The 56,479-nt window shown below is 63.9% G+C and carries 51 protein-coding genes and 3 pseudogenes (1 of these 54 cut by a window edge); 26 read left to right on the top strand and 28 right to left on the bottom strand.

The features are described 5' to 3' along the window. Together CT676_RS07990 and CT676_RS07985 are read right to left on the bottom strand one after the other, a co-directional pair. Positions 1-1,369, bottom strand: the 5' portion of a protein-coding gene (locus CT676_RS07990; RefSeq protein ID WP_135214317.1) for an ATP-binding cassette domain-containing protein. It extends 443 nt beyond the left edge of the window; 1,369 of the gene's 1,812 nt are visible here — the first part of the coding sequence; it begins with the start codon at positions 1,367-1,369; the stop codon falls past the left edge of the window. 2 nt (positions 1,370-1,371) lie between these two features. Continuing rightward, positions 1,372-1,875 (bottom strand): YaiI/YqxD family protein, encoded by a 504-nt coding sequence (locus CT676_RS07985; RefSeq protein ID WP_135214316.1) that lies wholly within the window; start codon positions 1,873-1,875, stop codon positions 1,372-1,374. A 107-nt stretch (positions 1,876-1,982) separates the two neighbouring features. Here CT676_RS07985 and CT676_RS43910 point away from each other — a divergent pair, with 107 nt between their 5' ends. Both CT676_RS43910 and CT676_RS07975 read left to right on the top strand, forming a co-directional pair. Next, on the top strand, positions 1,983-2,783 hold the full coding sequence (locus CT676_RS43910) for a hypothetical protein (protein ID WP_167767986.1): 801 nt from the start codon (positions 1,983-1,985) through the stop codon (positions 2,781-2,783). Between the two features lie 78 nt (positions 2,784-2,861). Next, positions 2,862-4,226: a DUF5107 domain-containing protein gene (locus CT676_RS07975; RefSeq protein ID WP_135214315.1), complete on the top strand. Its 1,365-nt coding sequence runs from the start codon at positions 2,862-2,864 to the stop codon at positions 4,224-4,226. 54 nt (positions 4,227-4,280) lie between these two features. Here CT676_RS07975 and CT676_RS07970 read toward each other — a convergent pair whose 3' ends face one another. Next, positions 4,281-6,653, bottom strand: a complete 2,373-nt coding sequence (locus tag CT676_RS07970; protein WP_135214314.1) for a xanthine dehydrogenase family protein molybdopterin-binding subunit — start codon at positions 6,651-6,653, stop codon at positions 4,281-4,283. Between the two features lie 212 nt (positions 6,654-6,865). Between CT676_RS07970 and CT676_RS07965 the strand changes: the two genes are divergently transcribed. The 3 genes from CT676_RS07965 (at position 6,866) to CT676_RS07955 (ending at position 10,606) form a co-directional block, all read left to right on the top strand. Further along, complete coding sequence (locus CT676_RS07965; RefSeq protein WP_135214313.1) at positions 6,866-7,939, top strand: Ppx/GppA phosphatase family protein; 1,074 nt, start codon at positions 6,866-6,868, stop codon at positions 7,937-7,939. 1 nt (position 7,940) lies between these two features. Then, positions 7,941-8,633: an RlmE family RNA methyltransferase gene (locus CT676_RS07960; protein WP_135214312.1), complete on the top strand. Its 693-nt coding sequence runs from the start codon at positions 7,941-7,943 to the stop codon at positions 8,631-8,633. A gap of 116 nt (positions 8,634-8,749) precedes the next feature. Next, on the top strand, positions 8,750-10,606 hold the full coding sequence (locus CT676_RS07955) for a hypothetical protein (RefSeq protein ID WP_135214311.1): 1,857 nt from the start codon (positions 8,750-8,752) through the stop codon (positions 10,604-10,606). Position 10,607: 1 nt separating this feature from the next. Here the strand turns inward: CT676_RS07955 and CT676_RS07950 are convergent, their stop codons facing one another. The 3 genes from CT676_RS07950 to CT676_RS07940 form a co-directional block, all read right to left on the bottom strand. Continuing rightward, the gene (locus tag CT676_RS07950; protein ID WP_167767984.1) at positions 10,608-11,462 is read right to left on the bottom strand and encodes a TorF family putative porin; all 855 of its coding nucleotides are present in this window, start codon (positions 11,460-11,462) and stop codon (positions 10,608-10,610) included. Between the two features lie 83 nt (positions 11,463-11,545). After that, positions 11,546-12,229, bottom strand: coding sequence for a VIT1/CCC1 transporter family protein (locus CT676_RS07945; protein ID WP_135214309.1), 684 nt, complete (start codon positions 12,227-12,229; stop codon positions 11,546-11,548). Positions 12,230-12,402: 173 nt separating this feature from the next. Further along, entirely contained in the window at positions 12,403-13,893 is a 1,491-nt protein-coding gene (locus CT676_RS07940) for an MFS transporter (protein ID WP_135214308.1), read from the bottom strand. A gap of 471 nt (positions 13,894-14,364) precedes the next feature. On the opposite strand from CT676_RS07940, the gene guaB reads away from it, so the two are divergent. The 3 genes from guaB to CT676_RS07925 all read left to right on the top strand — a co-directional run bounded on the left by guaB (position 14,365) and on the right by CT676_RS07925 (position 17,674). Continuing rightward, complete coding sequence (gene guaB, locus CT676_RS07935) at positions 14,365-15,858, top strand: IMP dehydrogenase (protein ID WP_063983796.1); 1,494 nt, start codon at positions 14,365-14,367, stop codon at positions 15,856-15,858. 253 nt (positions 15,859-16,111) lie between these two features. After that, the gene (locus CT676_RS07930) at positions 16,112-17,134 is read left to right on the top strand and encodes an NADP-dependent oxidoreductase (protein WP_135214307.1); all 1,023 of its coding nucleotides are present in this window, start codon (positions 16,112-16,114) and stop codon (positions 17,132-17,134) included. 243 nt (positions 17,135-17,377) lie between these two features. Beyond that, positions 17,378-17,674 carry a hypothetical protein gene (locus CT676_RS07925; protein WP_085402226.1) on the top strand — a complete coding sequence of 99 codons (297 nt, stop codon included), beginning with the start codon at positions 17,378-17,380 and terminating at the stop codon, positions 17,672-17,674. Between the two features lie 9 nt (positions 17,675-17,683). Here the strand turns inward: CT676_RS07925 and CT676_RS07920 are convergent, their stop codons facing one another. The 10 genes from CT676_RS07920 to CT676_RS43905 all read right to left on the bottom strand — a co-directional run bounded on the left by CT676_RS07920 (position 17,684) and on the right by CT676_RS43905 (position 26,123). Then, positions 17,684-18,748, bottom strand: coding sequence for a LacI family DNA-binding transcriptional regulator (locus CT676_RS07920; RefSeq protein ID WP_135214306.1), 1,065 nt, complete (start codon positions 18,746-18,748; stop codon positions 17,684-17,686). 41 nt (positions 18,749-18,789) lie between these two features. Further along, entirely contained in the window at positions 18,790-19,818 is a 1,029-nt protein-coding gene (locus tag CT676_RS07915) for a succinylglutamate desuccinylase/aspartoacylase family protein (RefSeq protein ID WP_135214305.1), read from the bottom strand. Positions 19,819-19,879: 61 nt separating this feature from the next. Further along, on the bottom strand, positions 19,880-20,224 hold the full coding sequence (locus CT676_RS07910; RefSeq protein WP_018645782.1) for a RidA family protein: 345 nt from the start codon (positions 20,222-20,224) through the stop codon (positions 19,880-19,882). 58 nt (positions 20,225-20,282) lie between these two features. Then, complete coding sequence (locus tag CT676_RS07905) at positions 20,283-21,080, bottom strand: transporter substrate-binding domain-containing protein (RefSeq protein ID WP_135214304.1); 798 nt, start codon at positions 21,078-21,080, stop codon at positions 20,283-20,285. A 31-nt stretch (positions 21,081-21,111) separates the two neighbouring features. Continuing rightward, positions 21,112-21,840 (bottom strand): amino acid ABC transporter ATP-binding protein, encoded by a 729-nt coding sequence (locus tag CT676_RS07900; RefSeq protein WP_135214303.1) that lies wholly within the window; start codon positions 21,838-21,840, stop codon positions 21,112-21,114. Further along, on the bottom strand, positions 21,827-22,477 hold the full coding sequence (locus tag CT676_RS07895; protein WP_135214302.1) for an amino acid ABC transporter permease: 651 nt from the start codon (positions 22,475-22,477) through the stop codon (positions 21,827-21,829). Before CT676_RS07895 ends, CT676_RS07900 begins: the two co-directional genes overlap by 14 nt. A 10-nt stretch (positions 22,478-22,487) precedes the next feature. Continuing rightward, the gene (locus CT676_RS07890; protein WP_063983789.1) at positions 22,488-23,147 is read right to left on the bottom strand and encodes an amino acid ABC transporter permease; all 660 of its coding nucleotides are present in this window, start codon (positions 23,145-23,147) and stop codon (positions 22,488-22,490) included. 11 nt (positions 23,148-23,158) lie between these two features. After that, positions 23,159-24,454: an amino acid deaminase gene (locus tag CT676_RS07885; RefSeq protein WP_135214301.1), complete on the bottom strand. Its 1,296-nt coding sequence runs from the start codon at positions 24,452-24,454 to the stop codon at positions 23,159-23,161. A gap of 141 nt (positions 24,455-24,595) precedes the next feature. Next, a complete protein-coding gene (locus CT676_RS07880) occupies positions 24,596-25,438 on the bottom strand; it encodes a metallophosphoesterase (protein WP_135214300.1) in 843 nt (280 codons plus the stop codon). A gap of 70 nt (positions 25,439-25,508) precedes the next feature. After that, positions 25,509-26,123, bottom strand: a complete 615-nt coding sequence (locus tag CT676_RS43905) for an acriflavin resistance protein (protein ID WP_167767983.1) — start codon at positions 26,121-26,123, stop codon at positions 25,509-25,511. 167 nt (positions 26,124-26,290) lie between these two features. On the opposite strand from CT676_RS43905, the gene CT676_RS07870 reads away from it, so the two are divergent. Together CT676_RS07870 and CT676_RS07865 are read left to right on the top strand one after the other, a co-directional pair. Further along, positions 26,291-26,665 (top strand): MAPEG family protein, encoded by a 375-nt coding sequence (locus CT676_RS07870; RefSeq protein ID WP_063986431.1) that lies wholly within the window; start codon positions 26,291-26,293, stop codon positions 26,663-26,665. Positions 26,666-26,776: 111 nt separating this feature from the next. Beyond that, positions 26,777-28,075 (top strand): RsmB/NOP family class I SAM-dependent RNA methyltransferase, encoded by a 1,299-nt coding sequence (locus CT676_RS07865; protein ID WP_135214299.1) that lies wholly within the window; start codon positions 26,777-26,779, stop codon positions 28,073-28,075. A 212-nt stretch (positions 28,076-28,287) separates the two neighbouring features. On the opposite strand, the gene CT676_RS07860 is transcribed toward CT676_RS07865, so the two are convergent. The 3 genes from CT676_RS07860 to CT676_RS07845 all read right to left on the bottom strand — a co-directional run bounded on the left by CT676_RS07860 (position 28,288) and on the right by CT676_RS07845 (position 29,693). Continuing rightward, on the bottom strand, positions 28,288-28,497 hold the full coding sequence (locus CT676_RS07860; RefSeq protein WP_008141931.1) for a cold-shock protein: 210 nt from the start codon (positions 28,495-28,497) through the stop codon (positions 28,288-28,290). Positions 28,498-28,762: 265 nt separating this feature from the next. Beyond that, positions 28,763-29,095: a DHCW motif cupin fold protein gene (locus CT676_RS07855; RefSeq protein ID WP_063983785.1), complete on the bottom strand. Its 333-nt coding sequence runs from the start codon at positions 29,093-29,095 to the stop codon at positions 28,763-28,765. A gap of 229 nt (positions 29,096-29,324) precedes the next feature. Beyond that, entirely contained in the window at positions 29,325-29,693 is a 369-nt protein-coding gene (locus tag CT676_RS07845; protein WP_135214298.1) for a nuclear transport factor 2 family protein, read from the bottom strand. 148 nt (positions 29,694-29,841) lie between these two features. Between CT676_RS07845 and guaA the strand changes: the two genes are divergently transcribed. The 3 genes from guaA (at position 29,842) to CT676_RS07825 (ending at position 34,312) form a co-directional block, all read left to right on the top strand. Beyond that, positions 29,842-31,440, top strand: a complete 1,599-nt coding sequence (gene guaA / locus CT676_RS07840) for a glutamine-hydrolyzing GMP synthase (RefSeq protein ID WP_135214297.1) — start codon at positions 29,842-29,844, stop codon at positions 31,438-31,440. Between the two features lie 531 nt (positions 31,441-31,971). Then, on the top strand, positions 31,972-32,460 hold the full coding sequence (locus CT676_RS07835) for a hypothetical protein (RefSeq protein ID WP_135214296.1): 489 nt from the start codon (positions 31,972-31,974) through the stop codon (positions 32,458-32,460). Positions 32,461-32,665: 205 nt separating this feature from the next. Next, positions 32,666-34,312 carry a patatin-like phospholipase family protein gene (locus tag CT676_RS07825; RefSeq protein ID WP_135214295.1) on the top strand — a complete coding sequence of 549 codons (1,647 nt, stop codon included), beginning with the start codon at positions 32,666-32,668 and terminating at the stop codon, positions 34,310-34,312. Between the two features lie 151 nt (positions 34,313-34,463). Here the strand turns inward: CT676_RS07825 and CT676_RS07820 are convergent, their stop codons facing one another. Further along, positions 34,464-35,057, bottom strand: a complete 594-nt coding sequence (locus CT676_RS07820; protein WP_244623107.1) for an NADPH-dependent F420 reductase — start codon at positions 35,055-35,057, stop codon at positions 34,464-34,466. A gap of 16 nt (positions 35,058-35,073) precedes the next feature. Then, positions 35,074-35,808 carry an SDR family oxidoreductase gene (locus CT676_RS07815; protein WP_135214423.1) on the bottom strand — a complete coding sequence of 245 codons (735 nt, stop codon included), beginning with the start codon at positions 35,806-35,808 and terminating at the stop codon, positions 35,074-35,076. 289 nt (positions 35,809-36,097) lie between these two features. Between CT676_RS07815 and CT676_RS07810 the strand changes: the two genes are divergently transcribed. Continuing rightward, a complete protein-coding gene (locus CT676_RS07810) occupies positions 36,098-36,994 on the top strand; it encodes a LysR family transcriptional regulator (RefSeq protein WP_135214293.1) in 897 nt (298 codons plus the stop codon). Between the two features lie 246 nt (positions 36,995-37,240). Here the strand turns inward: CT676_RS07810 and CT676_RS07805 are convergent, their stop codons facing one another. Beyond that, positions 37,241-38,311, bottom strand: coding sequence for a phosphatase PAP2 family protein (locus CT676_RS07805; protein WP_244623106.1), 1,071 nt, complete (start codon positions 38,309-38,311; stop codon positions 37,241-37,243). A 378-nt stretch (positions 38,312-38,689) separates the two neighbouring features. Here CT676_RS07805 and CT676_RS07800 point away from each other — a divergent pair. Beyond that, a pseudogene (locus tag CT676_RS07800) lies at positions 38,690-38,956 on the top strand (MFS transporter); the annotation flags it as partial. Positions 38,957-39,005: 49 nt separating this feature from the next. On the opposite strand, the gene CT676_RS07795 reads toward CT676_RS07800, so the two are convergent. From CT676_RS07795 to CT676_RS07785, 3 genes and pseudogenes are all read right to left on the bottom strand, one after another. Next, positions 39,006-39,500, bottom strand: coding sequence for a DUF302 domain-containing protein (locus CT676_RS07795; RefSeq protein WP_135214292.1), 495 nt, complete (start codon positions 39,498-39,500; stop codon positions 39,006-39,008). A gap of 63 nt (positions 39,501-39,563) precedes the next feature. After that, positions 39,564-40,440: pseudogene (locus tag CT676_RS07790) on the bottom strand (alpha/beta hydrolase). A gap of 175 nt (positions 40,441-40,615) precedes the next feature. Continuing rightward, positions 40,616-41,386 (bottom strand): alpha/beta hydrolase, encoded by a 771-nt coding sequence (locus CT676_RS07785; protein ID WP_071914814.1) that lies wholly within the window; start codon positions 41,384-41,386, stop codon positions 40,616-40,618. A gap of 217 nt (positions 41,387-41,603) precedes the next feature. Here CT676_RS07785 and CT676_RS07780 point away from each other — a divergent pair, with 217 nt between their 5' ends. The 9 genes from CT676_RS07780 to CT676_RS07740 all read left to right on the top strand — a co-directional run bounded on the left by CT676_RS07780 (position 41,604) and on the right by CT676_RS07740 (position 52,615). After that, positions 41,604-42,566 (top strand): AraC family transcriptional regulator, encoded by a 963-nt coding sequence (locus CT676_RS07780; RefSeq protein WP_167767982.1) that lies wholly within the window; start codon positions 41,604-41,606, stop codon positions 42,564-42,566. A 387-nt stretch (positions 42,567-42,953) separates the two neighbouring features. Next, positions 42,954-43,250: a hypothetical protein gene (locus tag CT676_RS07775; protein ID WP_028150930.1), complete on the top strand. Its 297-nt coding sequence runs from the start codon at positions 42,954-42,956 to the stop codon at positions 43,248-43,250. A gap of 101 nt (positions 43,251-43,351) precedes the next feature. After that, the gene (locus CT676_RS07770; protein ID WP_167767981.1) at positions 43,352-45,637 is read left to right on the top strand and encodes a hypothetical protein; all 2,286 of its coding nucleotides are present in this window, start codon (positions 43,352-43,354) and stop codon (positions 45,635-45,637) included. Positions 45,638-45,878: 241 nt separating this feature from the next. Further along, complete coding sequence (locus tag CT676_RS07765) at positions 45,879-46,715, top strand: APH(6)-I family aminoglycoside O-phosphotransferase (RefSeq protein ID WP_135214289.1); 837 nt, start codon at positions 45,879-45,881, stop codon at positions 46,713-46,715. Positions 46,716-46,971: 256 nt separating this feature from the next. After that, the gene (locus CT676_RS07760; RefSeq protein ID WP_135214288.1) at positions 46,972-48,885 is read left to right on the top strand and encodes a Vps62-related protein; all 1,914 of its coding nucleotides are present in this window, start codon (positions 46,972-46,974) and stop codon (positions 48,883-48,885) included. A gap of 192 nt (positions 48,886-49,077) precedes the next feature. Beyond that, entirely contained in the window at positions 49,078-50,337 is a 1,260-nt protein-coding gene (locus CT676_RS07755) for a serine hydrolase (RefSeq protein ID WP_135214421.1), read from the top strand. Positions 50,338-50,542: 205 nt separating this feature from the next. Further along, on the top strand, positions 50,543-51,421 hold the full coding sequence (locus tag CT676_RS07750; RefSeq protein WP_135214287.1) for an AraC family transcriptional regulator: 879 nt from the start codon (positions 50,543-50,545) through the stop codon (positions 51,419-51,421). Positions 51,422-51,590: 169 nt separating this feature from the next. Next, positions 51,591-52,253 (top strand): SRPBCC family protein, encoded by a 663-nt coding sequence (locus CT676_RS07745; protein WP_135214286.1) that lies wholly within the window; start codon positions 51,591-51,593, stop codon positions 52,251-52,253. Next, positions 52,253-52,615, top strand: coding sequence for a metalloregulator ArsR/SmtB family transcription factor (locus CT676_RS07740; protein WP_135214285.1), 363 nt, complete (start codon positions 52,253-52,255; stop codon positions 52,613-52,615). Before CT676_RS07745 ends, CT676_RS07740 begins: the two co-directional genes overlap by 1 nt. A 95-nt stretch (positions 52,616-52,710) precedes the next feature. Here CT676_RS07740 and CT676_RS07735 read toward each other — a convergent pair whose 3' ends face one another. Together CT676_RS07735 and CT676_RS07730 are read right to left on the bottom strand one after the other, a co-directional pair. Continuing rightward, positions 52,711-53,220 (bottom strand): hypothetical protein, encoded by a 510-nt coding sequence (locus tag CT676_RS07735; RefSeq protein WP_135214284.1) that lies wholly within the window; start codon positions 53,218-53,220, stop codon positions 52,711-52,713. A gap of 194 nt (positions 53,221-53,414) precedes the next feature. Further along, positions 53,415-54,384: pseudogene (locus CT676_RS07730) on the bottom strand (LysR family transcriptional regulator). A gap of 150 nt (positions 54,385-54,534) precedes the next feature. Between CT676_RS07730 and CT676_RS07725 the strand changes: the two are divergent. Next, complete coding sequence (locus CT676_RS07725) at positions 54,535-54,960, top strand: hypothetical protein (protein WP_205124592.1); 426 nt, start codon at positions 54,535-54,537, stop codon at positions 54,958-54,960. A gap of 162 nt (positions 54,961-55,122) precedes the next feature. After that, positions 55,123-55,641, top strand: a complete 519-nt coding sequence (locus CT676_RS07720; protein WP_135214283.1) for a hypothetical protein — start codon at positions 55,123-55,125, stop codon at positions 55,639-55,641. A gap of 147 nt (positions 55,642-55,788) precedes the next feature. Here CT676_RS07720 and CT676_RS07715 read toward each other — a convergent pair whose 3' ends face one another. Continuing rightward, on the bottom strand, positions 55,789-56,175 hold the full coding sequence (locus tag CT676_RS07715) for a hypothetical protein (protein WP_135214282.1): 387 nt from the start codon (positions 56,173-56,175) through the stop codon (positions 55,789-55,791). Between the last annotated feature and the right edge of the window lie 304 nt (positions 56,176-56,479).

The following is a 56,479-nucleotide window of genomic DNA, read 5'->3' as shown; positions in this document are numbered from 1 at the left end:
TCAGGATCACCGTGCCTTCGTAGTCGCCGAGCATGTCCTCGAGCACGTCAAGCGTTTCGAGGTCGAGATCGTTGGTCGGTTCGTCCAGCACCAGCAGGTTCGAGGGCTTTGCCAGCGCGCGCGCCAGCATCAGCCTGCCGCGCTCACCGCCCGAGAGCACCTCGACAGGCGTGCCGCGCTGCTCCTGGGCGAACAGGAAGTCCTTCATGTAGCCGACCACATGCTTCGGTTTGCCGCCGACCATGATCTGGTCGCCACGGCCGCCGGTTAGCGCCTCGGCCAGCGTCGACTTGGGATCGAGGCTTTCGCGGTGCTGGTCGAGCGTGGCCGTCTCAAGATTGGCGCCGAGCCGCACGATGCCGGCATCGGGCTCCGCGCCGCCGGTGAGCAGGTTGACCAGCGTGGTCTTGCCGGCGCCGTTCGGTCCGACGATGCCGAGCCGGTCGCCGCGCTGGATGCGGGTCGAGAAATTGTCGACGATCACGCGGTCGCCGAAGGCCTTGCTGATGCCCTTGGCCTCGATCACCAGCTTGCCGGATTGCTCCGCTTCGGACGCAGCGAGACTGGCGGTGCCGGCCGTGCCGCGATAGTTGCGGCGCTGGTCGCGCAGTGCATGCAGATTGCCGAGCCGCTTGACGTTGCGCTTGCGGCGGCCGGAGACGCCGTAGCGCAGCCAGTGCTCCTCGTCGACGATCTTGCGGTCGAGCTTGTGCTGGTCGCGCTCTTCCTCGGCGAGCACCTCGTCGCGCCAGCTCTCGAACGAGGCGAAGCCACGATCGATCTGCTTGATCTTGCCGCGGTCGAGCCATGCGGTCGAGCGCGAGAGATTGGTGAGGAAACGGCGGTCATGGCTGATGATCACCAGCGCGCCGCGGCGGCTGTCGAGCTCCTTTTCCAGCCATTCGATGGTGGAGAGGTCCAGATGGTTGGTCGGCTCGTCCAGCAGCAATATGTCGGGCGAGGGCGCCAGCACGCGAGCCAGCGCGGCACGGCGGGCCTCGCCGCCGGAGACGTTGGCCGGGTTCTCGTTGCCGGTAAGCCCGAGCTGCTCCACGAGGTAGCGCGCCTGGTACGGATCGTCGCCGGGCGCAAGGCCCGCCTCGACATAGGCGAGGGTGGTCTTGTGGTCGCCGAAATCCGGCTCCTGCGGCAGATAGCGAACGGTCGCGCCGGGCTGCACGAAGCGCGTGCCGCCGTCGGGCTCGACGAGGCCGGCTGCGATCTTCAGCAGCGTCGACTTGCCCGAGCCGTTGCGGCCGATCAGGCAGACGCGCTCGCCCGGCGCGACGTTGAGCTCGACGCCGCTCAGCAGCGGCGTGCCGCCAAAGGTGAGCTTGATGTCTTTGAGTTGGATCAGGGGCGGCGCCATGACTAGCCTTGATTCAAATTCTGGCTCGTCGCGGCCTGGTCGGCACGGCGGCGCTGGATCCGGCGCAGCGTCTGGTCGAGCGCGGAGAGGAACGCCGAGCGGTCGCGCGGCGCGAACGAACGTGGGCCGCCGGTGACCTCGCCGGCCGAGCGCAGATCCGTCATCAGATTGCGCACCGCCAGCGTCATCCCGATCGACTCTTCCGTGAACGGCTTGCCGTTCGGTGCGATCACGTCGGCGCCCGCTTTCACGCAACGGCTCGCCAGCGGAATGTCCGATGTCACGACGACGTCGCCCGGCTTGGCCCGCTCCGCGATCCAGTCGTCGGCGGCATCCATGCCGGCGCCCGCTGCAATCCGCTCAATGAACGGATCCTGGGGAACGCGAATAAAATTGCCGGCAACCACGCTCACGGGCACGCCGTGCCGGAGCGCGACACGGTAGATCTCGTCCTTCACCGGACAGGCGTCGGCGTCGACATAGATGCGGGTGGGGGTATCAGTCATTCGCCGCGTGGTACCCCATTCCGGCCGCAAAGGCGAGGGGATTGACCGGTGTTCCCGGGGGCCTACGATCAACCCTGAAACAACAAGAATTCAGGGAAAGGCCCGCCATGCCGAACCGGCTCGAAACCTACCGCGTCGAGGCCTACAACACCGCCAAACAGTCCGAAAACAAGATGCATGACGACACGGTGGCGCGCCGCTTCGGCTTTTCCGGCGGGCTGGTCCCCGGCGTCGATGTCTTCGCCTACATGATGCACGTGCCGGTGGCGCGCTGGGGCCGCGATTTCCTGTCGCGCGGGCTGGTCGAGGCCCGCTTCATCAAGCCGGTCTATGATGGCGAGACCGCCGATGTCGATGCGACCGAGCACAACGGCCTGCTCACGATCGAGGTCTTCAGCCGCACCGAGCTCTGTGCCACGGGCACGGCCTCCCTGCCGGTGGCCGCGCCTGTGGTGTCGCTGAACGACTATGTGGCGGTGCCGGTCGTAGCCGAACGCAAGCCGGTCAGCCCCGCGACTTTCGAGACCGGCAAATGGCTGGGCACGATTCCGCGCCGCTGGGCCGGGCAGGACGCGACCGATTATCTCGCCGACGTCAGGGAAACCGATCCGATTTTTGCGCGCGAGGGGCTCGGCCATCCCGGTCTGATCCAGCGCGTGATGAACCGCGTCCTCGTCGACAACACGATTTTGGGCCCGTGGATCCATGTCGGCAGCCGCATGCAGCTGCTGTCGGCCGCGCGCGCCGGCGACGAGATCACAGCGCGGGCAAAAGTCACCGCGAACTACGAGAAGAAGGGCCACCGCTTCGTCGAGCTCGACGCGCTGGTCGTCGCCAACGGCACGACGCCGCTGGCGCACTGCCAGCATACTGCGATCTACCAGCCGCGCGAGCAGGCGGCGGCCTGAAAGCCAGTTGAGGTCTCCTTGCGCGCCCTCGTTTGTTTCGGAATAGCACTCCTTTTGTCGCTCCAGGCGCCTTGCGTCGTGCATGCCGCCGCACCGATGCCCGATAGTGTGTCGTTCAGCGAGCAGACGACGACGTGGAGCACCGTCAAGTTCGCCGTCGATGCGGAGAATGGCTTTGTCAGCGGGTCGCTCGACAAAAGCATCATCGTCGAACGCAGTTTCAAATCCTACGTGCTTGAGAATCGATATCTGAGGGTAACGCTCGTGCCCGAATTCGGAGGGCGTATTCTTTCCATCGTCTACAAGCCGACCGGCCACGAGCAGCTTTATCGAACGGAAGTCGGAGTGCCCTACGGCATGAAGGCCGGAAATTTCTACTACGACTGGCTCATGGTGTACGGCGGAATCTTTCCCACGTTCCCGGATGCCGAGCACGGCAAGACGTGGCTGAAGCCGTGGGCTTTCCGGGGGGTGAAGGAGGGCGCCGACGAAGTCACGGTCGTGATGTCGTTCCGGGATGACTTCGACTATTCCGCGCGGCCGAGCAAGTTCAGGGGCGCGACCGGCATCGAGGCGAGCTACTACGTCACGCTGAAGGCCGATCGTGCCGCACTCGATGCGCGCGTGGTGCTGAAGAATCCGAACGACGAGGCTGTCCAATACGAGTACTGGACGTGCACGACGCTCGCTCCGGGATCGGAGCCGAAAAATCCCAGGGCAACGGGCGGCGCCGAAATCATCGCGCCGATCCGAACTTACACGACGCCTGCCTGGTCGGCCAATCTGGCAGACGGCGACGAGAGCGCGGGTATGGGCAGGCGGCGCTTCGAAAACCTGCGCTACTTCAAGAACTGGCCAACGATGGGCATCGCCTATGCTGCACCAGATATGCAGGGCGGGAATTTCTGGGGCGTCATCAACCATGACAATGCAGAAGGAATTATTCGCATTGCGGACAATACCCTCACGCGGGGCTTGAAGATGTGGACGTGGGGGTTTCCGTCACTCACCGGCGAAACCGATGCCCGGAAGGATCCGAACGAGTGGCGGCCGTATGTCGAATTATGGGCGGGCGTGTCAGACCAGTTTTTCCACAGCGCAGACTTTCCCGCACGCAGTGAGGTGTCGATTCCGGAAACCTACAGCCCGACCGTTGGCATGAGCAACGTGACGCATGCGAACGAGAAAATCCTGATCAATTTCTCGGCCGAGGCGTCTCACGCCGTTCTCGAGTTCTTCAGCATCGAACCGGCCATCCCGTTGCTTGTCACGTTGAAACAGGGTGACATCGCTCTGTTCAGCGGGGTCGTGAGCGCCGATCCGAACAACGGAAATCGCATTTCGGCAGCGATTGCCGACGGCCGTCGCGGGGAAAAGATACGGCTAACGATCACGACCACGGAGGGAAAGGAGTTGATCGCCGCCGAAACGGCGATCAAGTGATCTCTTCCGGAATGCCGGTCGAACCCCCGGCGTTGTCACGATCGCGGAACTCCCCTACGCCGCCTTGCCCTTCGCATCCTGGATCGCACGCCACACCCGCTCCGGGGTCAGCGGCATGTCGATGTGCTTGATGCCGTAGTCGGAGAGGGCGTCGAGCACCGCGTTTACCACCGTCGACAGGCTGCCGGCGCAGCCGGCTTCGCCGCAGCCCTTGCTGCCGAGCGGATTGGTCGTGGCCGGTACCGGGTGATCGCCGACCGTCATGTTCGGAACGTCCTCCGCGCGCGGTAGCGCGTAGTCCATCAGCGAGCCCGTGATCGGCTGGCCGCTCTCGTCGTAGCGGACATGCTCCATCAGCGCTTGGCCGATGCCCTGGACCACGCCGCCATGAAGTTGGCCCGCGACCAGCAGCGGGTTGATCACCGTGCCGAAATCGTTGACCGCGCTGTAGCGCACGATCTGCACCACGCCGGTATCAGGATCGATCTCGACCTCGGCGACGTGGCAGCCGTTCGGGAACGCCGAGGGCACCGGTTCGCTGGTATGGTCGACGTCGAGGCTGTCAGGCACGCCGTCCGGCACCTTGCCGTCATGCAGCTTCCTGGCGAGCTCCATGATGTCGATGCTGCGGTCGGTGCCGGCGATGGTGAAGCTGCCGTCGGCGAACTCGATGTCGGCCTCGGAGGCTTCCAGCATATGCGCCGCGGCGCGCTTGCCCTTCTCGATGACGAGCTTGGCGGCGCCCACGATCGCCATGCCGCTCGCCGTGATGGAGCGCGAGCCGCCGGTGCCGTTGCCGGTGTGGACGATGTCGCTGTCGCCTTGCTCCAGCTTCACGCTGTCGAACGGCACCCCTAACTGCGCGCACAGCACCTGCGCGAATGCGGACGCGTGGCCCTGGCCGTAATCGAGTGTGCCGGTGATGAGCTGTACCGAGCCATCGGGATCGAACACGATCTTGCCGAGCTCGGGGCTCGGCGGCGCGGTGACCTCGAGATAGGAGCCGACGGCGATGCCGCGCAGCTTGCCGATCTTCTTGCTCTCTTTCTTGCGCTTGGTGAAGTTCTCGTGGTCGGAGATTTCGAGCGCCTTGTTGAACACCGCCTGGAAGTCGCCGCTGTCATAGGTCACGCCGGAGGAGGCCGGGAACGGCATCTGGTTCGGCTTGATGAAGTTGCGCTTGCGCAAGGTCAGCCGGTTGATGCCCATCTCGTCGGCGGCGCGGTCGATCAGCCGCTCCATGTAGTAGTTCGCCTCGGGCCGGCCGGCGCCGCGATAGGCGCCCATCAGCGTGGTGTTGGTGAGAACCGTCTTGATGTCGACGGCCATCAGCGGTGTGCGGTAGACGCTCGAAAAATTCTTGCCGGTGTTGAGCGAGAGCGGCCCCGGCGCGACGCCGGTGATGTAGGCGCCGAGATTGCCGTAGCCTTCAAGCTTTGCCGCGAGGAAATGCCCTTCGGCGTCGAGCGCCAGCTCGGCATGGATTTTCTGCGCACGGCCGTGGCTGTCGGAGAGGAAGCTGGTGGAGCGTTCGTCCAGCCACTTCACCGGGCGGCCAAGCTCCTTGGCCGCGTACAGGATGCACATGTATTCGGGGTAATTGACGTTCTTCATGCCGAAGGAGCCGCCGACATTGGCGGTGAGGACCCGCACCTTCTCGTTCGGCACCTTCAGGTTCTTGGCGAGGTTGGCGCGGTTGCCCGCAACGCCCTGCGTCGGCATCTGGATGGTGTAGCGCTCGGTCTTCTTGTCGTAGGAGGCGAGCCCCACGCGCGGCTCCATCGAGACGACGGCGACGCGGGTGTTCTCGATGTCGACTTTGGTGACGTGGGCGGCACTGGCGAAGGCCGCGTTCACCTTGTCCATGTCGCCATAGTGGTAGTCGAGCGCGACATTGTTCGGGATGTGGTCATAGAGCAGCGGCGCACCGGGCCTGGCGGCTTCCTCGGGATCGGTCACCGCCGGCAGCGGCTCGATATCGAGCTCGACGGCTTCGGCGGCGTCGCGCGCCTGCGCCAGCGTGTCGGCGACCACGAAGGCGACGGGATCGCCGACGAAACGGACCTTGTCGGTCGCCAGCGGCTGCCGGTTGGTCTGGAGCAGGGGGGAGCCGTCGCGGCTCTTCAGCGGCAGGCCGCAGGTGAAGGGGCCGTAGCCGGCGGCATCGAGGTCCTTGCCGGTCCACACCCCCAGCACGCCGGGCATCGCCCTGGCGGCGTCGGTGCCGATGCCGCGAATGAGCCCATGGGCATGGGTGGAGCGGACGACCACGGCATGGGCCTGGCCGGGCAGGTTGAAATCGTCGGTGTAGCGGCCCTTGCCGCGCACCAGCGTATCGTCTTCCTTGCGGCGGACCGGCTGCCCGACGCCGTATTTTTGCAGTGCAATAGCGTTTTCGAGCGTGGACGATTTGGTGTGTTCTTGCATGGAATTGACCTGAAAAGCCGGCAATCGCGCGTTTTGGGGGGCGCCTGGAGGACCGGACCCTCCAAAAATAACCCACGGTCCCGTTCACGACAACGCACGAATGGGCATGGTCCCATGTGATGCGTTGTTGCGCAGGCTTGCCGCGCTGCTAATGTTTCAGGCGAAAAAGCAATTCCAGATCGGCCCCATCGGGCCGCGGAAAGACAATTTGTATGAATGACCACACGCGGCTCCGCGACGGCCATGCGCCGCACGGTGGGCTGGAGGGGTCGATGGCGGCGGTGGCGTTGGCCCCCGAACCGGCCGTCGTCGCGCAAGCGCCGGGAACCGGCGTCTATGCGGCGCTGGACCTCGGCACCAACAATTGCAGGCTCCTGATCGCTTGTCCGACCAGCGACGGCTTTCGCGTGGTCGATTCCTTCTCGCGCATCATCCGGCTCGGCGAGGGCGTCTCGGCGACCGGTTCCATCAGCGAGGCCGCGATCGAGCGCGCCGTCGCCGCACTCAGCATCTGCCGCGACAAGATCAATTTGCGCAAAGCCAAGCGGCTGCGGCTGATCGCGACCGAGGCCTGCCGGGCCGCCTCGAACGCGGAAGGTTTCCGTAGCCGCGTCGCGGCCGAGACCGGCATTGAGCTCGAGGTGATCGACCGCGAGACCGAGGCCTCGCTCGCCGTGCTCGGCTGCGCACCGCTGGTCGACCCCAGGGGCAGAGGCGCGATCCTGTTCGACATCGGCGGCGGCTCGACCGAGCTGGTGCGGATCGAACGCGATCCGCAAAATCCGGAGCCCCGCATCAAAGCCTGGATGTCGATCCCGCTGGGCGTCGTGACGCTGGCCGAGCAGTTCGGCGGCCGCGACGTCACGCCGGAAATCTATGCCGCGATGGAGCAGGAGGTCGCCAACCACGTCGCGCCGTTCGCCGAAGCGCACGGCGGCGATCTCGCCGACATGCACCTGCTCGGCACCTCGGGCACGGTGACGACGCTCGCCGGCATCCATCTCAACCTCGCGCGCTACGACCGCCGCCGCATCGACAGCATCTGGATGAACGATTCCGACATCACCGCGACCATCAGCAAGCTGCTCGGCATGAGCTACGAGGAACGCGCCAACAACAGCTGCATCAGCGTCGAGCGCGCCGATCTCGTGCTGGCCGGCTGCGCCATCCTCGATGCTATCAGGCGCGCCTTTCCGCTGCCGCGCCTGCGCGTCGCCGACCGGGGCCTGCGCGAAGGCATGCTGGTCGAGATGATGCGCGAGGACGGCGCACTCAGGAGCTGGTGAGATGGCCAAGGACACCACCGGCCGCTTGCACGTCCAGGTCAAGACCGGCGGCAAGCGCAAATTGTCGTCGAAGCTGTGGCTGGAGCGGCAGCTCAACGATCCCTATGTGGTGAAGGCGAAGGCGCTCGGCTATCGTTCGCGTGCCGCATTCAAGCTGCTCGAGATCGACGACAAATACCGCCTGCTGAAACACGGCATGGCCGTGGTCGATCTCGGCGCCGCGCCGGGCGGCTGGAGCCAGATCGCCGCCAAGCGCGTCGGCTCGGTCGACGGCAAGGGCAAGGTTGTCGCGATCGATCTGTTGGACATGCCCGAGATCGCCGGCGTCGACTTCGCGCAGCTCGACTTCATGGACAACGACGCACCCGCGAAGCTCACTGCGATGCTCGGGGGCGGCGCCGACATCGTGATGTCCGACATGGCCGCCAACACCACCGGCCACCGCAAGACCGATCAGCTCCGCATCGTCGGCCTGATCGAAACGGCGGCCGCGTTCGCCTGCGACGTGCTGAATCCGGGCGGGGCATTCCTGGCCAAGACGTTCCAGAGCGGCGCCGACGCCGATCTGCTCGCCCAGCTCAAGCGCGATTTCGCGACGGTGCGGCATGTGAAGCCCGCTGCGAGCCGACAGGATTCGTCGGAGCGCTATGTGCTGGCGACAGGGTTTCGCGGCGGGCAGCCGGTCCCGGACTGACGTGTCACGCTCACATCAGCATGACATTCACATCGATAACATCTTGAGCTGATAGATACATCATCTGCAATTTCAGCGGGTGAGATCGATCCATGCCGTGCCTTCATCGACAACGCTTGCGCGTTTGCAAGCATCGCCTGTCCCTTGCCTCGGTCTCCTTTCTGGCGTTGGCGTCGCTTGGCTTTGCTTCGGCGACGACGTCGCGTGCAGGGACGTCGATCACGGTCAGCACCCAGACGCCTTGCAATATCGGCCTCAGCGGCAACGACGATCTCGGTGATCTCAAGAAGATCTACCAGAGCGCGAACAGCCCGTCCGAGCAGGCTCTCGACCAGTTCAACCAGATCATCACCGATACCGGCATGAAGCGGACGCGCCTGCTGCTCAGCGATGTCTATTGCGATGTCGATCAGACCGGCGATGTGTTCGGGTACACGCAGGACGGCGTTTTCCATCCGGGCGACTGCCAGCCTCTGGCCTGGCATCTTGAGTGGGCCCTGGGTCGCGGGCTCTCGCCTCACGTGGCGGTCGCGGCCTTCATGCCGCCGCGCCTGGTGCAATACGGACCTGGCGAGAGTTGGAATCGGAACGGGCCGGCTCCGGCACTTTTCCAGAAATACGCCAACGCTCTCGTGCGATATATCGCGAAGAAATCGTTCGACGGCGGGGCGTCATCCGTCATCTTCGAGGTCAGCAACGAGGCCGATATCGCCGATTCAGCCCCGGAGAACTGGAGTGACACCAATCCATCCGCCTACAGGCTCAAGCCATTGGGGTCATGGGGCCGTTGGCTGTGGTGGATGGATCCGGCCAAGTATGTCCTCAACCAGTGGACCCCGCTGCAGACCCACGTGATGTCCAAGGCCGAAGATCCGACCTTGTCGTACCCCTACGGGCTCGATGCGCGCCGTCTGCCCAGGCAGCTCTTGCCGGTTCAGAAGGTCTTCTCGCAGGCGATCGTGAACATCAGAAACGAACTCGCCGCCAACCAGAGTTATAACGGCAAGACGCTGGAAATGGCCGGGCCGGCCCTGGTCGGACTGAGCTTCAACTATTATCCGGCGGAGAATCTTCAGACGCTGGAGGAAGTCTTCCTCGACCAGACCTTCAATCCGCTGGCAGACACTTACTTGGCAAAATTCAACGCGCGGCTCGATCGTTTTTCGTTCCACTATTACGGTTCGACAGACGGCACCGGCGGTTTCGCGTTCTTCGACAATCTGGTCGACAAGGCCAAGGCCAAGCTGGACGCCTTGAAGAAGAACAATGCCAACATGCCCGACGTTAAACTGTTCCTGTCGGAATGGGGCCCTACGGCCTATGAGGCGACTGACGTCAATTATTCGCACAAGGGGGCGGCGTGGACGGCGGCGTTCCTGTCCGAAGCCGTGAAAAAGAAGATATCAATGGGGTCGTACCTCATTATCGGCGACGGCCAGGGGGATCCGAACATCACACCTTTCCTCGGCCAGGCCAGCCTGCTCCACAAGGTGCCGCACGGCGATAACCCGGCCGACTACTACCCGAAGCCGGTCGCGAACCTCTTCAAGATGTACAACAAGATGTCAGGCCAGCGGGTGCAGGCTGCGCTCACCGGCGGGGCGGGCTCCCACCTCAACGCGTTCGCGACCTGGGATGGCGCTAACTCGACCGCGAACATCATGGTCTACAACTATGATCCGACCCGTGTCTTCGGCAACAACATTTCGACCGAGACGCCGGAGGGGATTTCGCTTGAGGTCGACAACCTGCCGTTCAGCGACGGCTCGACCGTGACGATTGAGCGCTACCTGATCGATGCGAATACCAGCAACCTGGCGAAGTTCTATTCCGATCCGACCCACCCCGATCCCAACCTGCAGAGGATATTGCTGCAGCGAACGATCAAGAGCGGAAAGCTCGTCCTGACGGGCGACGCGCTCGGGCTGGGTGTCGTGCTCTACCGCATATTGCCGCCGACGGTGGTTCCCTAAGTTAGTTGAACGCAAACCAGACCTTGGCGACGAATGTCGCGCCGCACCAGTTCGAGACCAGGCCGTCCGGGTTGGTGATCGGATTGGCGCGGCCGCCCGGCCGCGCATTTGGATCGCCTGTAAAGACGAAGCAGTTTTCCTTCGACAGATTGGTGTCGTAGTAGCGCAGATCGAGGTTGAGCGCCTTGTGCGTGAACGTCACGCCGGCCTGCCAGTTGAGATAGGCTGGCAGCGGGAAGCCGCCGAGTTGCGAGGTCTGGTCGCCAAACCAGGAATAGCCGGCGGCGGTAGTGAACGACACGGTCAGGTTCTTCAGCAGAAACCGCTCCGGCACGTCGAAGCCGATGCCGGCCGCCACATATTGGCTCCAGGCGCCGGTGTTCGAGACGTTCGGAGAATAGGCGTAACCGCCGGCGACGCGGAACTGATCGCCGATGCGTCGATCGCCGCGGACCACGATCTCCCAATAATTGATGCCGTTGGTCTCGCCAGGAAGTCTTTCACCGGGATAGGCGAAATAGGTCGCCCCAAGATCAAAATCGATCGTGGCAATCTGCGGGCGCACGCCGGCGGCAAAGGTGAGTTCGGCGGCCGGTTGGGTCGGCAGCTTGACGGTGGCGACCGTTGTGCCGGCGTAGAGCGGGCCCCATCTCGTCTCGAAGGCGGCGCCGGCTGCGGGGCCATGATCGGACAGCGTGGTCCCGCGATAGATGTAGTCGGATGCAAGCCCCGCGCGAGCGCTGAATTCGAGCTCGTCGGCAGGCGTTGCGTGGGTGGTGTCGGCCGCCGACCAACCGCGGTTGCCGAGGCCGAGCGCCCCGGCCGGGGATTGGGCCAGCGCCAAACCGCCGGTCATGGGTGCAAGCCACAATCCGGCCAGCGCGGCAAATAAGGCGCCGCTTGCACCCCGAAACGATGTTTCGTGTCGCCGCAAGTCGATCATCCTCCCAGAGCGACCGCGATGCCAACCAGCGTACTACCGACAGCCACCATCGCAAGTCCCGCCAATGAAGGCCGCAGCCCGCTACGAACCCCGAAGACGTAACCGCAACAGAACAGCATCACGATGGCGACGGCGTAGGAGACGCGCAGCGCCAGTCTGGCGTCGCTCAGGAACAGGAACGGGATGACCACCGGGAAGGTCGACAGGAAGCTCAGCAGGCAAAGGCCGAGCGCTCCGATCCAGTCGCGCTTTGTTAGCCCCGGACCAGGAGCTGGCTCAGGCAATTGTAGCAACCGTTGCCGCAGCGATTCCAACTGCTCTGCGGGCAGCATGGCCGACAATTCCGGCGGCAGTGCGTCGGCAATGACGCGACGCGCTGCTTCGGGATCCGGCGCCTTCCGTATCGCGCGGAGGGTCAGAACCTTGTCTCCCCGGTCATTGATGCGCGCCAGCAGATAAAGACCGCCGTCAACGATGCCCCAGGCGAGATTACAGCCGAGTGCGCCGACGAGCATTGTTTGAATATTGATATTGGTCCCGGTCGCGACACCTAGCGAACAGATGAAGGTGAGGGCCATGATCAGCCCGAACAAGGTCTCCGAGATCCGTTCCATCGGATCAAGTACGTCCCCGAACGGAGTATCCGGTCCCAATAGAGCCATGGCCTGGTCTTCGATCACCGTTTGCAGGTGTCATCGAGGCTCATGTCCGGCTTTCGCTCCTTGAGCTAGGTCAAGGCGGCTGGGCACGAGTGCTGGGCCGACCGGCCGGCGGACGCCGCCCGTGCCCGCCACATCGTGGACGATTTTACGACGTCGGGTTCTGACCGACGTCGCTCGGGCCTGATAGCCCTTTACCCCAGCCTTTGATCTCGCACGTCCTGCGTATCTTCCGTCGCCGTCTTGACGGCGGCGGTCGCCGCGCTCTTTGCGGCACCCTTGCGGCTGGCGATCTCGACCGCCTTGCGGCCGGAGATCTCGTGGCCGGCATCGGCGGGCATCTGCCAGAAGAACCAGCTCGACGCCGCCGAGGTCAGCGCGATCACGACGAAGGCCGGCGCGAACACGGTGGCGTCGATCTCGCTGACATGGTTGAACCACATCGTCGTTTCCACGCAGGCCGCGCCGACCGCGACGCCGGCGGAGACCGCGAGCTGCTGGTTGACGCTGACCAGCGTGGTGGCGCGGCTCATCTGCGCGGTCTCGACGTCGGCATAGGCCACCGTGTTGATCGCGGTGAACTCCAGCGAGCGGAAGAAGCCGCCGACCACCAGGATCACCAAGATGATGAGCAGCGGCGTCGTCACCGTGAACAGCGCGCAGACGCCGAGGAAGAACGCGCTGACGACCGCGTTCACCGTCATCAAATTGCGGAAGCCGAAGGTGCGGATGATGCGCGCGGCCAACGTCTTCATGCCCATGGCGCCGAGCGAGGAGCCGAAGGTGACGAGGCCGGAATGGAAGGGCGACAGCCCGAATCCGATCTGCATCAGCAGCGGAAGCAGGAACGGCAGCGCGCCGATGCCGAGCCGGAACATGAAGCCGCCGAGAACGGCCGCGCGGAGCGTCGGCAGTTTCAGGAGCGAAAAATCCAGCACCGGCGAACCCGTCCGCCGCGCGTGCAGGACGTACAGTGTCATCGAGATCGTTCCGCCCACGACCAGCGCCGCGACCGTGCTCCAGGGCAGAAGGTTGAGCCCGGCGACGGAGAGACCGAACGCGATGCCGGCGAGGCCAACGCCCGCGAGCACCATGCCGTAGAGATCGAACGGTTCCCGCGTCTCGCTCTTGATCGGATCGATGAAGCGCAAGGCCATGAAGATGCCGAGCAGCCCGATCGGAATGTTGATCAGGAAGATCCAGTGCCATGACGCATAGGTCGTGATGAAGCCGCCGAGCGGCGGGCCGATCACGGGCCCGATGAGGGCAGGGACCGTCACCCAGGCCATGGCGTTGACCAGCGCGCTCTTGTCGACCGAGCGCAGCAGCACCAGGCGTCCCACCGGCGTCATCATCGCCCCGCCCATGCCCTGAAGGATGCGCGCGAATACGAAATCGGTGACGGAGGTCGAGAGTGCGCAGCCGACCGAGCCGACCATGAACACGCCGACCGCGATCGCGAACACCATGCGCGCGCCGAAACGGTCCGCAGTCCAGCCGCTCGCCGGGATGAACACCGCGAGCGACAGCAGATAGGAGGTGATGGCAAGCTTGAGCGTCAGCGGGCTCGTGCCGATGTCGGCCGCGATCGCCGGCAGCGAGGTGGCAATCACCGTCGAGTCCATGTTCTCCATGAAGAGAGCGGTGGCCACGATCAGCGGAATGACGCGTTGCTTGTCGACCATGACGGATTGGTAATGAAAATCAGAAGGAAAGGTGGACTTGCGGCTTATCACCGCCGCTTGGCCGGGACCATTGCGGATCAACGCATAGCACCTAAATCCTGCGTAACAACGGTGTGACCCTCGACGGCGGGTGCACGTGCTCCCGCGTCATTCCGGGGCGCGCCCTTGGCGCGGGCCCGGAATCCATCGGGCCCCACAGGCCGCTGCGGGATGGATTCCGGGCTTGCGATTTCCTCGCTCCGGGAAATGGCGAAGGGTGGCCGCCGCCCGGCCATCCACGCCGAATTTACTTAAAAAGCCTGTGCATGGCTGGCCGGCGGTCCGATTTGCTTTGATTCGTCGCGTGGCCGTGCTATCGACCCGCGTCAACCCCACCGATGGGCTCCGATTCTCCGGCGATGCCGCAAGGCACGCCGAGGGCGGCGCTCATCCATAGCTATTTGCGGCAGGGCCGCAGGAAGGAGTTGGCAGATGGCCACGGTGCAACTTCAAGGCATTCGCGAAGCCTTTACGTTCGACGACGTGCTGTTGAAGCCGGGCCTGTCGGACGTCATGCCGGGCGAGGTCGACATCCGCTCCCGCGTCACCCGCGCCATTCCGCTCAACATCCCGATCATGGCCTCCGCCATGGACACGGTCACCGAAGCCCGCATGGCGATCGCCATGGCGCAGGCCGGCGGCCTCGGCGTCATCCACCGCAATTTCGACCCCGAGGGGCAGGCCGCCCAGGTCCGGCAGGTCAAGCGCTACGAGTCGGGCATGGTGGTGAACCCGCTCACCATCAGCCCCGAGGCCACGCTCGACGATGCGCTCAAGCTGATGAGCGACCACGGCATCTCCGGCATTCCCGTCGTCACCGGTGCGAGCAAGAATACGCCCGGCAAGCTGGTCGGCATCCTCACCAACCGCGACGTGCGGTTTGCCACCGACCGCCGGCAAAAAGTCTCCGAGCTGATGACGCATGACGGGCTCGTCACCGTGCGCGAGAATGTCAGCCAGGACGAAGCGCGGCGGATGCTGCACCAGCATCGCATCGAGAAGCTGCTCGTGGTCGACGAGCAATATCGCTGCGTCGGCCTGATCACCGTGAAGGACATGGAGAAGGCGGTCGCCCATCCGCTCGCCTGCAAGGATGCGCAGGGCCGCCTGCGCGTCGCCGCCGCCACCACCGTCGGCGACACCGGCTTCGAGCGCACCGAGCGGCTGATCGATGCCGGCGTCGATCTCGTCGTCGTCGACACTGCGCACGGCCATTCCCGCCACGTGCTGCATGCGGTCAATCGCATCAAGCGCCTGTCCAACTCCGTCCAGGTCGTTGCCGGCAACGTCGCCACCACCGAGGGCGCGCAGGCGCTGATCGATGCGGGCGCGGACTGCATCAAGGTCGGCATCGGCCCGGGCTCGATCTGCACCACGCGCATCGTCGCCGGCGTCGGCGTTCCCCAGCTCACCGCGATCATGGATGCGGTGGAAGCTGCAAAGAAGTCCGACATTCCCGTCATCGCCGACGGCGGTATCAAGTTCTCCGGCGACCTTGCGAAAGCGCTCGCCGCCGGCGCCGACATCGCGATGGTCGGCTCGCTGCTCGCCGGCACCGACGAGACCCCCGGCGAAGTGTTCTTGTGGCAGGGCCGTTCCTACAAGGCCTATCGCGGCATGGGCTCGGTCGGCGCGATGGCGCGCGGTTCGGCCGACCGCTATTTCCAGCAGGACATCAAGGACACGCTCAAGCTCGTGCCTGAAGGCATCGAGGGCCAGGTGCCCTACAAGGGCCCGGTCGGCAACGTCATGCACCAGCTCGCCGGCGGCTTGCGCGCCGCGATGGGCTATGTCGGCGCAAAGGACATGAAGGACCTGCACGAGAAGGCCCAGTTCGTCCGCATCACCGGCGCGGGCCTGCGCGAAAGCCACGTCCACGATGTCACGATCACGCGCGAGAGCCCGAACTATCCGGGCGCGGGTTAGGTACTCCACACACCACTGTCATGCCCCGGCTTGACCGGGGCATCCAGTACGCCGCGGCCATTCGGCTCAATCACCGTAGCCTCTGGAATACTGGATCGCCCGATCAAGTCGGGCGATGACACCGAGAGTGTGGCGCGAGCGTGCCGCCTCTCGCCAGCGCATGCCTCCGCGACCAACCGCTCCACCGCTTTTGTATTGACGCGCATCGCTCCCTCCGCTTCCGTCCGGGTCGAAACAAAATCCGGAGGAAGCCATGTCCCAAGCCAAACGCATCGTTCTCGCCGCGCGTCCCGTCGGCGAGCCAAAGCCGTCCGATTTCCGCATCGAGGAATTCGCAGTCCCGGCGCCCGGCGCGGGTGAAGTCCTGCTGCGCACGATCTGGCTCTCGCTCGATCCCTATATGCGCGGGCGCATGAGTGACGGTCCGTCCTACGCAGCACCTGTGCCGGTCGGCGGCGTGATGGAGGGCGAGGCGGTCAGCGAGGTCGCGGCCTCCAACAATCCTGATTTCGCCAAGGGCGACATCGTGCGAGCCCGTACCGGATGGCAGTCGTACGCGATCTCGAACGGCAAGGGCTTGATCAAGGTCGATCCGAAGCTCGGTCCGATCTCGACGTCCATCGGCGTGCTCGGCATGCCCGGCATGACCGCCTATACGGGCCTGCTCGACATCGGCAAGCCGCAGGAAGGCGAGACCGTCGTCGTCGCCGGTGCCTCCGGTGCGGTCGGCTCGGCCGTCGGGCAAATCGCGAAGATCAAGGGCGCGCGTGCAGTCGGTATCGCCGGCGGCAAGGACAAGTGCGACTACGTGGTGAAGGAGCTCGGCTTTGATGCCTGCCTCGACCACCGCGAAACCGATTTCGCCGCGAAGCTGAAGTTTGCCTGCCCGAAGGGCATCGACGTCTATTTCGAGAACGTCGGCGGCGCCGTGTTCGAGGCGGTGTTCCCGCTGCTCAATCCGTTCGCGCGTGTGCCGGTTTGCGGCCTGATCGCCCATTACAACGACACCGAGGCCAAGCCGCCGAAATGGGCCGCAGCGATGATGCGCGCGACGCTGACCAAGCGGCTGACCTTCCGCGGCTTCATCGTCTCCGACTTCGCCAACCGCCATGGCGACTTCCTGCGCGACATGTCCGGCTGGGTCCGTGACGGCAAGGTCAAGTACAAGGAGTTCGTCACCGAGGGCCTGGACAGCGCGCCCGGCGCCTTCATGGGGCTCCTGAAGGGCGCCAATTTCGGCAAGCAGTTGGTGCGGGTCGGGCAAGATAAGGCGTAAAGCGTTTTCGAGCGAAGTGGGTACCGGTTCGCGTGAAGAAAACGCGCCAAACGAGACGCTAGAGCCCCGGAACGGGGCTCTAGCTGCATGGCCTAGTTGCAAAGGCGTCACACCCCGGACATCGATGGTTAACAAAGAGTGACCGATTGGCCACACCTGCCCGCAAAAGCCGCAGGTGTGACCGTCGGTTCATTGACGGCTGAGCGAAGGCATTGAATCATCGCGCATATTTTAGGTGCTGCGATGTTAGAGATTGGTATTTTCAGCGTAATCCTTCTGGCTGCCGGCTATTGGGCGACCCTGTTCGTCATGGGCCGTCGCGACGACGTCATCCATGGCAAGTTCGTCCACGTCGACGAGGAGGGCGATTTCACGCCAGCCGCGATGCCGGCGCCACCACCGCCATTCCCGAAACGTCCGGGCAAAGCTGCGCAGCCTGACAAGGTCCAGCCTGCGAAGGCGGAGGCGAGGCCGGTCAACAGCGATGCGCTTCAATCGCTGCTGGCTGCGATCCAGCAGGATCTCAAGACCATCGCCTGATCCGCAACCTCAGACGCTGCCGCGCTCGACCAGGAACAGTTCGACGGCGAGCCGCTGTTCGGCGCGTGGCGTGCCTGATAGCCGCGCCAGCAGCAGTTCGCCCGCGATCCGTCCCACAGCCGCCGCATCGAACGAGATGGTGGTGAGACCGGGCGTGATCTGATCGGCGACGTCGTTGTCGCCGAAGCCGAGCAGCGCCAGATCGCGCGGCACCGAGAGGCCGCGGGCGCGGGCCTCGATCAGCGCGCCGGTCGCAAGCAGATCGTTGGCACAGAACACCGCATCGACGTCGCCGCCGCGTTCGAGCAGGGCGGTGAAGGCGGCGCGGCCGTCGGCCAGTCCCGTGATCTCACCGACACCGATCTCGTGGACGATCTCGAGGCCCAGCTGTGCCGCTGCGTTCCGAAATCCGTCGCGGCGCAGTGCGCCACGGCCGCTGCCGCGGCCGATGAAGGCGACGCGGCGATGTCCGGCTTCAGCCAGCCTGCGCGCCGCCATCGCGCCGGCATCCGCATTGGGCAGGCCGACCAGCATGTCGATGGGGTCGCGCGGAAACGCCCAGGTCTCGATCACGGGAATGCCGAGCTCGAGCAGCGCGGCGCGATTCTCCTCGAGCTCGATCACGCCGGTGAACATCACCGCTGCGGGGCGGATGCCGCGCAGCGACTGGATCATCGCGACTTCCTTGGCATAGGAGTAGGAGGTCTGGCCGACCAGCACCTCGAAGCCTTCCGGCTCTAGCGTGGCGGCAAAGCTGCGCACCGCAAGGCCGAACTGCTGGCTGAGAATGTTGGAGACGAAGGCCATGACCACGTTCGAGCGCCCCGAGCGCAGCGCGCGCGCATGCGGGTTGGAGGCGTAACCGGTCGCCTCGATCACTTCGAGGATACGCTCGCGGGTCTCGCGATTGACCTTCTCGGGGTGACGCAACACCCGCGACACCGTGATCGGCGCGACGCCCGCGCGCTCCGCGACCTCCTCGATGCGCGGCGGCCGCCCGCTCGCGCTGGCGCGGCCGGGCGGCGCTGGAATGCGCACCACGTCGTCATAGGTCGGCTTTGCCGGATCGGTCATCGAATCCCGAGTGTAATCGCAGTCGGTATCGTCTCCAAAACTCAGCGCGCCGGCAGCTCGTCGCGCGACAGCGCGCGGCCGACCTGGACCAGGCAGTCGCCGCTCTGGCTGTCGGTGTGCAGGCGCTGCGAGATCACGATGCCGTCGGCGGGGAAGCGCAGCACCTCTTCCGGCAGCTCCGGGCGCTCGAAATCATGGTACCAGCCGGCGACGTCGCCGGCCGCAACGCGCGCGCCGACCATGACCGCAGGCTCGAACCAGCCGCGACGGGTCGCGAACACTGCCTGCGCATGGCTTTGCAGCGCCAGCAATTCGGTGGCGCGCTCGACCGGCACATGTGGCCCGAGCACCGGGGCCTGGACGAGGCCGAGTGCGAGCAACAGCCGATCGACGGCGCGCGCGGTGAGCGCCATGGTCTGCGGCGTGACGGTGCCGCCGCCGCCGAATTCACCGGAGAGCCCGATCGCGCCGGCGCGTGCAGCCGCGGCCATCGAGGTCGGAGCGGTCGCGCCGTTTTCGGCGACGAAGGCGAAGGGCATCCCCAACCCCTCCATCAGGCGCAGCGCGTGGCCGAACATCTCGGGCGTGCCCTGCCGCTCGATCAGCGCGCAAGGCACATGCGCCATCGAGGTGCCGCCGGAATGGATGTCGAAGACGACTTCGTGCCGCGGAAACAGCTCGTGCTCGAGGAAGTGCGCAAGCCGGAATGTCGGCGTGCCCGCGGCATCGCCGGGGAAGGCGCGGTTGAGGTTGCCCTCGTCGAGCGGCGAGCGGCGGCGTGCCGCCATCACGGCTGGCCAATTGGCGAAGGGCAGGATGGTGATCTCGCCTTTGACGTCCTTTGCATCGAGCCGGCGATACAGCCGCGTCAGCGCGATCTCGCCCTCATATTCGTCGCCGTGATTGCCGGCCATCAAAAGCAGTTTTGGTCCGGCACCGTTCTTGATCCGGAAGATCGGGATCTTGAGCTGGTAGTAGGGGGAGCGATCGATCGAGAAGGGAATGCCGAGATGGCCCGACCATTTCTGGTCCTTCTCGAAATCGATCTCGTGGAAAAGTCCGGTATGCATGGCTTGCCTCGCGGCCGCGCCGTCGCCGGCGCCGGCCAAAGGTTGAAAGGATGGCGGCGCCCTAGAGCAAGGCGACCGCGGTCATCTCGACGCGCAGGTCGGGATCGGCGAGGCGGGCTTCGACGCAGGCGCGCGCCGGCGGGTTGGCCGGATCGATCCAGGCATCGTAGACCGAGTTCATGGTGTCGAAGTCGGTGATATGAGGCAGGAAGACGTTGACCGCGATCAGCTTGGAGCGGTCGGAGCCGGCTTCCTTCAGCAGCGCGTCGATCTTGGCGAGCACCTGCTGGGTCTGCGACACGATGCCGGCCTTGCGGTCGTCAGCGACCTGGCCGGCGATGTGCACCATACCGCCGGCGGCGACGGCCTGGCTCATGCGCGAGCCGACGACGTAACGTTTGATCATCTCAAAATTCTCCTCGTGAAGCTTGGCTCCCGCATTGGTGCGGGAGCCGTGTGCTAGTTCACAGCGTCGGCAGCGTCTGCTCTTCCTTGAACCATTTCAGCTGCAACGCGCCGAGCTTGCCGTTGAGCTTGTTGAAGAAGATGTCGGTATTGATCCAGTTGAGCAGGTTCTGCTCGCCCTGGCGCACGCCGACATGGGCCGGCGACTGGCGGATCAGGAACTTCAGCTCGACCTCCTTGGTCGGGTTCTGGTCCTGCACCTTCAGCGCGATGGCGCTGTTCTCGGCGAAGGTGTCGGCCTGTCCCGCGAGAAAGGCGGCGAGCGCGGCGGGCGTATCCTCGAAACGCACCAGCTTCACCTTCGGCGCGTTGTCGGTGAGCCAGACGTCGAGCGTCGAGCCCTTGGACACGGCGACGCTGCGGCCGTCGAGATTGTCGGGCTTCTTGCCGGTGGCGGCCGGAATTGCCTTGGCGCCGTAGACGCCGAGGTTCACCACGGCATAAGGCTGCGAGAACATCACCTGCTGGGCGCGCTCTGGCGTCGCGCCGAGGCCCGCGATCAGGATGTCGATCTTGTCCGAGAGCAGGCTCGGGATACGCGCTGCGCCCGTCACCGGCACGAGCTCGAGCTTGACGCCCATGTCGGCGGCGATCAGCCGGGCGAGATCGGCGTCGAGGCCCGCGATCTCGCCCTTGTCGTCCTTGAAGCCCCAGGGCGCGGCATCGGTCAGCAAGCCGACGCGCAGCTTGCCCGCGCCGAGCACGTCCTGGAGCTTGTCGGCTTGCGCGAGGGTGGGGGCAGCGAGCACGGCGAGCGCCGTGGCTGCGATCGCAAAGAGGGACTTCAATTTCGTCATGACTCTCTCCTGGTGGCGGATGGCTGGATGATCATTTCGCGGAGGCGATGAAGCTCGCGAGCTCGGGGGTTTCAGGATTGGCGAACAGTTTTGCCGGCGGGCCCTGTTCCCAGACGCGCCCCTGATGCATGAAGACGATGCGGTTGGCGACGTTGCGGGCAAAGCCCATCTCGTGGGTGACCAGGATCATGGTCATGCCCTGCTTCGCCATCGCCTCCATCACCTTCAGGACTTCGCCGACGAGCTCGGGGTCGAGCGCGGAGGTCACCTCGTCGAACAGCATGAGGTGAGGGGCCATGGCGAGGCAGCGCGCGATGGCGACGCGTTGCTGCTGGCCGCCGGAGAGCTGCTCCGGCCAGGCGTCGATCTTGTCGGCGAGGCCGACGCGGGTCAGCACATCTTCCGCCAGTGCACGCGCTTTCGCTTTGTCGATGCGGCCGGTGAGGAGCGGAGCCAGCGTGATGTTGCGCTCGACCTTCAGGTGCGGAAACAGATTGAAAGCCTGGAACACGATGCCGACGCGCTGACGGAATGCCTTCAGGTCAGGCATCCTGGCGTGGACCTTCTCGCCCTCGACGTGGATCTCGCCGGAATCGACGCTCTCCAGTGCATTGATGCAGCGGAGCAGGGTCGACTTGCCCGAGCCGGAGCGGCCGATGATCGTGACGATCTCGCCTTCCTCGACGTCGAGCGAGACGCCCTTGAGCACCTCGACCTTGCCGAATGTCTTGTGCACGTCGCGGATTTCAACGAGAGCCATCGAGGCGGGCCTCCAGAGAGCGGGACCAGAGCGTGAGCGGCAGGCACAGCGCGAAATAGATCGCTGCGACCAGCGCGTAGGTGAGCAGCGGCTGGAACGTTGCCGCGCTCACCACCTGCCCGGCGCGGGCGAGCTCGACGAAGCCGAGGATCGAGGCGAGCGAGGTGCCCTTGATGAGCTGCACCAGGAATCCGACGGTCGGCGGCAGCGACAGCCGCAGTGCCTGCGGCGCAATGATGTGGCGGAATTGCTGCCAGGCTGAGAGGCCGAGACAGGCGCCGGCCTCCCATTGCGCCTGCTTTACCGCCTCCAACCCGCCGCGCCAGATCTCGCCGAGGAAGGCAGCGGTGTAGAGCGTGTAGGCGACGGTGACGGCGACGATCGCGGGCACCTGGATGCCCAGGAACATCGGCATGCCGAAATAGAAGAAGAACAGCAGCCCGAGCAGCGGCACGCTTTGGACGATCTGGATGCACGCCGCCATCGTCCAGCGGAGCCCAGCGACGCGGCTGATGCGGCCCGTGGCGAGCGCCAGCGCCAGCGGCGCACCGAAGGCGAGCGCGAGCACGACCAGCGCAACTGTCCAGCGCAGCGCCGCGAACAGCGAGACGAAATCGATGAGGGTGAAGGATCGCATCGCTTTCCCCTCAGCGCCGCCGCGGCCAGCGGAAGGCCGCCAGACCGATGATGGCGAACAGCGCCTTGAACGACATCGCCATCGCGAAATAGACCACGCAGATCACCGCATAGACTTCGAAGCTGCGATAGGTGCGGCTCTCGATGAAGCCCGCGACGTGAAACAGCTCGTCGGCCGCGACCTGCGAAGCGAGCGAGGTGCCGAGCAGCAGCAGGACGAACTGGCTGGTCACGGCCGGATAGGCGTTGCGCAGCGCCGGCGGCAGCAGGATGTGACGGAACACCTGCCAGCCCGACAGGCCAAGGCACTGGCCGGCTTCGATCTGGTTCTTCGGCACGGAGTCGAGGCCGGCGCGGATGATCTCGACCGAATAGGCGCCGAAATAGAGCGACAGCGCGACGGCGGCGGCTTCGAAGGCCGGCAGCTTCAGGCCGAAGTTCGGCAGCACGAAGAAGACGATGAAGATCTGGATCAGCGACGGCGTGTTGCGGAACAGCTCGATGTAGCCGCGCACCAGCCAGCGCAGCGGCGTGATGCGGCCGTTCAGCGCGACCGCGCCGGCAACGCCGATCAGAAGCCCGGCCAGCGCCGCGATCACCGTCAGTTCGAGCGTGACGATGGCGCCGTCGATGAGCTGGTTCTGATAGCGCCACAGCGGCAGGAAATTCATCGGGCCCGCTCTCAGCCGAACTGGGTGGGCAGGGCGCGCGTCACGACGCCGTCGGCGTCGAGGCCGAGGATCACGCGCCAGCGGTCGAGGCAGGTGCAGGGATGCGAGATGCCGAAGGCGATGATGTCGCCGACCGCAAGCGTGCCATCGGGCGCAACGGACAGGAATGCATGCTGGTCATTGAGACGGGTGACCGACAAGGTCTCGGCGAGCCCTTGCTGCGCGACGCCGTCGCGGAAGACGCGCAGCGGCACAGGCAATCCCTGATCGAAGGAGGCATCGCGCATGCCGAAGCCCGCGATCACGAGGCCTGCTTCCGGCCGCGACAGCACCTCGGCCCAAAGTGTCAGCGCAGGCTGGAAACCCTCGGCCGCCGAGTGCCGCGCGCCGTCGATGACGAGACCGCCGCGACGGTCGAGCTCGGCGAAGGCGCGCGCGTAAATGCCGTGATCGGCGAAGAACAGCGCGCCTGAGCGCAGGAGGACGCTGGCGTTGCCGTCTGCCTGCGCGCTCGGTGCGAGCGCGCGGGCGACGACGTCGAAATAGGCCGAGCCGCCGGCGCTGATGATCAGCGGCCGGCCCGGGGCAGCATGACGTACCAGCGCGAAGGCCGCGATGGTGCGCTCCATCAGCGCCGCGATCGCGCGCATCGTCTCGTCGGCATCGGGCGTTGCGACCGCGCCTTCGTAAGTGGCGACGCCGCCGAGCAGGAGGCCGTCGGCCGCAAGCACCGCGGCGATCGTCGCTTCGACCGCGGCGCGATCGCGCGCGCCGGCGCGGCCTACGCCGAGCTCGACCAGCACGGACAATTCGCTGCGGCCCGCAATCCGGGCCGCTTCCGCCAGTGCTGCGACCGCCGCCGGTGAATCCGCGAAGGCGTGAAATTCGACGTCGGGATAGGCGCCGAGCAACGCGCCGAGCCGCCGGCCGGCCGCGAGCCCGCCGATCTCATTGGCCAGCAGCAGGCGCCGCTCGCCATGGGCGAGCAGCACGGCGGCCTGCTGGATATTGGCGACCGTCGTGCCCCAGGCGCCGGCCTCGCGCAGCGACCGCGCGAGCTCCGGCGACATCGGCGTCTTGGCGTGAGGCGCAACAGCAACGCCGGCGCTATTGCACCAGCGCAGGAATAGGTCGCGATTGGCTGCGAAGGCGGCATCATCGAGGGTGAGGGCGGGCAGAGCGAGATCGCCGCGGGAGGGCTGCCAATTCTGGCGGGCGATCTCCTCGATCGGCAGGCCATCGACCAGGGGGATGCCCCGCGTGGTCGTTGAAAGACGTTGGCTCTCCCACCGGGACAAGAACTGCATCGTCGCTCCCTCAGCGGCCCCTCGACCGCTCGGGAACGATATGTCGGAATGACAACGTTGTCATTAGTGCATTCTAGCCAATTTTAGCGCGAATTCGATGCATCAAGGTATTTAGGTAGGGTGTTGTGCCCGTGAATTGGGCTAGTGCTCGCCGCCCATCTGGGCGAGCAGCTCCTCGATATCGACATCGACCTGGCCCGCGGCCCTGACGTGACGAACTTCAAAACTGTTCGGCCGGAAGCGGTATTCGACGAGCCCGACTTCCTTGATCGCGATCCGGTCCTGACGCTGGTCGTTGATCCTGAAGCCGGCCGACGGCGCCCAGACATGGCGGGCGTGGCGGTAGGTGAAGTCGCGCCGCTGGTGCACGTGCCCACTGGCGATGAGGCGCAGGTCCACAGTCGAGAACATCTCGATCAGGCGCGCGCGTGCCGGCTTTGGCACGTAGCGGATCGAGGTCTCCGGCGTCTCGGGGTCGTCGGGCAGGTTGAGAAACATCGGCTTGTGCACGAACAGCGCGATCGGCCTGCCGTTGATGCGCGCCATTTCCCGGGACAACCAGTCGAACTGCTCAGCCTCGAATGCGAGCCCGGAATTCATCACCAGCGAGTTGAGGCCGATGAAGTGCCAGCCGGCCGCTTCGAACGACCAATGGTCTTCGCCGATGATGTCGCGGAATTGTTGGCGGTGCTTTTCCTCGACCGGCGGCTTGGGCGCAGGCCCGATCGCGGTCGGATTGTCGCCGATGTCGTGATTGCCGGGAATGTAGCGGCAGGCGACGGGCAGGGCGTCGTGCAGGCTCTTGGCGAATTCGACATCGTCGCGACTTGTCGGCCCGTCGAAGGAGACGTCGCCGGTGTTGACGACGAGGTCGGGCCTATCAGCGTCGATGTGTTCGCTGACGCGATCGAAGTTGGCGATCAGGCCGGGGAAGCGCCGGCCGAGATGAGTGTCGGAAATCTGCGTGAGGCGAAATTCGGACATGGGATGAGCATACGCGTTGTCGCACGTCGGAACGATGACGGCACGCGCATGCATCGCCATGAAACAAAGTTTAAAGCACGCGATAGCGGATCGTGTAGGCGTCCTGCGAGGCGCCGCTGCCGGTTGCCGGCGAGGCGATGCGGTCGGCGAGGTGCCAGGGCCCGAACTGCTCGGACCGGTGCGGCTCGGCGGGCAGGCGGAGGCGGAATTCGAACGTGCCCCTGCCGGGCAGGTTCACGACCAGCACGCGGTCGGCGGTGCGGTGGTTGAGCGCCACCGCGCCGCGCAGCACGGAGCGGCCATCACCGAGCTCGCGCACGCCGTCGACCAGCGCCAGCGTCTGGTTGCGGTCGGTGTGCAGCTCGATCTGGCTGTCGGACGCCGCCGTGAGCGTTTCCCTGGGCATCCGGATCTCGAACTCGACCGCCGGCTTGGAGGGATTGAGGCCAAGATAGGCCAGCGCGGCGTGGCGCATGTCGTAGGCGGCGAAGCCGAACAGGGCGAGGGCGGCCAGAGTGGCGAGACCGTGCCTGACGACGTCGCGCCAGCTCCGGTAGCCCAGGCGGAAGTACACCGTCATCGCCAGCGCGACCGCGAGCGCCGCCGCCATGCCTGACAGCGCCGACATCAGGACGCCGAGCCGGCCGTCCGCGGATTCGGTCAAAAGGCTGGAGAGGGTGTTCATGTCAGTCTCTTGGCGCTCGCTCGCCTTGCGGTCCCAGGGGCCGAAATCGCTTTAACTATCGGGCTTTGGTCGCGGGACCGGGAACACCGGTTCAACTCGTTGATTGTCAGCGCCAGCAGTCGCGGCTAATGACGGTCCGCGGTGTTCCGCCTGACGGGAAAGTTCCGATGTCCATCCAAATGGTTTTGCTGCCTGTCTTCGTGCAGGTCGGTCTCACCTTCGCACTCCTGATCGGAATGGTACTGGCGCGCCGGCGCTCGCTGGTCTCCGGCGAGACCAAGAGCCGCGACATTGCGCTGGGTGAGCAGTTCGAATTGCCGGTGCTGTTCTACGCGCTGATCGCCCTGGCGCTGCCCTTGCGCCACGCCGATCTCTTCATCGTGCTGATGTCCTGGGTGTTCGTGGTGACGCGGTTCGCCCATGCCGGCGTGTTCGTCTCCTCCAACGATCCCGGCCGGCGCTCCACGATCTGGCTCGCGGGCGTGCTTGTGCTGCTCGCGATGTGGATCTACTTCGCGCTGAAGATGCTGTTGTTGATCTAGGCGCGCGCATGATCCGGACCCGGAGGGCCGCGTTAGCGCAAAGTGGATACCGGTTTTCCGACAAGATCATGCGCAAAACAAAAATAGCCAATCCTGACCTGAAAGATTCAAATGACTCCCGCTGCCCGGCTGTCCGCAGCCATCGAACTGATCGACACCATCGAGAAGGACCGCGTGCCCGCGGCCAAGGCGCTGAAAGAGTGGGGCACCGCGCACCGCTTCGCCGGCTCCGGCGACCGCGCCGCCATCGCGGGCCTGGTCTGGGACGTGCTGCGCCGCTATGCCTCGAGCGCCTTCCTGATGGACGCCGACACCGCACGCGCCCGGCTGATCGGCATGCTCCGCCTCGAGCGCAACATGGACGCGGCCACCATGGGCGCGCTGTTCGACGGCAGCCGGTTTGCACCGGCGCCGCTGACCGAGGCCGAGCAGGCGGCGCTGGCCTCGCGTTCCCTCAAGGACGCGCCGGCTGCGATCGCGGGCGACTATCCCGAATGGCTCGACCCGTACTTTGCAAAAGTGTTCGGCGAGGAGCGCGCCGCGGAGGCCGCCGCGATGGCGAGCCGGGCGCCGCTGGATTTGCGCGTCAACACGCTAAAATCCAATCGCGACAAGGTGCTGCGCGGGCTTGCTCATCTTCATGCGGAACCGACGCCATGGTCCGCAAACGGCCTGCGCATCGAGCTTTCGGCCGATGCCCGCAATCCCGGCCTCCAGGCGGAGGAGGATTTCATCAAGGGCGCCGTTGAAGTGCAGGATGAGGGATCGCAGCTTGCGGCCAGCTTCACCGCGGCAAAACCCGGCGAGCAGGTGATCGATCTCTGCGCCGGTGCCGGCGGCAAGACGCTGGCGCTCGCGGCCATGATGCAGGGCAAGGGCCGGCTGATCGCCACCGACAGCGACAAGCGCCAGCTTGCCCCGATCCACGAGCGCCTGTCGCGCGCCGGCGTCCACAATGCCGATGTCCGCACGCCCAAGGGCGAGGCCGATCCGCTGGCCGACATCAGCGGCACCGCCGACCTCGTCGTGATCGATGCGCCCTGCACGGGAACCGGCACCTGGCGCCGCAATCCGGACGCCAAATGGCGCATGCGCCCCGGCGCGCTGGAGATCCGCCTGCGCGATCAGGCCGAGGTGCTGGCGCGCGCCGTGCCGCTGGTCAAGGCCGGCGGGCGCATCGCCTACATCACCTGTTCGGTGCTGGCGGAAGAGAACGGCGAGCAGGTGAGGGCGTTCACGGCCCGGCATCCAGAGTTCGCGATCTTGCCGCCCGAACAGACCGCAAGCGTGCTCTGGGACAAGGCGGAGGATTTTGCAAAGGCCGCGCTGCAGTCAGACGAAGGCTGGCTGATGACACCGCGGCGGACGGGGACGGACGGGTTCTTCGTCTCGGTGTTGAAGAAGACGTAGCTCTCGTAGGGTGGGCAAAGCGAAAGCGCCGTGCCCACCATGTCTCCGCGGTTGTGATTGAAGTGGTGGGCACGCTTCGCTTTGCCCACCCTACGGCTCAGCGTGTTCCGCGCCGCCGTTCCCCAAAACAAAAACCCCGCGAACCGAAGCTCGCGGGGCTTTCTAACTCGACGTTCTGCCGGTACGTCCGTGGTCAGAACGGTGCGTGGGCGTTAGCCGACGCGGAGATTGTCAGCCGACGACTTGCCGCTGCGGCGGTCGGCGACGATGTCGAACGAGACCTTCTGACCCTCGTTGAGGGAGGAGAGGCCAGCGCGCTCGACGGCGCTGATGTGAACGAACACGTCCTTCTGGCCGTCATCCGGCTGGATGAAACCATAACCCTTTTGGGTGTTGAACCACTTCACGGTGCCCATAGCCATGGGAATTTCCTTTAGTTAGTTAGAGAGGATACGCACGTGGACCGGTACGCGAAATTGCGCCCATGATCCTGTTCAGTCGATGTTTGGGGAAGTCATCTGAAGCGTGCGCGCCCGTCTGCAACGAAGCGAAGCGGCCCAGTCGTTCGGCCAAGTATCGATGATCACAATATAGCGAGAATTTGGGGCTACTTCAAGGCACCACCCGTGGGCCGGCATGTGGCGCGGCTTTGCTATTTTGCGGTGCAAATGAGCCGCCCGACAGCCCTCAATCCACGATGAAAAGCGTCGCCCCCGTGGCCGTCGAGGACCGGTGCGCGGCGTCGCCGAAGTCCGAGACCTGGTAGCTCATCCCCGCGGTGAGCTTGAATTTCCGCCCGTCGCGCAGTTCGCTGTCGAGCTCGCCCTCGAGCACGTAGAGCACGTGGCCGCGGTCGCACCAATGGTCGGCGAGATAGCCCGGCGAATACTCGACCATCCGCACCCGGAGATCGCCGATGTTGAGCGTCCGCCACTTGGCCTGCCCGGTCTCGCCGGGATGCGTGGTGGCCTCGACCTTGCTCCAGTCTGTGACGGTGAAGGGGGAGGCGGGGAGTTTCATCGGTGGTGATCCTGTTTCAGAGCCGGCGGGCGCAGTGTTAGCGCACGCCCGTCCGGCAGTCTCCGTCATCGTGAGCGATATTCGGTGTCATCGCCCGACTTGATCGGGCGATCCAGTATTCCAGAGGCCGTGCCGTGATGCGGAGAAGCCGCGGCGTACTGGATTCCCCGCTTGCGCGGGGAATGACAGCGGTGGATGGGGCGGCACCGTCCAATCCAGCGAGCTGTCACTACACCAAATGGTTCGCCGACCCCTGCACGATCAGCCCCGCATCATTCACCCGCAGATACTCGCAGATCCGCTTGCCCCGCTCGTTCTCGTAAAACACCACGACGCTATCCGGGCTGACGAACAGGTCGATCAGCGTAAAATGCAGCTCCGGCAACAGGGCGAGCGCCTTGCCCCAATACGCCCGCAAAGCGTCCTTGCCGCGCAGGGTGCCGCTGGCGTCGAACCCCATCGCGGGGATGCGGTCCGAGGTCATCACGGTGTTCTCGTCGTAGAGCGTTAGCACGCGCTCGAGATCGCGCGCGTTCCAGGCCGCGACCCAGGTCCGGCCGAGCGCGGCAAGTGCTGATGGCTGATGGTGCTGTGACATGGCGGTCTCCCTGATTGGCCCCTGTTGGCGTGCGGGACAAATTAGGTCAATAAGACTGACATATATCCATTTGTCCATGCCCAAAGAAGAATGTGGGCGCGCGCATCGCGCGGTTGCGGGCAGGGGCACGGTCGCGTATTTGCTGGCCATGACAGCAGCACAGAACGACCGCTCCGCGTCGACGCCCTCGGTGGCCTCGGCGCACGACAAGATTCTCATCGTCGACTTCGGCAGCCAGGTGACGCAGCTGATCGCGCGTCGCGTGCGCGAGGACGGCGTCTATTGCGAGATCGTCCCGTTCAACAAGGCCGAAGACGCCTTCAACGAGATGAAGCCGAAAGCGGTGATCCTCTCCGGGGGACCTGAGTCGGTGCATGAGGCGGGCTCGCCCCGCGCCCCGCAGCTGATCTTCGCCTCCGGCGTGCCGGTGCTCGGCATCTGCTACGGCCAGATGACCATGGCGGAGCAACTCGGCGGCACGGTCGAGGGCGGCCATCACCGCGAATTCGGCCGCGCCGATGTCGAGGTGAAGGCGCCGAGCAAGCTGTTCGAGGACGTCTGGTCGCCGGGCGGCAAGAACCAGGTCTGGATGAGCCACGGCGATCGCATCACAAAAATGCCGCCCGGCTTCTCGGTGGCCGGCACCTCGCCGAACGCGCCGTTCGCGATCATCCAGGACGAGACGCGCAAGTATTACGGCCTGATGTTCCACCCCGAAGTGGTGCACACGCCCGATGGCGCAAAACTGATCCGCAATTTCGTCCGCAAGATCGCCGGCCTCTCCGGCGACTGGACCATGCGCGCCTTCCGCGAGGAGGAGATCGCAAAGATCCGCGCGCAGGTCGGCAAGGGCAAGGTGCTCTGTGGCCTGTCCGGCGGCGTCGATTCAGCCGTCGCCGCCGTGCTGATCCACGAAGCCATCGGCGACCAGCTCACCTGCGTGTTCGTCGACCACGGCATGCTGCGCCTCGACGAAGCCAAGACCGTGGTCGACCTGTTCCGCCACCACTACAACATCCCGCTCGTGCACGTGGATGCCTCAAAGCAATTCTTGGGCGAGCTCGAAGGCGTCACCGACCCCGAGACCAAGCGCAAGACCATCGGCCGCCTCTTCATCGAGGTGTTCGAGGCGGAGGCCAAGAAGATCGGCGGCGCCGACTTCCTGGCGCAGGGCACGCTCTATCCCGATGTGATCGAGAGCGTCTCCTTCACCGGCGGCCCCTCGGTGACGATCAAGTCGCACCACAATGTCGGCGGTCTGCCCGAGCGCATGAACATGAAGCTCGTCGAGCCCCTGCGCGAGCTGTTCAAGGACGAGGTGCGCAAGCTCGGCCGCGAGCTCGGCCTCCCCGAAATCTTCGTCGGCCGCCACCCGTTCCCGGGCCCCGGCCTCGCCATCCGCTGCCCCGGCGACATCACCAGGGACAAGCTCGACATCCTGCGCAAGGCCGATGCCGTCTACATCGACCAGATCCGCAAGCACGGCCTCTACGACGACATCTGGCAGGCCTTTGCCGTGCTGCTTCCCGTCAAGACCGTCGGCGTCATGGGCGACGGCCGCACCTACGACTACGTCGTGGGCCTCCGCGCCGTCACCTCCACCGACGGCATGACCGCGGACTTCTACCAGTTCGACATGAAGTTCCTGGGCGAGACCGCCACGCGCATCATCAACGAGGTGAAGGGCGTGAATAGGGTGGTGTATGACGTGACCAGCAAACCGCCTGGGACGATTGAGTGGGAGTGAGGGGCGGGAGCCGGTGGATCGACCCTAAAGGCTGAAGGGAATGGGCGGCACTACCTCATATTGTTGTGAGATATTTTCTCTAGAGAAGGATACGCTGCCCGCTTCTAACCAGACGCTTCTCTTTGGTTGATTGACGTAAGGACAAGAGCTGTAATCGCCCCTATAATGTCGTTGATGCTTGGCGCAAGTAGCGGGATTAGTTTGGGCGTCTCATGCAACACAGAGTGCAGTCAGTGACCTGGGGACCTACGCTTGAGGGGATCAATGTAGTAGAGGTCGCTGGTGCGCAGCGTCCGCCCCTCATCCTTGAGGGGACGCCGGACGTCGTCGCAGTGGACGAAGCGTTCAACTTGGTTCGGGACGCGAGCGGAAGCCTCTCAAGTCTGCTGGTACAACTTGACGAAGTAAAGGCTCGATATTGTGTCTTCGGTGGATGGTTAAGGGATACACTGTCCGCGCGCGCGCGGAACTCCGCCGCCAAGAGATGTTGACCTGGTTGTTGCGAATATCGACGTAGCGAGGCTGCTCGCGTTGTTGCCGCCGGTAGACGTGCGGCCGACGATCTTCGGTGGCGTTCAGAGTTCAGCGCCGCCAGTGCCATTTGACATTTGGCCTTTGCGCGAGACGTTTCTTATTCGAGCTCTAAAGTTACCGGCTTCCTTTGAAAGTCTTCTTAGTACTGCCGATTTCAACATCAATGCCGCCCTTTACTTCCCGGCGCAGGGAAGCGCACCGTCTTCGATCCTTGACGCGGGAATGTTGTCCGCTTTGGATAGCCATTTAATTTCCTTCAATGCGAGCGATCTGCCTTTTCCTGTGCTGCAGTGCGCGCGACTGGCTGCATATGCAGCGAAGTTACACTTTAGGCTCGCTCCATCGGTGCTCGAATTTATGAAGCAAGTTTTGGCAGATCAGGGGAATCAAAGAGAGGTCGTTGCCGGCCTCGATCGCTATCAGAGCGGCCCTGTTGCTGAAGCGGCGATTGCTATCGTTAAGTTAATTATAGCGAGACGCATTTGAAGACTTTTTACTTTGCGAATTGCATGGCTGCCTTCGAAGGTGGAGGCGTTAGAGGTGCGGCTTACGCCGGCGCGTACGAGGCCGCAGTTGAGGCGGGTATACGCTTTAGTCGGGTCGCGGGCAGTTCTGCCGGCTCGGTGATCGCTTCACTTATCGCAGCCGGAGCCTCGCCCGCATCGCTCAAGCGGCGGATGTTGGAGACTGTGTGGCTCTGACAGCGCCGGCGCGTAGCGAGGCTGCACCGTTCAAAACAAGCGGCCTGCCGAAGGTCGCCGGCATTGCTCGTTGGATGGGCAGTTCCTGGATAAGCTCAATCGAATCCGGGGGGATGCACAGCACATCGAGAATCAAAGATTGGATCGAGAAAAATCTTCGCGAGGTGCTCGCGGAACAGGGCAAGTCCGTTCCCGATAGATTGGTCCAATTCAGAGATCTAGTGCTGCCGCTGCACGTCGTTGCAGCTGATGTGGCTCAGAAAGAGCCTAAGATATGGAGTCGCGAGACAACACCAGATGATTCCGTCTCGTTCGCAGTCCAAGCCTCTTGCGCGATCCCCGTATACTTCCAACCTGTGTTAGCGGGCTCGTCTGTCCTAGTAGATGGAGGTGCCATCAGCAACCTTCCTACGCATGTATTTCCTACAAATAAAGGCTACCCGGGGCGTTTTTCAGACAAGACACTGGCATTTAGATTGCGAAGCACGCCGGCGCAATTTACTCAATTTGAAGATGCAAAAGACTATGCGCTGTCGATAGCAGACACGCTTGTGACCTCCGCGACGCAAATTCAACAATCGCTACAGGATGGTGTGTACAGCATCGAAATCGACACGGGTGATATCATCGCAACCGACTTTGCCCGGATGACACGGGATGTTCGGCAGACGCTCTACGATAGTGGATTAGGGGCTGTTCGAAAGTTTGTTGCGAGTGAGCGAGAAATTGTCGGGCAACATCGTGTCGCCTCGCGATTTGAAGGCTATGATGAGCGATTGCTCGGTTATGTTCATTTCTTTAACGAAGCGCGTTCAACGATCTGGATTTCCGACTCGTCAACCTATTGGCTGTGGTTCATATTTCCGGCGTTGGCTTCAGCTATTCGGCGCGGCGTTCAAGTTCGGATGGCTGCTGGGCCGCCCGATGCGTCGCAAGCTTTGGTCGAAGAACGGCGCCGGAATCTGCTTCGAGCCATGGGTTGTCACGTGCAAGAACAGCCCATTAGGTTCACCGGCATTTTGGTTGACTATCCGGGTAACGCCGCGACCGCCGTGGTGAGTTCAGAACGAGGAGCCGCAGGACAAGATTTCGAGTACCGCGCTGAGACGGTCATAGTTTACACCAGCGAGGAGGATCTGCCGGTTATTAACACGCTGGGTGCAAGCCTGGTTGAACAAGTTGGATATACGCGCTCGGCGCTACCCTTGGCAGCTTTTGCTATTGAAGCGATGCCTTCAGGGGAACTATTTGAGGCGCTTGCAACAGTTCGCCACTACGAGCAGGCGAGATTTGACATTCAAGAAATTCCACTCGATGCATCCTTGCGGGTCAGTCAAATTCGCGTAAAGGAATTCAAGCTTTTACAGGTCGCCAAGCTCATGGAGGAATTGTCTAACGTGGGACTCGAGCTGTTCATGCCTTGCCGCTATAGATTGCCTGATGGTTCCGTGAGCATCATAACTCCGCCGATCGTTGAGATGACGCAACAGGGGCCGGTGATGATTGAAGGCCATACTCGTGCTTTCTATGCATCTCAGCAAGGCAGAACACGTCTCAAGGTAGTCCTTGTAGATCATGTGCAAGCGGCGCTGCCCGTGCAGCCGCATCCCTTCTTCTCACTTAGATTAGCGCACTAGACAATCGAAGCGTCGGCTAATATGCCCGGTTATGTCAGGTCATTGATCCGTGACATCGAGCCCGCTTTGCATCCTTGATTTGCTAAGTATTACGGTTACAGTGCACTAATTAGCTCAGTGCACTGTAACCGTTACTCCAGCCGTAGACCTACTACTGCTCCTTCCTGAACAAATCCTGGAAGATGAGCTGGCCCCAGACGCGGTCGCGTGCGTGCACCAGCGCGCCACCCTCGTTGAGCTTTCCCAGCTTGACGGGTGCGAAGCCGAGTTGCTTGGCCAGGGCCGCCACGGGAGCGGTCGCGTCGTCGTCGTCGCTCGACAGGAAGACGACCCGGTGCCCACCCTCGACGACCGGATCGGCGGCCAGGGTGGCCGCAACCAGGTGATTGAAACCCTTCACGAGCTTGGCGCCGGTGAACGCCTTCGCGACGAAGGCGGAGGACGGGAGACCGTCCAGCTCTTCTCCAAACCCGTTGGTCGCGTCGATGATCGTCTTGCCTTTCCAACTCGGCAGGGCCTTCGCAACCTCGCGATGCTCCGCGAACGGGACCGCCAGGATGATCGTGTCGGCCTCCAGCGCTTCCCGCAGCGACTTGGCGACGACCGTGGGTCCGATCGCCCGCGCCTGCGGCGCCAACGCCTCGGGCGGCCGGCGGCTTGCGACTGTTACCTCGATGTTCTTGCGGGCGAAGGCGCGGGCGAGGGCCTGGCCTACCTTGCCGAATCCTATAATTGCGTAGCTCATCATGTTTCTCCGATTTTCAGATGGCCGAGAAGCCGCCGTCGACGGACAACTCCACCCCGTTCACGAAGCTCGAATCGTCCGAAGCAAGAAACAGCGCGACCGCCGCAATTTCCTCAGGACGACCCATCTTTCCCCGCGGGATCAGGGATTCGAACATCCGCTTCGCCTCCTCGGTGAGAACCTGGTCCTGCATCGGTGTGGCGATCGGCCCCGGGCTCAGCACGTTCACCCGGATATTCCTGCCCTTCAGTTCGTTGAGCCAGGTGCGTGCGAATGAGCGCAACGCCGCCTTGCTCGCCGCATACACGCCGTAACCAGGAAAACCTTTCACCGACGCAACTGACCCGGTCATGAAGATCGATCCGCCATCGCTGAACAGCGGCAACGCCTTCTGAACCGTGAACAGCGTGCCGCGCGTATTCAGGCCGAAGGCCGCATCGAAATGCTGCTCGGTAATCTCGCCCAGTGGGACGGCTTCGCCCATGCCGGCGCTCGCGTACAGGACGTCGATCTTGCCCTTGTCCCGCTTGACCGTGTCGAACAGACGGTCGAGGTCGTCGAGATTGGCCGCGTCGCCGCGCACGCCGGTCACGTTCCGGCCAATCAGCCTGACGGCCTCGTCGAGCGCCTCCTGCCTCCGGCCCGTGATGAAGACATAGGCGCCTTCTTCAACGAACCGCCTGGCGCTCGCCAGCGCCATCCCGCTTGATCCACCCGTGACGACTGCAACCTTACCTTCAAGCTTTGCCATGACTTCTCCTTTGAGACTCCGTCTTTGGTCGTTCGGGGAGGCCCCCGAGGACCTCGACATAGGTCTGCCGGCGTCAGGCGTTGAGTGCGGAAGCGCGCACATCGGTGGTGCGAAATCGATCCGGCTGGACGATTGACGCCAGCCGCGACGATCGGTGTCCGCCGTTCGGAATTGGGCCACGCTTGGCGGCATGGGCTGTGATCTCCGCCCATGCTACCCACATACGAGATTCTGTTCGGTGTATTGGACGGGCTTTGGAAGGCGCACCCCGGCGGTGCAGGATTGCACCATGATCGACTGGGATGACGTTCGCTACTTTCTTGCCGTCGCGCGTGGAGGCTCGGTGCGGGCCGCCGCTGAGCGCCTCGGGGTGAACCATTCGACCGTGCTGCGACGCATCGCCCAACTGGAGGAACGGCTCGGGGCGCTCATGTTCGAGAAGCTGCCGTCGGGTTACCGCCTGACGGCTGCAGGGGAGGAGGTCCTCGAGCTCGCGGACCAGATGGAGGCGTCGTCGCACCAGCTGGAGACGCGCGTGTTCGGCCGCGACCAGGGCGTGCGCGGGCTTCTGCGGGTGACGCTGGCACCGCCGCTGGCGACACACCTGCTCATGCCTGATTTCGCCGATTTCGCGCGTCTGCATCCGGACATCGAGATGGACATCCTGTCGTTCGGCGAGCTGGCAAATCTGACCAACCGAGAGGCCGACGTCGCGATCCGCGTCGTCTACGACCGCAAAACCCTGCCGCCCAATCTCCACGGCCTGAAGGGACCGGAGCTGTTCGGCGGCGTCTACATGTCCAGGGATCGACTAGCCGCGTGGCGTGCGGGCGCGCCTGGTCCCATCCGTTGGATCGTCATAAGCATTCATGGAATTCCGGATTGGGCCAGCGAGGGTGAGGTTCGCACCGCCGAGGTTCCGTTCAGGGTCACAGATGCCGGGGCGCAGATCGTTGCCGTACGGCAAGGGCTCGGGATCACGACACTGCCGTGCTTCGTCGGCGATGCCGATCCCTTGCTGGTGAGGGTGCCGGGCACCGGCCTGCACATGTACGGAACGCTCTGGCTTCTCACACAGGGGGAGACGCGCAAGACGAAGCGCGTGCGGCTCTTCATCGAGTTCGTATCCCGCAGGCTCGCCGCGTACGCTCCGCTTCTCGCGGGGCTGTCCATATCGGGCGACTGACGCGGCAGGTCGCCGGCGACGCTTGCCGTAATCCGGTCGGAAGCCGAGCTGCGATCGCTTGAAGCGGCGTCGTTCAATCCGAGAAATGTTGCGCCGTACCGCAACCGGATGCGAATGTCGCAGAACGGTCGGAAGCGGTCCTTGCGGAGACCGTCGACAGGTCAGCTGCATGCTTCTGTGATGAAGCCATCGCTGCCGACATGTTGGCAAGCCAGGCCTTGAAGAAACGCACCACCAACTTCCAACTTAATGCGAGAGTGTCTGGCTGCCGTTCGCACAATTGACGAGCTTTTGCGGCCAGTCGGGTGCCGACGCGGCGGATGTCCTCTGGGTCCGCTTGAGCCATTTGAGATAACGCGTCGCCGCCAGGATTGATGCTACGGCGAGCAGAATGCCGCCAACAAGATCGATCAAATAATGTGCGCCGATCACGGGGGTCGCCGCGATCATCAGGATATTGATAGTTGCCGCGATGCCTCCCACGGCGCGTACCGGCCACAACGCCCACATGTAGAGCACGGCTGACGCGGCATGGAAGCTCGGGAATGAAACGATACCGGCCAGCTTGAAAAGTCCGAGTTCGCGCAGGCTGCCGTCACGCAAGGCCAGGATGTCCCGCAATTGTCCAGCATAGACCGATGTGTCGATGTTCGGGTACCGAGCCGGTGGCAGCTGCAATCCGTAGTAGGTGCCGATGGCAGGCACGAAAACAGAGATGGCAATTGCGACCGCGAGCGCAACGCTCATTGCGAGCACGAACAATTGCAGCCGTGCGTACCGCGCCGCGAGGACGAGCACAATGGGAATGCCGAGCAGTGGCCATTTGATCAGCCCATATGCGCGCGACAAGATGATCGCAAGCCATGGGTGGTCGTTGACGTACCGAATGATGGGTTCGGGATCCAAACCAAGTGCGCGATCCACAGAAAGCAGCGCCTGATCCTGGAGAGGATACCCTATTGCTCCCGCGACATAACTAAGCGGTCCTACGATGGCGCAAGTGAGAATGACCTGTCCAATCGTTCCGAGCGAGAAAAAGAGCTTCGGATCGGTGCGATCACCCCTGGTCAGCCGATGATGATAAGAGACAGCGAGCAGTGCCGCCGCGATCGCCAGCGTTGTGCCAAACGCGATCGGTTCGAGACGAAGATTGGTGGACGTCAGCCCTAACGCGAGCAGACTCCCCATAACGGCAATGATCAACCAGTTTGCGTTGAACAGCTGCCAGGCGGCTTGCGGATCCTCGTCGATTTTATGATAGATTCTCGGCGGCTCGGCGCTCCCCTTGACCGCCGTCATTCTTGCGTCGGATTTCATTCCCAGCGAACCTCGCAATCAAAACGAACCGATGGGTTCGCATGAGCGTCGTGATCAACCTAAAGTCGATCATAATCAGGGGTTGCGCAAGACGTATCGCACAATCGAAAGAAATTCCATGTTAACGGCGGGTGAACGAGAGCCGTTATCCTCGTTTGTCGAGCGCCCATCAGGACCATTCACAAAGCGAACCGACGAGGAGGGCGGATTCTGGGCGCAAAGCGAACCGGCATTGCTGGTGCGCCGCGCTGGGATTTGCCTTCGCGCGTGCTGTGCGGGCCATCATGACGGGCGACGCCGCCGGCCTCTCGACCGAACTCGCGATTACGGTGACAGTGCACTCAATGTGCGAGGCTATCCGCTCCTTGCGCGTGGACGGGCGTCGGCCCGCTGGTCGCGGGCTCCGTCGCCGAGATGTTCGGCCTGCGCTGGCAGGCGATGATCCAGGGCCTCGCCTTCATGAGCCACCAGATCGGCAGCTTCCTCGGCGCCTACGGAGGAGGGGTTCTCTACGACGCGCTCGGCTCCTACACCATGGCCTGGCGCACCGGCGTGGCGCTGGGCTTGGCCGGTGGCATCATCCAGGTCGCGTTCGCGCTGATCCGGCCGTCGCAGCCGCCCGCGCCGGTGCTGCGGACGGCGTAGCTGGCGAGCCGGCCATCGCACTTCCATCGGCCGAAGACGTCGATGGCGTTCAGCTTGCACATTCGCGTAGCAATGTTGTGATTTTCGCATCGAGATTTCGGGCAACGGTGAGGGCTTCCGAGCTGCCATAATGCAGCAAATAACTCTCCATTTTGTCATAAGAGACGTGCACGCCATCGGGGCGCTCATCAATGAGCACTGTGACCGGAGCGTAAGATCCAGCATCGGGCACGTGCTTGACCATTTCTTTCATGATGAGTGGATTGCCGATCACAAGCCGTATGATTTTAGGCGTCTTGGATCCGGCTTCGCGACGCAGAATGTCGCCCAAGTCAAATTCCGCGAAGAGCATAAGGTCCGTTCGGCCGAGGCCGCTTCGTACAACGCGCTCCAAATCCGGGAAGGAATTTGTCGCCCTCGTTTCCTTGAAAAATTCGACCATGTTGGGCTGCCCGACCGCCGACTTGAGCGCCGCCACAATAGTGTCGAATGATTTTAAGCTCGTGAGGCTGAAGCGCTCTACTTCGATTTTAGCGATTGTCATTTTGTCCTCTGTAACAATTCTCATGGATAAAGTGCGCCTGATCCCGTCAGAACGCGCCTTGTGTCATGCGGCCGCGGGTTGGGCATCCAGGAAAGTCCGGACGTGGCTGACGAAGATGTCGTGGTGCTGAAACAGCGCGCCGTGCCCTGAATCGGGATAGAGGACCAGCTGAGCGTTGCTCAGTTCCCTTGAACATTGCGTAAGCGTTGTTCGCAGGCAGCATGGTGTCGTGGCTGCCGCTGACCACAAGAACGGGCTGGCGGATAGCGCGCAGAATGGCGTGCCCGGGATCAGGTGTGGCGCACCAGGTGATCAGCGCCTTGGCCTGTGAATCGGTTACCGCGTTGCCGTTATCGGTGTCCCGATCATCCTTGCGCACCTTGGTCCTCTTCAGGAAGGCCAAGCCGGACGACCGACTGGCGGATGAATTCGTGAAGAACAGCGGCAGGCGGGGGTCCGGCGCATCGGTTTGGGAAAACGCTTCCTGCAGAACCGCCAACAGGTGTTCCTCTCCGCCTTTCGGCGCGGTACCGACGAGTATGAGCTTGCGGACCAACTGTCCGTGTTCGGCGGCGATCTGCTGAGCGACGCAGCCGCCGAGAGAAAAGCCAAGCAGGTCCACTTCGAGGAGGCCGAGCAAGTCGATGAAATCCACGGCGTCTCGTGCCATCGTCGCGACGTTGTCGGGCGTTTGACCGGTCGACCGGCCGACCCCTGCGTTGTCAAAGGCGATCACGGGGCGATCAGCGGCCAGAGCGTTGACGACGGCGGGATCCCATCCGTCGATGTTTCCCGAGAAGTGCTGCAGAAGAACCAGCGGAGTTCCAGTCGCGGGGCCGAGACGGCGATAGGCGAAGCGGATTCCGTGGCCTTCGATGTAACGGGTTGGCGCCGTTTCGAGTGTGAGGGCGTCCTGGTTCGCGATGTCGAGTTGAGTCATATCGTACTCCGGATGCTTGGCATGAAATGATCGAGCGGGTGACGCACGTAGCGCGGCGATCGAAACCTTCCTCCAGGATGTCGCTGGCGCTTCGCGCCATCGCGGTCCGAGGCGTTCCGCATTCCTCCGAGCGAGCGTGTGCGCTCCCGACGCCAAAGCGCCGGGAGCAGGTTCGTCACTTCGCGAGCGCTGCCTTTTCGATGACCTCGGCGACCTCCTTCGCATGGACGACCAGCGAGGCATGGCTGCCGGCGACTTCCGTCGTCTGAGCCTTCATCCTGGCTGCGAACAACTTCTGGACCTCGGGCGCGATGACTTTGTCCTTCGTGGTGATGACGTAGAACGTCGGCTTGTCGCGCCAGGCCGCAATGCTGACAGGCGCCTCGAACGCAGCAAGGCTCAGCGGAAGCTGCGAGTTGGCCAGGTGCTCGGCGATCTCAGGAGGGAGGTCAGCCGCGACGGCTGACGGAAACAGCTTGGGATCGATATACAGATTGCCCTTCGCGTCAGGATGGATCGCCTTGACGCCTTCGGTCTGCGGGCCGTCTTTGGCCAGCAACGCCAGGGATTGACCGACCTCCGGCGCGAAGGCGGAGACATAGACCAGCGCCGAGACCTTGGGATCATTGCCGGCTTGCGTGATCACCACGCCGCCCCATGAATGACCAACCAGAACGGTCTTGCCGTCCTGTTTCGCGAGCGCCTGCTTGGTGGCATCGACGTCAGCGGCGAGCGAAGTGAGCGGATTTTCCACGAGCGTGACGTTGTACCCCTTCTTCGAGAGAATATCGGCAACGGGCTGCCAGCTCGTCTGGTCCACGAAAGCTCCGTGCACGAGCACGATGTTGTGGGCTGCTCCCTTGGGCAGCTCAGCGGAATGGGCGGGGCCGACCCATGCCGTTCCGGCCAGGAGTACGGTGGCGGCTGAGAGAAGGATATTTAGCATTGATTGTTCCTGTTGATATGTCGGACGGAATAAGGTCCGGGGGAATGGACAGGCGTTTCCTGCCTGGTCGCGGTTTCTTCCATCCGCCGTTGGCGAGATGGTTGCCGCACATGACGTCGGCCCGCCGCGACATGACCTAGTTCGCAGGCTTTTCGGACGGTAGGGATCAATCGTCCGGATGTTGTGTCCGACCGTCCACCGGACTAACTTCGGCGGCATGGACATCCTTGCCCAAGTGCTAGATCGCGTTCGTCTCGGTGGGACGCTGCTGTTCCACTTCGAACTCGGCCATCCCTGGAATCTGGCGCTGCCGGCGCGTCCCTACGCGCTGTTTCACTATCTCAGTCGGGGCTCCGCGACCCTCGCGCTCGAACTCGGACAAGAAATCCAGATGACCGAGGGCGATTTTGTCGTCATCACACGCGGCGAGCCCCATGTGTTTTATTCGGATCGCCGGGCCAAGCCTTTGCAGATTGTGGACCTCGATCGATCGTCGGCACGTCTGGGCGTCGTTCGTCACGGCGGCCGTGCCAAGCCGCTCTCGACCATGATCTGCGGCAATTTCACCGTGTCGCGGCCCTCGTTCAGCAGCGTGCTGGAGATGCTTCCACCCGTGCTTCTACTGAAGCCAACGGCGGACGGCGGCTGGCTCGAAGCCATCCTGCGCCGCATGGTCAGCGAGTCCGCGCTCGAGCGTCCCGGCCAGCGCGTCGCACTCTCACGACTGACGGAAGTGCTGTTCGTCGAGGTGCTCCGAAGCTGGATCGCGTCTCTCAGTCCCGGACAAGGCGGCTGGCTCGGGGCCATATCGGACCCGCATATCGGACCGGCGCTCAAGTTGATCCACGAAAACCCGGAGCGGCCCTGGACCCTGAGCGACCTCGGCCATCGCGTGGGGCTCGGCCGCTCGGTATTTTCGGCTCGCTTCACCAAGCTCGTCGGCCAGTCGATGCATCGTTATGTGATCGAACGCCGGATGGCGGAAGCGGCGTTCCTGCTCGAAACCAGCGATGAGTCCATCGCACGGATCGCGAGCCAGGTCGGTTACGAGACAGCGGCGGCGTTTTCAAAACTCTTTCATCGACATCATGGCATGTCGCCCGGCCGCTACCGGACCTCTCAGCGCCTTGATGGACACCAAGGTCAACCGCACGGTTCGGAAGCGAACGTCTCCGATTGAATTTGCGTCAGTTGGTGCTCACCGTGAATGTCAGGCCTGCTGCCAAGCCGCAACGCGACCACGCCTCTGCGAACCGTGCCGTCCTATGTGATCGCCGGCTCTGACTTGAGCTTGCTGTCGCAAGATGCGGACTGAGCTGCTTCTCCGCCGCGCTTTCATCTCGCCCTCATCGCCGGTGCTCAATTGTCGCACCTTCGGTGTGAAGCATCTCACACGCACGCTTGCGTCAATGCTGCGATAGAGTACCTGTTGTGATTGAACGTGGTGAATTTAGTCGATTTGACACACCCGCCATCACATCAGCCTCAAATGAGCTGCACACGCCAGAACGGCATGTTGAAATAGCCTCCAATCGGCCGCTCGGCCGATGAGAGCTATGGAGACACTATGGCTGACAAACACGAACAGAGCATGGTTGGTACGTGGACCAAATCCACGTCGGCTGCGTGTGCGGATAAATACCCCGCCACTCTCACATTCTCGACCGGCACCTACCGCGGCATGCGCGGACCAGGGCAGGGCATGGTGTGGTGGGACGCGGGAATCTACCGTCTCGAAGATTCCAACACACTCGTCGTCGGGACGGCGACTGATGAACTTGTGACCTATCGCATTTCACTCAAGGCCGACCGATTTGAGTTTACGGATTCAGAGGGCTGTGTCGTGACCTATCGGCGCGCGTAGGACTGCGCACGCCACAGCTGACCGAAATAACGCGGCTGTACCCGCGAACGAGCCCGATGCTCACGTCGATCGTCTCACCCTTTCAACGAGGAGAAGACGACATGTGCAATTGCTCAGAGCATGAATCGAGTGGCAGCCTTTCCAAGATGACCGCGGCATCGGTCGAGCCCGCGATCAAGCCGCAGGTCCCCCTGTCGCGCCAGATCAGCTTCAGCGACGAGGAGTCCGGCGATCAGCCGGCCTCGACCGATCTGCAGCCGTTTCCGCCGTTCAGGCTCTGCAGGCTCGACTTCCGCGAAGGCTGCTACCAGATCAACTTCAGGCCGACCGCGGGCTTCGTGACCTTCGAAGGCACGCTGCGCGTCGATCGCTCGGCACCCGACGGCGGCGCCGACCATCTGATCGTCAGCGGCGATCTCTACTCGCGCCGGCCGGTGATCGGTCCGATCCCGCCGGTGGGGCCCGTGGTGCCGGTGGGCGACGCGGACGAAGATGAAGCGGCGGCGGGCTCGGGATTGACGAGCCTGGCCGGTTCGCTCAGTGCGCTCGATGACCCCCTGATTCCGTTTCCGATCCGCCGGCCGCGGATCCCCATCTTCCCCCGCGCGCGCTATCATTCCTATCTCAGGGTGACCAGCGTGTCCGCGCCGGTCGCGGTCCCGCTGCCGAAGAAGTGCGAGCTGACGATCACAGCCGAGCAGTTCAATCACACGCAGCCGCCGGCCGGCCAGTTCAAGGGCACGTTCCCGGCTTCGCCGTCGCGCACCGTGACGATGAAGCTTTCAAAGGTGCCGGCGCCGTTTCCGTTCTCCCTGACCGGCGGCCCGTTCTACCAGGGCCGGCTGTTCGAGGGCGGCGTGGACAAGGGCAGCATCACGCTCGCCTGGGTGTCGAAATTCTTCCGCCGCGCCACGCTGGAGATCGACACGCTGGTCGGAGCCGTGCGGCCCGCGCCGGTGCCCGACGGTGCCGGCGGCACGGAGTTCTTCGACACGGTCTTTGCGAAGACCGGCTGGCAGCTGTCGGTGGTGCAGGACCAGCTCAACGTTCCGGTGCCATCAGGCGTGGTGGCGACCAATTGCTGGAGCTCAGCGGATCTGCATGCGCTGATGACGACCGTACGCAATCCCGCGACGAATCTGGACACCGAATGGCGCGTGCACATGATCGTGGTGCCCGCAAAACTCGGGTGCTCGCGCGGCATCATGTACGACCAGATCGGCGTACCCCGCGAAGGCTGCGCCAGCTTCTCCGATGACGGCTATCCCGTCTCGGACTCCTCGAACTTCGGTCTCGCCGCCAACAAGAAGCAGCGCGACGTGCCGCGTGCGTTCCTGCGCAGCGCGACCCACGAGCTGACGCATACGCTGAACCAGATCCACCAGGAGCAGGAGACGGCGGCCGACAACTCGATCATGACCACGACGCCGAGCGTGGCGGACGTGCTCGGCGGTCCCGCGACCGGCGCACCCGGCGTGTTCCCGGACCAGATCGCGCTCGCGCACAACACCAACGTCCGTCATCACCTCAACCACATGCCGGATCCGGTCATTCGTCCGGGCGGATGGCCGTTCGCAAGCTGGTTCCCGACCGGTGCGCCGCAAGCCGCCGACCGGCACGATTTCGAACCTTCCGAGCTGGCGCTGACGGTGACGGCCACGACCGACCGCGTCGCGCTCGGCCAGCCGCTGGATCTGACCTGGACGATGACGAACACGAGCGGCGTGTCGCTGCGCGCGCCGAACGACGTCAGCACCGAGGCCCTGTTCGCATCGATCACCGTCACCGACGGCGAGGGGCACGAGCGTCCGGTCAGGCCCTTCGTGATCCTGTGCGAGCACGCGAAGCTGAGCGAGCTCGAGCCCGGCAAGAGCGTCACGGCTTCGGCGAAAGTGTTCTGGAGCACGGCGGGCTTCGCCTTCGAGAAGCCGGGTCGCTACCGCGTCGACGTCGCGGTGTCGTGGTCGGCGCAGGGCGTGATGGTGGGCGTGCAGTCGGGGATCGACGTGTTCGTCGACTATCCGACCAGCGCGAGCGACAACCATTCGGCCAATCTCGTGCTGCATCCCGAGGTCGGCAAATGGGTGGCGCTCGGCGGCGATGCCTATCACCTCGGTGAAGCGTGCCGGCGATTGCAGGCGCTCAGCCAGACCGCAGGGCCGTCAGGTGCGCGCGCTGCAACGGCTGCGGCCGGCGACGATACGACCGCGCCGCGCGCGATCGACGGTTTTGCCGACATGCTGCCCGATCGCGCCAAGCTCGCCAGGTTACGTCCCGAACTGTCCACTGAGACCGGCGGCCGTACGCCACGCGGACCGGCGCGAGCAGCCGCCCCAGGCCGCAAACGCGCGGCGAAGGCAAAGGGGCGCGCTGGGCGAAAGCGGTAACGGTTTCGCCAGAGCCCGGTGAAGACCATCGGTGTCATGGGCGAGCGCACCTGCGACCGTGTCGTCGCAGGTGCGCCGTCACCTTCGCCGACGGCGACGCGAAAGCGCGACTCTTTGACCACGGGAAAGGAAAACGAAAACGTGGAAAGGGTATCGCTGCAACGAAACGGTGGCGGCCGGCCGCATGATTGATCAAGTCCCGGCAGACAGAGCGCCGGACATGATCCCAGGTGATGACCCCATGGACTCGCATCCCCATATTCCAGCGCCAGTCACAACGTGGCTAGAACGATGGCGTCTGGTTCCGGACGGGGCACTGCTGACCACTCATTCCAGCTGGGTCCTGCCGGTCCGACATGAGGGCCGGCCTGCAATGCTCAAGGTTGCCCGTATTCCCAATGAGGGGGCGGGCTATCGCCTTCTGACCTGGTGGGACGGTCAGGGCGCAGCCAGGGTCTTTGCCTCGACTGCGGACGCGCTGCTGATGGAACGGGCCTCGGGAGCCGGTGATCTCGCGCAGATGGCTTGGTCGGGCCGGGACGAGGAGGCATGCCGGATCCTCTGCGACACGGCGGCGCGGCTGCACGCGACGCGGTCTGGCCCGCTTCCCGACCTGCACCCGCTGGAAGACTGGTTTCAGCCGCTCTTCCAGCTCGCCCCGGACCACGCGGCACTCGCGCCCGCCGCCGACATCGCCCGCCAACTCCTGGCCGCGCCACGCGCCATCGGTCCGCTGCACGGCGACCTGCACCACGAGAATGTGCTCGACTTCGGTGAGCGGGGATGGCTGGCGATCGACCCGCATGGGCTCGTCGGCGAACGAACATTCGACTATGCCAACATCTTCACGAACCCCGACCTCAGCGATCCCGGCCGTCCGCTTGCGACCCTGCCGGGTCGACTGGAGGCCCGGCTGGATATCGTGGTCGCCGTGACGGGACTTCAGCCCGAGCGGCTGCTTCGCTGGATCGTTGCGTGGACGGGGTTGTCGGCAGCCTGGTTCATCGGCGACGGCGACGAGCAGGGCGCCGCCATCGACCTGACCATCAATACAACAGCTCGCCGCTTGCTCGCTTAGCCTCGGCGCGCGAGTGCTCGCTCATGTCGTGGACCCGCGCGAGCGGCCGCGCCAAGGCACAAACTTCACAGACAAATGACAGCAGTGTGAAATCCTCCATCGCTGCCGCGCTGTTTCATCTGCGCTCAGTTTCAGCATGATGTGATCTCGCTTTAAGCGTGTATTGTCGTAGACTATCGCGCAGGGGCTGGCTCGCGTCCAATATCGGTTGTTCGAAGCTCCCGACCGTCGATCTACGACCAGCAGGGAGCAAATCATGGCCTGGCCTACGCTTGCCGAACTCGTCTCGAACTTCGCGCCGATCCTTCATCTCGACAAGGACGAGGTCAATCTGCCCTCGTCGACCGACTGGTACATCGGCCAGGTCGGCTATCAGGCCGCCGGCGGCATCTATTCCGGTCCCGGCCAGTGGAATTGGGGGACGGCCGAGCAGAGCAGCCCCGACGACTATCTGGTCGCGCCGCAGGCCATATGGGCCTCGCTGATGAAGGGCTATATCCCCACCGCCACCAGCTATGTTCACGTCCTGCCGGTCGACGACCGCACCGACATGGTCGATCTCCAGTACTGGTTGTTTTATCCCTATAACGGACAGGAGACCTTCGAGGTCACCGGTTGGACCGGCAGTACCGGTCAGGCGCTGATGCCGCTCTCGATCCATTGGGGCGACTGGGAATGCGTCACGGTGCGCGTCAATATCGACCAGCAGGTCGTCGGCGTATTCTTCTCGCAGCATTCGGGCGGACAATGGTGCTCGCCGAACGACGGCTTCCTGTCGCTCAGCGGTACGCACCCGAACGTCTATGTCGCGAGCGGGTCGCATGCCAACTATCCGGCCTCGAGCAACAGCACCTACGAGATCGGCGGCGTCGATGTGTGGGACGTGCGCTTCGCGGTCGCCGACTACGCGCGCGGCGGCGGTCCGACCGTCAATCTGGTCACCCCTAATCCGCCGGTCGTGATTCAGAACGATGCGGAGGCGATCCTTCCCACGCCCGTGACCCCGCCACCCTGGCTCGCCTTTAAGGGCCGCTGGGGACAGCCGATCGAGCCCACGCTGACCGACGCGGAGATCGGCTCATTGGTCGCCGCCGCCGCCAGCGGCATGCAACTGAACGTGCTGGTCGAGGACGCCGTGCAGTACGTGGCAGGCTCGACCACGCTGCAGGCCTGGCTTTCGGAAGTGATCCTGCCGATCGCGAAGGGCGACCTGACCGGCCCAACGGGACCATCGCAGAAGGGCTCCTGGGCCGTCACGCCGACCTTCCTGCCGTTCGGCACCGACACGCCTATCGCTTCGAGCGTCAGTCTCGTTCCGGTGGCGCTGGCGACGATGCCGGGATCGCAAATCCTCTGCATCGGAATGGGAAATCCCTTGCCGCCAGCGATGCGTGCGTGGAGCTTCGACCAGGGCAAATGGTCCAGTGCGAAGTCGCCTACCATGAGCCCGTTCGGCGGACTGGCCGCCTGCGCGACGCCCTCGGGCGGACTGGCGCTGCTCGGTCTGGGCAAGACCAGCCTTCTCGCCTTCATCTCCCCAGAGGGATCCGGAGGGCCGTGGAGCGCAGCGGGGCTCTGGCCCGCACCGCAGGCCACGACCGGGGCCAGCATCGGCCAGTTCAACGGCGCCTGGTATATTGCATGGGGCGGCGCCGACGGAAGCATCCAGTATCTCAGCACGACCGACTGGGTGCACTTCGGGACTCCGCAACGCGTGATGCTCCCCAGCGTCGACGGCCCGGTGCCTGCGACGATCGCAGGCGGCGCGCTGGTGGCACCTGCGGTGGGGAGCTGCGGGGGCGCGCTGGTGATGGCGCCGATCGCGGGTCTCGAAAAGGGAATGCCGATGGTGCTAGGCGCCTATGTGTCGTCCGACGGTTCGAACTGGACCGGCCCCAATCTGCTGCCGAGCATGTCGCTCTGTTCGAACACCAGCGGCGCGCTCGCCGGAGGGCCGAACGGGACGCTCTATTGCTTCTATGCCGACGGCAACAAGAAGGTGCGTTACTCGGTCACCAGCGACGGCGCGGACTGGAGCGATTCAGGCACGATCGCTGGCGCGTTCACCCAGCGGACGCCTAGCGTGGTCCCCTGGCAGGGCGGCTTTCTCGTCGTGCATCCCGGCAAGTCGTCACCGACGGTGTACTGGAACAGCGCGACCTTCGAGTAAGGCGCGATGCGCTGTCGGATGCAGGCGTCGATGTTGACGACGTCGATCGGCGTGTGATTGACCAAGCAGGGGCAGGCGGCGAAGGGGCGCCGCCGCCCCGATCACTGCACGGCACCTCGGCGCAAACGCCGGATGTGGATCATGCCATCCCATGATACGCCATCCGCACCGCTGCTTCCGGAGTTCGTGTTCATGTCCGCCGCAACTGCCCCGAACCAACAGCCCGCAACTTCCACCGAGACCGATGCCGAAGCGCTCGGCTGGATGAAGGGCTTCCCGCCAGCGCCCGACCGCACGATCACCTTCCAGAACGGCTCGTTCCGCAATTTCCCCGAATTGCGCTGGGCCTGGAGCAACGTCCGCCAGCTGGTGCCGACCGTGAATGTCTGGCGCGGGGCAGGGCCCGCGTCCGCGTTGCCGCGGGAAGACCACGACATCGGCGCGGTCGCCTCGACCACCATGGACGGCCGGCCCATGACGTTCGCGAAGATGCTGGAGGAGACTTATACCGACGGCATCGCCGTGCTGCATCGGGGCAAGCTGATCTATGAGCGCTATTTCGGCGCGCTGAAGCCGCACAAGCCGCATATCGCGATGTCGGTGACGAAGTCGTTCACGGGAGTGCTGGCCGGCATTCTCGTCACCGAGGGCAAGGTCGATCCGCAGGCACAGGTCACGGATTATGTGCCGGAGCTGAAAGCCAGCGCGTTCGGCGATGCGCGCGTGCACGAGGTCATGGATATGACCACGGGGCTCGAATACACCGAAGTCTATACCGACAAGAACTCCCACGTGTGGGGCTTGCGGCGTGCCAACGGCATGGCGCCGATTCCGCCTGACTATAGCGGCCCGACCAATATCTTCGATTTCCTCGTCGCGCAGAAGAAGCAGGGTGAGCACGGCAAGGCCTTTGCCTACAAGACCGTCAACACCGATGTGCTCGCCTGGATCTGCCGGCGTGCCAGCGGCATGACATTGTCCGACCTTCTCTCCGAGCGCATCTGGACGCCGATGGGGGCGGAGGAGGACGCGCATTATCACGTCGATCGCATCGGCACCGAGAGCGGCGGTGGCGGCCTCTCGACCACGTTGCGCGATCTCGCCCGCTTCGGCGAGACCATGCGCAATCACGGCCGCTTCAACGGCCGCCAGATCGTGCCGTCGTCCGTCGTCGAGGACATCGCGCACGGCGGCGATCCCGAGAAGTTCAAGCCGGCCGGCTACACCACGCTGCCCGGCGCGTCCTATCGCAATCAATGGTGGGTCACACACAACGCCCACGGCGCCTATATGGCGCGCGGCGTTCACGGCCAGGGCATCTATGTCGATCCCAAGGCCGAGATGGTGATCGCGCGCTACGCGTCGCACCCCGTAGCGGGCAACGCCGCCAACGACCCCGTGACGCTGCCGGCCTATATGGCGCTGGCAAAGGAGCTGATGGCCGGCGGGTAGGGCGAGGCGGGGGCTGATGGCGTAGGGTGGATTAGCCGAAGGCGTAATCCACCATCTGTCATCGAGCCGCGTTGAAGATGGCGGATTACGCTTCGCTAATCCGCCCTACGGGGCCGACGAATTCGCGACAACTTCCAAACCGCAAGATCGGTCGAGCAAATGATCGCCGTCAGCGGCTATCTGGAGCCGCCACGGAGGAGGGACGATGAAGGCGGCGCTGCAAAACTATCAGAACCGGATGCGGCGGGTGCTGGACCATATCGACCGGCATCTCGACAGCGATCTGGACCTGGAAACGCTGAGCAGCGTTGCGGCCTTCTCGAAATTTCATTTCCACCGGCAGTTTACGGCGACCTTCGGGTTGTCAGTGCATCGCTATGTCCAGCTGGCCCGTATGAAGCGCGCTTCCTACATGCTGGCCTACAGTGACGCCCTTGGTGTCACTGACATCGCGATGGACGCCGGTTACGATGCACCGGACGCCTTTGCCCGCGCCTTTCGGCAACGGTTCGGGCAATCACCGTCGTCGTTCCGCAATTCTCCCGACTGGGAGCCGTGGCTTGTGGCCTTCGGGCCTCTCGACAACGCGAGGAGCAAGCTCATGAAGACTTTTACCACCGACGACGTGACGATACGCGATGTGCCCTCCACGAGGGTGGCGATCATGGAGCATCGGGGCGACCCGGCGACGCTCGGCGACACCATCCGGCGGTTCATCGCGTGGCGCAAGGCAGCCGGCCTGCACCCCAGGACAAGTCCGACCTTCAATGTCTGGCGGTCCGAACGGCGTCCTTCCTCGCCCGCCACTTACAGCACGGACCTCTGTGTCGGGACCGACCAGCCGATCGAGGCGAATGGCGAAGAGATCAAGGCCGGCGAGATCCCCGGCGGACGCTGCGCGGTGCTGCGGGTCGTCGGCTACACCGACAATCTGGAGCCCGCCGCGCTCTACCTTTATCGCGACTGGCTTCCGGCCAGCGGCGAGGAAGCACGCGACTTCCCGATCTATTGCCAGCGGCTGAGTTTCTTCCCGGAGGTGCCGGAGCATGAGACGGTTGCGGACGTGTTCCTGCCGCTGAAATAGCGCCCTCCGACGGCGTACGAACTGGCATCAATCAATATCGCGCGCTCCATGCGTCGTACGGTCTGCCCGGAGCGCCAGCCACAGCGGCACGGTCTCACTAATATAAGAGTTGACTTATATTAGTGAAGGCCGATATTCGCCATTGCGCGAAACGATACGGAGGGATGCAATGGAAATCGACGTCGCCAGGGTCTTGGGGCTTGTCACGCGTTCGGTGAAGAATTTCGAGAAGGATGGAAAAGCAGCCAGCACGGTGACGCTGACGCGGCTTTACGAGACCAGTGTCGACGATCTCTGGGACGCAGTGACCAGCCGGCAACGCATTCCGCGCTGGTTCCTGCCGGTCGAGGGAGACCTCCAGCTGGGCGGAAGGTACCAGCTGAAGGGGAACGCGGGCGGCACCATTACGGCATGTGCGCCGCCGACGCATTTTGCAGCGACGTGGGAATTCGGCGGCGGGATAAGCTGGATCGACGTCAAGCTGGCGGCAGAACGAGATCAGGCGCGTCTGACGCTGGAGCACACCGCAATTATCGAGGACCATTGGAATCAGTTCGGTCCTGGTGCGGTGGGTATCGGTTGGGATCTCGCCATCGCGGGATTGGAACGATATGTTGCGACCGGCGCATCGGTCGACCACGAGACGGCCGAGGCTTGGATGGGCTCTCCTGCCGGTAAGGAATTCATGACGACAAGCGGTGAATATTGGTGCGCGGCGCATGTCGCAAGCGGGGTCGATCCTGATACGGCGAAGCAGCGCTCCGACCGCACCATCGCCTTCTACCGCGGCGAGATGCCGCCTGACGTCGCACATCCGGGCACAGGAAGCTGATGCACGTCTTCGAGGTCCTCGCCGATCCCGTGCGCCGTCGCATCCTCGAGCTGCTCGCCCCGGGGGAGATGGCGTCCGGTGAGGTCGTTGAAGCGATCGGGGCCGAGTTCGGGATCACGCAGGCGGCCGTGTCGCAGCATCTCAAGGTGCTGCGCGAGAGCGGCTTTGCGACGGTTCGGGCGGAGGCGCAAAGACGACTCTATTCGGTCGACGGTGCGGGGCTTCGGTCGGTGGATGCGTGGATCGGTCAGTTCAGGAATTTCTGGGAGCCGAAGCTGGACGCGCTGGCGACGGAGATCGCGCGCGGCAAACGGGAGCGACGTCACGCGCCGATGACCAAACGGAGCGGGAAGAGGGCGTGAGCTCCACGATGTAGGATGGGTAGAGCGAAGCGAAACCCATCAATACCGCGCGTTAAACCCGATGGGTTTCGCTGCGCTCTACCCATTCCACGCGCTCATCTTCCCAGCGCCATCGCGATGCGCGAGGCCAGAAGCTTGACCATGAGACCGGGCGGATAGCTTCGATAGCTCGGCACATCGTCCGACAGCACGACGCCTTCCAGTTTGAACTTCGTGCAGATCCGGGCCTGCAGGGGAGGGAGTTCGCCGTGAAATCGCGCCCGGTAGGCCGAGACCCAGTGCGGACCGCGATCGAAATTGACGAACATTGCCGAATTGCAGCAGGTCGCGACAACCCTGTTGGTCGGCGAAATGTCCTTGAGCTTATGAGGCTTCAGGAGCTCGGCCCCCTTGGAGCATGCGAAGCGGTCCTTGCGATAAAGCACATAGGCCGTGCCGCCGCCGGGATCGCGGACGGCAGGCGCGTTCGGCAGCGCCTCGAGCTGCGCCGCACCCTTCTGGCAGTCGTCGCAATAGCAGGCGGCGCTGACAATCGGCTTGCCGAGCGCTTTGACTTCGACGCTGCCGCAGGCGCACGACGCGATCATGACGGGGGAGTGGGTCATCTGCCTGCAATCACCATGGGTTGTTCTCGCCGTTGCGGAACTCTGGCGTTACGCGGAAGCCGGTACGCGCAGGTTCCTCGCATCATACGGCAAAGCACGCAAGCGAAAGCGGTGACTTCGCTTTGCTGCGGTGTCTCCCTCACCCCCGCGACATCTTCTCGAACTGCTCGATCAACCGTTCCGCGCTTTCGATATCAGCGCATTTTCGTCCCGCGCGCTCGCTTGTCATCAACGTGAACGCGCGTTTTGCCGGCAGCAACCTGACGGCCCTTCACGTGGTCGATGAAGGCTCTCAGCTTCGGCATCGTTTGATGGCGGCTCGGATAATAGAGAAACACGCCCGGCGCCATTGGCGCGAAGGACTTCAGGACCTGTACGAGCCTTCCCGTCTTCACCTGGCTGGCGGCGATCGGCGCGGGCACTTGCGCAAGTCCCATGCCTTCCACGGCGGCGCCAAGCATGGTGGGAAAGTCGTGGGCAATCAGCGGCCCCGAGACGATCGCTTCGACTGTCTTGTTGCCATCGACAAGAGACCAGGGCGCGATCGATCCGTTGCTGCGGCGAATGCGCAGGCATGCGTGCCGACGCAGGTCGTCGATACGCTCGGGTCGCCCGTGCCGGCTTAGATAGTCGGGGCTGCCGACGACCACGAACGGGAAGGGGGGCGTCAGCCGGACCGCGACCATGTCGGTGGCGATGAACTGGCCCATCCGGACGCCGGCATCAAACCCCTTGGCCGCGAGGTCGACCAATTCCTCGCCGGCGGCGATCTCCACTTCGACCTCGGGATAGGCCTGGCAGAAGGATGCGATCAGCGGCTCCAGCAGGATCGGTACCACGGCGCGCGGCACGGTGAGGCGCAACAGTCCAGTCGGCCGCTGCCCAAGATCGCGCGCAACCTCGCTTGCGGCGACGAGCTCCTCGAAAGCGGGCTTTGCGCGCGAGAGGAACCGCGCGCCGGCCTCGGTCAGGCCGACTGCGTGTCGTGCGTATGAACAAGGCTGCGCCGACACGCCCCTCGAGCGCATGGACCGCCTGGCTGATGGCCGATGGCGTGACGCCGAGCTCCGCGGCTGCGCGGCGGAAACTGCGATACTGGGCGACACGCAGGAACGCTTCCACGCCATCGAGCGCGCCTTGTCTGACTGTGAAGTTCTGCTTCATAGCCCATCAACATTATCCCGAATAGTCGCTCGCGCCAATCGATCGTATGTCTCGCTCGCAGATCGGAACCATCGCTGATGGCGGACATCTGCGACGTCAGCGCGATCTCAGAGAACAAAGGGGACCGCCGTGCTCCGGGAAACGAGACCGATGAAAGTCATCCGTAAATTTGTCGTCATGCTCACCCTAACCCTGATGGGAGCGACTTCCATGACCGATCCATCCGTTGCCCAAACACAAGCCATCTCGCAAGCCATGTCGCCCGCGACCACCGGGGTGATGGTCATCCTGACCGTGAAGGCGGGCGTCACGCGCGAGCAGGTCATGGCCGTCATGCCCGCTGAAATCCAGCAGACGGTGCAGCTCTATCTCAATGGGAAAATTCGCGAGTGGTATTCGCGTGGCGATGGGCGCGGAGCGATCTTCCTCGTCGATGCCGGGGATGTCGCCGGGGCGCAGGCGATCATGGAGGATCTCCCATTGGCCAGGCAAGATCTGATGGACCACGAGTATATCGCAATCGGTCCGCTTTTGCCGCTCCGCCTGCTCATGGCCAATCCCGAGCGCCGGCAATAAGGGCGAGATCCGGATGGAGGACGGCCGATGATCACCGACGCTGCTCCCGCTGCGATCGTCCCGCCGCTTCGGGCCTGGCATAGTCTGCTTTGGACCGTCCCATTCACGGCAGTATGGACCTGGTTGCTCTACGCGCTAGTCGCGATCTGATTGGAGGCCAAAATGACGACAGAAACGCTGTTCCAGATACATCTTGTCCTCGGTTATGTCGCGTGGCTGCTCTGCTTCGGCACGTATGTCTGGCCCTGGCTCAGGTCGATGGACGGGCGCGACGCGCACCGTGCCATCGCCACGCTGCACAGCTTCCGCTTCTTCGGGCTCGTCTTCATCCTTCCCGGCATCGTGAGCCCGGACCTGCCGGCTGGCTTCGCGGTGTTCGCCGCCTGGGGCGACTTCGCGACCGGGGTGCTGGCCATGCTGGCGCTTCTCACGGTGAGGATACGCACGCTCTTCTGGCTGTTCGTCGTCGCCTTCAATCTCGCGGGCACGGTCGATCTCGTCGTCGACTACTATGACGCCATCCAGGTCGGCCTTCCCGCGCATGCGGAGTGGCTTGGCTCAACCTACGCGATCCCGATCATCTACGTGCCGCTGCTGATGATCACGCACATCTCCGCATTCTATTTTCTGGCACGCCCTCGAGTCGGCGCCGATGCGGTGGCACTGGCCGGCGCGGGCTGAGACGGACCGCTAAAGTAGCAGTACCCTCCGACAGAGGCCTCGCCCTCCCTACCAATCGGCGGCTGCCTCGAGCAGCCGTTGGCGCATGAAGGCAACGCGCGGCCGTTTGCGTTCCGGTCGGCTTATGAACGGTGAGGATTGAGCCGATCAGGTCACGCAACGGCCGGGCTGCAGAAGCCTCGCGACTTCCGTGAGCGCGCTAACCACGGGCTCGCAGGCAAGTGTCGGCTTACGGCCCTGATTTCGCAGCAGCGTCGGCGGCTTGGTGGTGCGGGCCTGCGCAGACGGAATACGCAGCAAGACCGAGGTATCGGCGAGATCGTTCAAGCGCAGCGAAACCGTTTTCGTCGGAACTGCGAAAGGCTTGCGGTCGGCAAGATGATCTGCCTTGCCGGCGCGATTGACGATGTGGCTTGGCTGTTCGGAGACCGCCTGCCAGCGGTTTACGAGGTCGTGACCTGAAGCGTACTGCACTGCACCGAGCGTCAACGCGGTCGCGACAGCGCCTAGAAGAGCTTTGCGAATCTGTGACATGGCTTCGCTCCTCGCCCCACGGCGATTGTCGTTCCCTACGCAGCGCCCCCTCGGCCCATCGCTTCCTGTGGTCGCTTTCTAATGGCCGGCGGTTTCACCATTCCTTCGTGAACGCCGGAAAATGGTTTCATCCCGGCAGGTTTTGTTTCGTCGCATTGAAGGAGGTCTTGGTTCCCGCCTGCGCACAGCGGTTGCGTCCGCGTTGGGTCTTGGGTGTGTGCAAACGGATAGGTCGGCACGCGGCCGTGGTCGCCAATCGTTGCAGGCGGCCGATGTCTCGCGTCGGAGCGTCCAATGACTGGCC

Source organism: Bradyrhizobium sp. MOS001, assembly GCF_004634465.1.
GTDB lineage: Bacteria > Pseudomonadota > Alphaproteobacteria > Rhizobiales > Xanthobacteraceae > Bradyrhizobium > Bradyrhizobium barranii.
Note: the sequence above shows the minus strand (reverse complement) of the source record. Positions and strands in the feature narration are given on the sequence as shown.

Excerpts from the sequence above, each read along its gene's own strand:
- CT676_RS07985 (WP_135214316.1), bottom strand. The coding sequence starts at position 1,875 with ATGACTGATACCCCCACCCGCATCTATGTCGACGCCGACGCCTGTCCG.
- CT676_RS43910 (WP_167767986.1), top strand. The coding sequence starts at position 1,983 with ATGCCGAACCGGCTCGAAACCTACCGCGTCGAGGCCTACAACACCGCC.
- CT676_RS07970 (WP_135214314.1), bottom strand. The coding sequence starts at position 6,653 with ATGCAAGAACACACCAAATCGTCCACGCTCGAAAACGCTATTGCACTG.
- CT676_RS07965 (WP_135214313.1), top strand. The coding sequence starts at position 6,866 with ATGAATGACCACACGCGGCTCCGCGACGGCCATGCGCCGCACGGTGGG.
- CT676_RS07960 (WP_135214312.1), top strand. The coding sequence starts at position 7,941 with ATGGCCAAGGACACCACCGGCCGCTTGCACGTCCAGGTCAAGACCGGC.
- CT676_RS07950 (WP_167767984.1), bottom strand. The coding sequence starts at position 11,462 with ATGACCGGCGGTTTGGCGCTGGCCCAATCCCCGGCCGGGGCGCTCGGC.
- CT676_RS07940 (WP_135214308.1), bottom strand. The coding sequence starts at position 13,893 with ATGGTCGACAAGCAACGCGTCATTCCGCTGATCGTGGCCACCGCTCTC.
- guaB (WP_063983796.1), top strand. The coding sequence starts at position 14,365 with ATGGCCACGGTGCAACTTCAAGGCATTCGCGAAGCCTTTACGTTCGAC.
- CT676_RS07930 (WP_135214307.1), top strand. The coding sequence starts at position 16,112 with ATGTCCCAAGCCAAACGCATCGTTCTCGCCGCGCGTCCCGTCGGCGAG.
- CT676_RS07925 (WP_085402226.1), top strand. The coding sequence starts at position 17,378 with ATGTTAGAGATTGGTATTTTCAGCGTAATCCTTCTGGCTGCCGGCTAT.
- CT676_RS07920 (WP_135214306.1), bottom strand. The coding sequence starts at position 18,748 with ATGACCGATCCGGCAAAGCCGACCTATGACGACGTGGTGCGCATTCCA.
- CT676_RS07915 (WP_135214305.1), bottom strand. The coding sequence starts at position 19,818 with ATGCATACCGGACTTTTCCACGAGATCGATTTCGAGAAGGACCAGAAA.
- CT676_RS07910 (WP_018645782.1), bottom strand. The coding sequence starts at position 20,224 with ATGATCAAACGTTACGTCGTCGGCTCGCGCATGAGCCAGGCCGTCGCC.
- CT676_RS07905 (WP_135214304.1), bottom strand. The coding sequence starts at position 21,080 with ATGACGAAATTGAAGTCCCTCTTTGCGATCGCAGCCACGGCGCTCGCC.
- CT676_RS07900 (WP_135214303.1), bottom strand. The coding sequence starts at position 21,840 with ATGGCTCTCGTTGAAATCCGCGACGTGCACAAGACATTCGGCAAGGTC.
- CT676_RS07895 (WP_135214302.1), bottom strand. The coding sequence starts at position 22,477 with ATGCGATCCTTCACCCTCATCGATTTCGTCTCGCTGTTCGCGGCGCTG.
- CT676_RS07890 (WP_063983789.1), bottom strand. The coding sequence starts at position 23,147 with ATGAATTTCCTGCCGCTGTGGCGCTATCAGAACCAGCTCATCGACGGC.
- CT676_RS07885 (WP_135214301.1), bottom strand. The coding sequence starts at position 24,454 with ATGCAGTTCTTGTCCCGGTGGGAGAGCCAACGTCTTTCAACGACCACG.
- CT676_RS07880 (WP_135214300.1), bottom strand. The coding sequence starts at position 25,438 with ATGTCCGAATTTCGCCTCACGCAGATTTCCGACACTCATCTCGGCCGG.
- CT676_RS43905 (WP_167767983.1), bottom strand. The coding sequence starts at position 26,123 with ATGAACACCCTCTCCAGCCTTTTGACCGAATCCGCGGACGGCCGGCTC.
- CT676_RS07870 (WP_063986431.1), top strand. The coding sequence starts at position 26,291 with ATGTCCATCCAAATGGTTTTGCTGCCTGTCTTCGTGCAGGTCGGTCTC.
- CT676_RS07865 (WP_135214299.1), top strand. The coding sequence starts at position 26,777 with ATGACTCCCGCTGCCCGGCTGTCCGCAGCCATCGAACTGATCGACACC.
- CT676_RS07860 (WP_008141931.1), bottom strand. The coding sequence starts at position 28,497 with ATGGCTATGGGCACCGTGAAGTGGTTCAACACCCAAAAGGGTTATGGT.
- CT676_RS07855 (WP_063983785.1), bottom strand. The coding sequence starts at position 29,095 with ATGAAACTCCCCGCCTCCCCCTTCACCGTCACAGACTGGAGCAAGGTC.
- CT676_RS07845 (WP_135214298.1), bottom strand. The coding sequence starts at position 29,693 with ATGTCACAGCACCATCAGCCATCAGCACTTGCCGCGCTCGGCCGGACC.
- guaA (WP_135214297.1), top strand. The coding sequence starts at position 29,842 with ATGACAGCAGCACAGAACGACCGCTCCGCGTCGACGCCCTCGGTGGCC.
- CT676_RS07820 (WP_244623107.1), bottom strand. The coding sequence starts at position 35,057 with ATGAGCTACGCAATTATAGGATTCGGCAAGGTAGGCCAGGCCCTCGCC.
- CT676_RS07815 (WP_135214423.1), bottom strand. The coding sequence starts at position 35,808 with ATGGCAAAGCTTGAAGGTAAGGTTGCAGTCGTCACGGGTGGATCAAGC.
- CT676_RS07810 (WP_135214293.1), top strand. The coding sequence starts at position 36,098 with ATGATCGACTGGGATGACGTTCGCTACTTTCTTGCCGTCGCGCGTGGA.
- CT676_RS07805 (WP_244623106.1), bottom strand. The coding sequence starts at position 38,311 with ATGAAATCCGACGCAAGAATGACGGCGGTCAAGGGGAGCGCCGAGCCG.
- CT676_RS07795 (WP_135214292.1), bottom strand. The coding sequence starts at position 39,500 with ATGACAATCGCTAAAATCGAAGTAGAGCGCTTCAGCCTCACGAGCTTA.
- CT676_RS07785 (WP_071914814.1), bottom strand. The coding sequence starts at position 41,386 with ATGCTAAATATCCTTCTCTCAGCCGCCACCGTACTCCTGGCCGGAACG.
- CT676_RS07780 (WP_167767982.1), top strand. The coding sequence starts at position 41,604 with ATGGACATCCTTGCCCAAGTGCTAGATCGCGTTCGTCTCGGTGGGACG.
- CT676_RS07775 (WP_028150930.1), top strand. The coding sequence starts at position 42,954 with ATGGCTGACAAACACGAACAGAGCATGGTTGGTACGTGGACCAAATCC.
- CT676_RS07770 (WP_167767981.1), top strand. The coding sequence starts at position 43,352 with ATGTGCAATTGCTCAGAGCATGAATCGAGTGGCAGCCTTTCCAAGATG.
- CT676_RS07765 (WP_135214289.1), top strand. The coding sequence starts at position 45,879 with ATGGACTCGCATCCCCATATTCCAGCGCCAGTCACAACGTGGCTAGAA.
- CT676_RS07760 (WP_135214288.1), top strand. The coding sequence starts at position 46,972 with ATGGCCTGGCCTACGCTTGCCGAACTCGTCTCGAACTTCGCGCCGATC.
- CT676_RS07755 (WP_135214421.1), top strand. The coding sequence starts at position 49,078 with ATGTCCGCCGCAACTGCCCCGAACCAACAGCCCGCAACTTCCACCGAG.
- CT676_RS07750 (WP_135214287.1), top strand. The coding sequence starts at position 50,543 with ATGAAGGCGGCGCTGCAAAACTATCAGAACCGGATGCGGCGGGTGCTG.
- CT676_RS07745 (WP_135214286.1), top strand. The coding sequence starts at position 51,591 with ATGGAAATCGACGTCGCCAGGGTCTTGGGGCTTGTCACGCGTTCGGTG.
- CT676_RS07740 (WP_135214285.1), top strand. The coding sequence starts at position 52,253 with ATGCACGTCTTCGAGGTCCTCGCCGATCCCGTGCGCCGTCGCATCCTC.
- CT676_RS07735 (WP_135214284.1), bottom strand. The coding sequence starts at position 53,220 with ATGACCCACTCCCCCGTCATGATCGCGTCGTGCGCCTGCGGCAGCGTC.
- CT676_RS07725 (WP_205124592.1), top strand. The coding sequence starts at position 54,535 with ATGAAAGTCATCCGTAAATTTGTCGTCATGCTCACCCTAACCCTGATG.
- CT676_RS07720 (WP_135214283.1), top strand. The coding sequence starts at position 55,123 with ATGACGACAGAAACGCTGTTCCAGATACATCTTGTCCTCGGTTATGTC.
- CT676_RS07715 (WP_135214282.1), bottom strand. The coding sequence starts at position 56,175 with ATGTCACAGATTCGCAAAGCTCTTCTAGGCGCTGTCGCGACCGCGTTG.